The 57,120-nt window shown below is 63.5% G+C and carries 58 protein-coding genes (1 of these 58 only partly in view); 48 read left to right on the top strand and 10 right to left on the bottom strand.

All coding sequences use genetic code 11. From position 1 onward, the window contains the following. The 4 genes from ABT23_RS08410 to ABT23_RS08395 all read left to right on the top strand — a co-directional run. Positions 1–320 carry the 3' portion of a DUF6677 family protein gene (locus tag ABT23_RS08410; RefSeq protein ID WP_296633614.1) on the top strand. It extends 31 nt beyond the left edge of the window, so 320 of the gene's 351 nt are visible here — the last part of the coding sequence; its start codon lies beyond the left edge, outside the window; its stop codon occupies positions 318–320. 66 nt (positions 321–386) lie between these two features. Next, positions 387–1,289, top strand: a complete 903-nt coding sequence (locus ABT23_RS08405; protein WP_296633611.1) for an NYN domain-containing protein — start codon at positions 387–389, stop codon at positions 1,287–1,289. Positions 1,290–1,436: 147 nt separating this feature from the next. After that, positions 1,437–2,759: a diguanylate cyclase gene (locus ABT23_RS08400; RefSeq protein ID WP_296633609.1), complete on the top strand. Its 1,323-nt coding sequence runs from the start codon at positions 1,437–1,439 to the stop codon at positions 2,757–2,759. A gap of 2 nt (positions 2,760–2,761) precedes the next feature. Continuing rightward, positions 2,762–3,223: a DUF3465 domain-containing protein gene (locus ABT23_RS08395; RefSeq protein ID WP_296633607.1), complete on the top strand. Its 462-nt coding sequence runs from the start codon at positions 2,762–2,764 to the stop codon at positions 3,221–3,223. Between the two features lie 25 nt (positions 3,224–3,248). Here ABT23_RS08395 and ABT23_RS08390 read toward each other — a convergent pair whose 3' ends face one another. From ABT23_RS08390 to ABT23_RS08380, 3 genes are read right to left on the bottom strand one after another with little or no spacing between them, the layout of a single operon-like run. After that, complete coding sequence (locus tag ABT23_RS08390) at positions 3,249–4,583, bottom strand: hypothetical protein (protein ID WP_296633605.1); 1,335 nt, start codon at positions 4,581–4,583, stop codon at positions 3,249–3,251. Positions 4,584–4,607: 24 nt separating this feature from the next. After that, the gene (locus tag ABT23_RS08385) at positions 4,608–5,078 is read right to left on the bottom strand and encodes a DUF1854 domain-containing protein (protein ID WP_296633604.1); all 471 of its coding nucleotides are present in this window, start codon (positions 5,076–5,078) and stop codon (positions 4,608–4,610) included. 6 nt (positions 5,079–5,084) lie between these two features. Beyond that, complete coding sequence (locus ABT23_RS08380; RefSeq protein WP_296633602.1) at positions 5,085–7,373, bottom strand: ABC transporter ATP-binding protein; 2,289 nt, start codon at positions 7,371–7,373, stop codon at positions 5,085–5,087. A 249-nt stretch (positions 7,374–7,622) separates the two neighbouring features. Between ABT23_RS08380 and cphA (ABT23_RS08375) the strand changes: the two genes are divergently transcribed. The 9 genes from cphA (ABT23_RS08375) to ABT23_RS08335 all read left to right on the top strand — a co-directional run bounded on the left by cphA (ABT23_RS08375) (position 7,623) and on the right by ABT23_RS08335 (position 18,954). Continuing rightward, a complete protein-coding gene (gene cphA, locus ABT23_RS08375) occupies positions 7,623–9,812 on the top strand; it encodes a cyanophycin synthetase (RefSeq protein WP_296633601.1) in 2,190 nt (729 codons plus the stop codon). Between the two features lie 55 nt (positions 9,813–9,867). After that, positions 9,868–12,438, top strand: a complete 2,571-nt coding sequence (gene cphA / locus ABT23_RS08370) for a cyanophycin synthetase (protein ID WP_296633598.1) — start codon at positions 9,868–9,870, stop codon at positions 12,436–12,438. A gap of 162 nt (positions 12,439–12,600) precedes the next feature. Beyond that, complete coding sequence (locus ABT23_RS08365) at positions 12,601–13,536, top strand: hypothetical protein (RefSeq protein ID WP_296633597.1); 936 nt, start codon at positions 12,601–12,603, stop codon at positions 13,534–13,536. Between the two features lie 98 nt (positions 13,537–13,634). Further along, positions 13,635–14,159, top strand: a complete 525-nt coding sequence (locus ABT23_RS08360) for a DsrE family protein (protein ID WP_296633594.1) — start codon at positions 13,635–13,637, stop codon at positions 14,157–14,159. A gap of 44 nt (positions 14,160–14,203) precedes the next feature. Next, positions 14,204–15,442: a sodium:proton antiporter gene (locus ABT23_RS08355; protein ID WP_296633592.1), complete on the top strand. Its 1,239-nt coding sequence runs from the start codon at positions 14,204–14,206 to the stop codon at positions 15,440–15,442. A 214-nt stretch (positions 15,443–15,656) separates the two neighbouring features. After that, the gene (locus ABT23_RS08350) at positions 15,657–16,904 is read left to right on the top strand and encodes a chloride channel protein (protein ID WP_296633589.1); all 1,248 of its coding nucleotides are present in this window, start codon (positions 15,657–15,659) and stop codon (positions 16,902–16,904) included. Between the two features lie 61 nt (positions 16,905–16,965). Beyond that, entirely contained in the window at positions 16,966–17,220 is a 255-nt protein-coding gene (locus ABT23_RS08345; RefSeq protein ID WP_296633587.1) for a hypothetical protein, read from the top strand. After that, a complete protein-coding gene (locus tag ABT23_RS08340; protein ID WP_296633584.1) occupies positions 17,217–17,981 on the top strand; it encodes an alkylmercury lyase family protein in 765 nt (254 codons plus the stop codon). Before ABT23_RS08345 ends, ABT23_RS08340 begins: the two co-directional genes overlap by 4 nt. A gap of 145 nt (positions 17,982–18,126) precedes the next feature. Next, entirely contained in the window at positions 18,127–18,954 is an 828-nt protein-coding gene (locus ABT23_RS08335; RefSeq protein WP_296633581.1) for an HDOD domain-containing protein, read from the top strand. A 26-nt stretch (positions 18,955–18,980) separates the two neighbouring features. Here ABT23_RS08335 and ABT23_RS08330 read toward each other — a convergent pair whose 3' ends face one another. From ABT23_RS08330 to ABT23_RS08315, 4 genes are all read right to left on the bottom strand, one after another. Further along, entirely contained in the window at positions 18,981–19,820 is an 840-nt protein-coding gene (locus ABT23_RS08330; RefSeq protein ID WP_296633579.1) for a MinD/ParA family protein, read from the bottom strand. Next, on the bottom strand, positions 19,817–20,611 hold the full coding sequence (locus tag ABT23_RS08325; protein ID WP_296633577.1) for a GGDEF domain-containing protein: 795 nt from the start codon (positions 20,609–20,611) through the stop codon (positions 19,817–19,819). The genes ABT23_RS08330 and ABT23_RS08325 overlap by 4 nt, the downstream gene beginning before the upstream one ends. Positions 20,612–20,899: 288 nt before the next feature. Beyond that, a complete protein-coding gene (locus tag ABT23_RS08320) occupies positions 20,900–21,271 on the bottom strand; it encodes a TusE/DsrC/DsvC family sulfur relay protein (protein WP_296633574.1) in 372 nt (123 codons plus the stop codon). Between the two features lie 204 nt (positions 21,272–21,475). Further along, positions 21,476–21,754, bottom strand: a complete 279-nt coding sequence (locus ABT23_RS08315; protein WP_296633572.1) for a hypothetical protein — start codon at positions 21,752–21,754, stop codon at positions 21,476–21,478. Between the two features lie 166 nt (positions 21,755–21,920). Here ABT23_RS08315 and ABT23_RS08310 point away from each other — a divergent pair, with 166 nt between their 5' ends. From ABT23_RS08310 to ABT23_RS08215, 20 genes are all read left to right on the top strand, one after another. Continuing rightward, entirely contained in the window at positions 21,921–22,457 is a 537-nt protein-coding gene (locus ABT23_RS08310) for a flavin reductase family protein (RefSeq protein WP_296633571.1), read from the top strand. A 131-nt stretch (positions 22,458–22,588) separates the two neighbouring features. Continuing rightward, positions 22,589–23,752: an MFS transporter gene (locus ABT23_RS08305; protein WP_296633569.1), complete on the top strand. Its 1,164-nt coding sequence runs from the start codon at positions 22,589–22,591 to the stop codon at positions 23,750–23,752. A gap of 39 nt (positions 23,753–23,791) precedes the next feature. Next, positions 23,792–25,195, top strand: coding sequence for a 3-isopropylmalate dehydratase large subunit (leuC, locus tag ABT23_RS08300; RefSeq protein WP_296633568.1), 1,404 nt, complete (start codon positions 23,792–23,794; stop codon positions 25,193–25,195). 13 nt (positions 25,196–25,208) lie between these two features. Next, complete coding sequence (locus ABT23_RS08295) at positions 25,209–25,331, top strand: entericidin A/B family lipoprotein (protein ID WP_296633566.1); 123 nt, start codon at positions 25,209–25,211, stop codon at positions 25,329–25,331. Further along, the gene (leuD, locus tag ABT23_RS08290; protein WP_296633564.1) at positions 25,332–25,970 is read left to right on the top strand and encodes a 3-isopropylmalate dehydratase small subunit; all 639 of its coding nucleotides are present in this window, start codon (positions 25,332–25,334) and stop codon (positions 25,968–25,970) included. A 58-nt stretch (positions 25,971–26,028) separates the two neighbouring features. After that, positions 26,029–27,090, top strand: coding sequence for a 3-isopropylmalate dehydrogenase (leuB, locus tag ABT23_RS08285; RefSeq protein ID WP_296633563.1), 1,062 nt, complete (start codon positions 26,029–26,031; stop codon positions 27,088–27,090). A 73-nt stretch (positions 27,091–27,163) separates the two neighbouring features. Beyond that, a complete protein-coding gene (gene asd / locus ABT23_RS08280) occupies positions 27,164–28,276 on the top strand; it encodes an aspartate-semialdehyde dehydrogenase (protein WP_296633562.1) in 1,113 nt (370 codons plus the stop codon). Positions 28,277–28,366: 90 nt separating this feature from the next. Continuing rightward, positions 28,367–30,796: a FimV/HubP family polar landmark protein gene (locus ABT23_RS08275; RefSeq protein WP_296633561.1), complete on the top strand. Its 2,430-nt coding sequence runs from the start codon at positions 28,367–28,369 to the stop codon at positions 30,794–30,796. Then, on the top strand, positions 30,789–31,403 hold the full coding sequence (locus ABT23_RS08270; protein ID WP_296633559.1) for a CbiQ family ECF transporter T component: 615 nt from the start codon (positions 30,789–30,791) through the stop codon (positions 31,401–31,403). Before ABT23_RS08275 ends, ABT23_RS08270 begins: the two co-directional genes overlap by 8 nt. A 12-nt stretch (positions 31,404–31,415) precedes the next feature. Then, positions 31,416–32,195, top strand: a complete 780-nt coding sequence (gene truA / locus ABT23_RS08265; RefSeq protein ID WP_296633558.1) for a tRNA pseudouridine(38-40) synthase TruA — start codon at positions 31,416–31,418, stop codon at positions 32,193–32,195. After that, positions 32,180–32,800: a phosphoribosylanthranilate isomerase gene (locus tag ABT23_RS08260; protein WP_296633556.1), complete on the top strand. Its 621-nt coding sequence runs from the start codon at positions 32,180–32,182 to the stop codon at positions 32,798–32,800. The genes truA and ABT23_RS08260 overlap by 16 nt, the downstream gene beginning before the upstream one ends. After that, on the top strand, positions 32,797–33,996 hold the full coding sequence (gene trpB / locus ABT23_RS08255; protein ID WP_296633555.1) for a tryptophan synthase subunit beta: 1,200 nt from the start codon (positions 32,797–32,799) through the stop codon (positions 33,994–33,996). The genes ABT23_RS08260 and trpB overlap by 4 nt, the downstream gene beginning before the upstream one ends. Before the next feature lie 42 nt (positions 33,997–34,038). Continuing rightward, complete coding sequence (gene trpA / locus ABT23_RS08250; RefSeq protein ID WP_296633553.1) at positions 34,039–34,845, top strand: tryptophan synthase subunit alpha; 807 nt, start codon at positions 34,039–34,041, stop codon at positions 34,843–34,845. A gap of 13 nt (positions 34,846–34,858) precedes the next feature. After that, complete coding sequence (gene accD / locus ABT23_RS08245; protein WP_296633551.1) at positions 34,859–35,728, top strand: acetyl-CoA carboxylase, carboxyltransferase subunit beta; 870 nt, start codon at positions 34,859–34,861, stop codon at positions 35,726–35,728. Positions 35,729–35,828: 100 nt separating this feature from the next. Continuing rightward, entirely contained in the window at positions 35,829–37,100 is a 1,272-nt protein-coding gene (gene folC / locus ABT23_RS08240) for a bifunctional tetrahydrofolate synthase/dihydrofolate synthase (protein WP_296633549.1), read from the top strand. Then, complete coding sequence (locus ABT23_RS08235) at positions 37,081–37,704, top strand: SPOR domain-containing protein (RefSeq protein ID WP_296633547.1); 624 nt, start codon at positions 37,081–37,083, stop codon at positions 37,702–37,704. The genes folC and ABT23_RS08235 overlap by 20 nt, the downstream gene beginning before the upstream one ends. After that, entirely contained in the window at positions 37,701–38,195 is a 495-nt protein-coding gene (locus tag ABT23_RS08230) for a CvpA family protein (protein ID WP_296633545.1), read from the top strand. Before ABT23_RS08235 ends, ABT23_RS08230 begins: the two co-directional genes overlap by 4 nt. A 21-nt stretch (positions 38,196–38,216) precedes the next feature. Then, complete coding sequence (gene purF, locus ABT23_RS08225; protein WP_296633543.1) at positions 38,217–39,740, top strand: amidophosphoribosyltransferase; 1,524 nt, start codon at positions 38,217–38,219, stop codon at positions 39,738–39,740. Between the two features lie 142 nt (positions 39,741–39,882). Further along, positions 39,883–41,055 carry an O-succinylhomoserine sulfhydrylase gene (locus ABT23_RS08220; RefSeq protein WP_296633541.1) on the top strand — a complete coding sequence of 391 codons (1,173 nt, stop codon included), beginning with the start codon at positions 39,883–39,885 and terminating at the stop codon, positions 41,053–41,055. Further along, positions 41,052–41,705 carry a hypothetical protein gene (locus ABT23_RS08215; protein ID WP_296633539.1) on the top strand — a complete coding sequence of 218 codons (654 nt, stop codon included), beginning with the start codon at positions 41,052–41,054 and terminating at the stop codon, positions 41,703–41,705. The genes ABT23_RS08220 and ABT23_RS08215 overlap by 4 nt, the downstream gene beginning before the upstream one ends. 54 nt (positions 41,706–41,759) lie before the next feature. On the opposite strand, the gene ABT23_RS08210 is transcribed toward ABT23_RS08215, so the two are convergent. The 3 genes from ABT23_RS08210 to ABT23_RS08200 all read right to left on the bottom strand — a co-directional run bounded on the left by ABT23_RS08210 (position 41,760) and on the right by ABT23_RS08200 (position 43,647). Further along, the gene (locus tag ABT23_RS08210; RefSeq protein ID WP_296633538.1) at positions 41,760–42,509 is read right to left on the bottom strand and encodes a UDP-2,3-diacylglucosamine diphosphatase; all 750 of its coding nucleotides are present in this window, start codon (positions 42,507–42,509) and stop codon (positions 41,760–41,762) included. A gap of 7 nt (positions 42,510–42,516) precedes the next feature. Next, a complete protein-coding gene (locus ABT23_RS08205; RefSeq protein WP_296633536.1) occupies positions 42,517–43,008 on the bottom strand; it encodes a peptidylprolyl isomerase in 492 nt (163 codons plus the stop codon). Between the two features lie 75 nt (positions 43,009–43,083). Further along, positions 43,084–43,647, bottom strand: coding sequence for a tetratricopeptide repeat protein (locus ABT23_RS08200; RefSeq protein ID WP_296633534.1), 564 nt, complete (start codon positions 43,645–43,647; stop codon positions 43,084–43,086). 117 nt (positions 43,648–43,764) lie between these two features. Between ABT23_RS08200 and cysS the strand changes: the two genes are divergently transcribed. The 15 genes from cysS to ABT23_RS08125 all read left to right on the top strand — a co-directional run. Then, positions 43,765–45,132 carry a cysteine--tRNA ligase gene (gene cysS, locus ABT23_RS08195; protein ID WP_296633532.1) on the top strand — a complete coding sequence of 456 codons (1,368 nt, stop codon included), beginning with the start codon at positions 43,765–43,767 and terminating at the stop codon, positions 45,130–45,132. 89 nt (positions 45,133–45,221) lie between these two features. Continuing rightward, positions 45,222–45,644, top strand: coding sequence for a DUF72 domain-containing protein (locus ABT23_RS08190; RefSeq protein WP_296633531.1), 423 nt, complete (start codon positions 45,222–45,224; stop codon positions 45,642–45,644). A gap of 84 nt (positions 45,645–45,728) precedes the next feature. Next, complete coding sequence (locus ABT23_RS08185; RefSeq protein WP_296633529.1) at positions 45,729–46,541, top strand: ABC transporter ATP-binding protein; 813 nt, start codon at positions 45,729–45,731, stop codon at positions 46,539–46,541. Further along, entirely contained in the window at positions 46,534–47,322 is a 789-nt protein-coding gene (gene mlaE, locus ABT23_RS08180; RefSeq protein WP_296633528.1) for a lipid asymmetry maintenance ABC transporter permease subunit MlaE, read from the top strand. The genes ABT23_RS08185 and mlaE overlap by 8 nt, the downstream gene beginning before the upstream one ends. Then, positions 47,323–47,790 (top strand): outer membrane lipid asymmetry maintenance protein MlaD, encoded by a 468-nt coding sequence (gene mlaD, locus ABT23_RS08175; protein WP_296633526.1) that lies wholly within the window; start codon positions 47,323–47,325, stop codon positions 47,788–47,790. It begins immediately after the preceding gene. Continuing rightward, positions 47,787–49,148 carry a TolC family protein gene (locus ABT23_RS08170; RefSeq protein WP_296633525.1) on the top strand — a complete coding sequence of 454 codons (1,362 nt, stop codon included), beginning with the start codon at positions 47,787–47,789 and terminating at the stop codon, positions 49,146–49,148. The genes mlaD and ABT23_RS08170 overlap by 4 nt, the downstream gene beginning before the upstream one ends. 64 nt (positions 49,149–49,212) lie before the next feature. Beyond that, positions 49,213–49,845, top strand: a complete 633-nt coding sequence (locus ABT23_RS08165; RefSeq protein ID WP_296633523.1) for a phospholipid-binding protein MlaC — start codon at positions 49,213–49,215, stop codon at positions 49,843–49,845. After that, positions 49,842–50,120: an STAS domain-containing protein gene (locus tag ABT23_RS08160; protein WP_296633521.1), complete on the top strand. Its 279-nt coding sequence runs from the start codon at positions 49,842–49,844 to the stop codon at positions 50,118–50,120. Before ABT23_RS08165 ends, ABT23_RS08160 begins: the two co-directional genes overlap by 4 nt. Beyond that, entirely contained in the window at positions 50,117–51,025 is a 909-nt protein-coding gene (locus ABT23_RS08155; protein ID WP_296633519.1) for an ABC transporter ATP-binding protein, read from the top strand. The genes ABT23_RS08160 and ABT23_RS08155 overlap by 4 nt, the downstream gene beginning before the upstream one ends. Further along, complete coding sequence (locus tag ABT23_RS08150; RefSeq protein ID WP_296633517.1) at positions 51,022–51,777, top strand: ABC transporter permease; 756 nt, start codon at positions 51,022–51,024, stop codon at positions 51,775–51,777. The genes ABT23_RS08155 and ABT23_RS08150 overlap by 4 nt, the downstream gene beginning before the upstream one ends. A 27-nt stretch (positions 51,778–51,804) precedes the next feature. Next, positions 51,805–52,041: a BolA/IbaG family iron-sulfur metabolism protein gene (locus ABT23_RS08145; RefSeq protein ID WP_296633516.1), complete on the top strand. Its 237-nt coding sequence runs from the start codon at positions 51,805–51,807 to the stop codon at positions 52,039–52,041. Then, the gene (murA, locus tag ABT23_RS08140) at positions 52,042–53,295 is read left to right on the top strand and encodes a UDP-N-acetylglucosamine 1-carboxyvinyltransferase (RefSeq protein WP_296633514.1); all 1,254 of its coding nucleotides are present in this window, start codon (positions 52,042–52,044) and stop codon (positions 53,293–53,295) included. Between the two features lie 140 nt (positions 53,296–53,435). Then, positions 53,436–54,098, top strand: a complete 663-nt coding sequence (gene hisG / locus ABT23_RS08135) for an ATP phosphoribosyltransferase (protein WP_296633513.1) — start codon at positions 53,436–53,438, stop codon at positions 54,096–54,098. A gap of 52 nt (positions 54,099–54,150) precedes the next feature. Next, positions 54,151–55,962, top strand: a complete 1,812-nt coding sequence (asnB, locus tag ABT23_RS08130; protein WP_296633511.1) for an asparagine synthase (glutamine-hydrolyzing) — start codon at positions 54,151–54,153, stop codon at positions 55,960–55,962. A gap of 173 nt (positions 55,963–56,135) precedes the next feature. Further along, a partial coding sequence (locus ABT23_RS08125; RefSeq protein ID WP_296633510.1) for an O-antigen ligase family protein occupies positions 56,136–57,120 on the top strand: 985 nt, incomplete at its 3' end.

Raw genomic sequence — 57,120 nt, 5'->3', positions numbered from 1 at the left:
GTCATCTCTATCTGAAACACTATCCGCGCGGACTCGCCTTGATCGCGATCAGCCTTGTGTGCCTTTGGGTTTTCGTGGACCGGGCGATGCAGCAGGCGTCGTTGGTTCTCGATCAGTTGGCATCCGAAGGCGCAGCGGTCGATGTCGGCCGGTTATCGGAACTGGTCACACAGACGTCGAATGGCCCGGGCAGTCTCGTCGTTACGGTGGCCTCGCTGGTGCTGGCAGGCTGCTGGGCGATCGGGATCGTCGATGCCTACCGGATCGCACGAAACCAGCAGAACCGGAACGCATTGTCCCGCAGTCCGGCGAGGCGATAAGCAATTCGTCGCTCCCTCGCGAGAAGGGGGCTAATGCACGATCGAATGATCTGGAAAGGAAGAACGATGGCCACACCGGATATCCGCAACATTGCCGTATTTTGTGATTTCGAGAACGTGGCGATCGGCATCAAGGAAGCCAGCTATCCCGAGTTCAAGATTCGCCCGGTGCTCGAGCGCCTGTTGCTCAAGGGCAGCATCGTCGTGAAGAAGGCCTACTGCGACTGGGACCGCTACAAGGAATACAAGCGCGACATGCACGAGGCGGCCTTCGAACTGATCGAGATCCCGCATGTGCGGCAGTCGGGCAAGAACTCGGCGGACATCCGCATGGTGGTCGATGCGCTCGACCTTTGCTATACCAAATCGCACATCGATGCCTTTGTGATCATCAGCGGGGACTCGGATTTCTCGCCGCTGATTTCCAAACTGAAGGAGAACGGCAAGAGCGTGATCGGCATCGGGGTGCGCGGTTCGGCCTCGTCGCTGCTGATCGGCAACTGTGACGAGTTCATCTTTTACGAGGATCTGGCACAGATCAAGGCGCCGCCGAAAGCGCCTGCCAGAAAGCCGGCGCCGACAGTACCGGCCAAGGAAACGGTCGTCAGCACACCCAAGAATCCGACCCGACGGCGTACCCGGCCGACGGTGGAAAAACCGGTTGCGGCTGACGAAGGGCGGGCCGCAGGAATGGTCGAGCCGACTGCCGAGGACAAGAAGAACCAGGCGATCGAACTCGTGGTGGGTACGGTCGAGCAACTGGTGGCGGAGCGCGGCGGCGAGGGTTCCATCTCGGCGTCGCTGATCAAGAGCACCATCAAGCGGATCCGTCCGGGATTCAGCGAATCGGAATACGGCTACAGCGCATTTGGAAAAATCCTGGACGATGCGCACAAAAAAGGCGTACTGGTGGTGGACAAGAAGGAGGGGGGCGCCGTCATTGTCAGTCTGCCGCCCTCGCGGGGCTGAGGTATGAGCGGACGTTCCGGTCTTTTGCCGGAAGGAAAAACACTAAGCTGCGTCGGGATTGATGGGCCCCGATCATGAAGGCCACGCCGAGAACGACAACCCAGTCTGGCGGGTTTCACGGCTGAGGGCAGATTTGGAGCGAAACAGATGCTTTTTCCGTTGATCGACGAACTGGCCACGACCGACATCGTGAGCGTGCCGCCCCGCGTTGCAGTCCGCCATGCGTTGCAGAAGATGTCGCAGCACAAGGTGCGCAACGTGGTGGTGGAAGAGGAACCGGGCGGCTACGGGTTGCTGACTGCGTCCGATGTGGTGCGGCTCCGCTTCTCGCAGCTGGGGCTCGATACCACGATCGGCGACGCGGGCTACCACACCCTTCCCTACATCGCCAAGGGGAGCAATCTGCTGGATGTGATCGAGCTGTTCGACGACGCACATGGCTACGCGGCGGTGATCGACGAGTCGAACAAGCTGTTCGGCATCGTCTCGAACACCGATATTCTCGCCAGCCTCGATCCGCAGACCATGTTGCAGCGCCAACAATTGCGCGATCTGCTGCGTCGCCACGAGGTCAAGAAAATGCCGCATGACACGCCGATCGGCGACGTGCTGACCTGTCTGGTCGATCAGGACGATGCGGTGGTCGTGACCGAGCAGGGCGTGGGAGTCGGCATCGTGACGACGCGCGATGCCATCCGCCTGCTGCATGACGAGGTGGCGCTGATGGACCCGGTGCATGTACACATGTCCATTCCGCTCCGTACCGTGACCTGCGACCTGACCGTGGGCGAGGCGGTGGCGGCCATGCGCGACCTGAATTTCAAGCGGCTGGTGGTGGAAGACCCGCGAAGCCGGGAATTGATCGGCATCATCACCCAGCATGATCTCATCGGCGTGGCCTATAGCCGGTGGGCCGAGCTGATGCACCACCATGCGCGGGAGCTGCGCGAAATCATCCATGTGCTGGAAAACAAGACGGCACGATTGGAGAAAATCGCCGCGACCGACCCCCTGACCGGGATGGCCAACAGGACACGCTTCGAGGAATTGTTGCTCTCCGAACAGGAGCGGCACAGCCGCCTGCCCACGGTGCCGTTTTCGGTGCTCATCGTCGACATCGACCGTTTCAAGCAGGTCAACGACACCTGGGGGCACAACCAGGGCGATATCGTGCTGCGTGGGGTGGCGCAGCATATCCAGGGACAGTTGCGCCACATCGATACGCTGGCGAGATGGGGTGGGGAGGAGTTCGCGGTATTGCTGCCGCAGACCGATCTCGAAGCCGCCCATCTGGTTGCAGGCAGGATCTGCCGGTCGCTGGCACAAAACGTATTCGAGCGTGTGGGGCGCGTGACGGCCAGTTTCGGCGTCGCCATGTACCAGACGGGCGAATCCGCGTCGGCGCTACTCGGCCGCGCCGACGATGCGCTGTACCGCGCGAAGCGCAATGGCCGCAACCGCGTCGAGTAGGAATGAACAGACTCCTGTTGATCGCCGCGCTCGCAGTCGCCGCCTACTTCACGTTTGCCCCGGACCTCCATCCGTCGGGCGGCCGCGAGGCCACGGCTTCGCACGACGTGTCACAGGCGGAGCAAGATGGCAGCGATGCCGTCCTCGAACATGCATTCACGCATCACATCGGCAACCTGCAAGTGGCCGGACAGGGGACGGTGGTGAAGCAGCTGCCGGATGACGCCAGCGGCAGCCGGCATCAGCGTTTCATCCTGCGGCTGGCATCCGGCCGTACGCTGCTGATCGCGCACAACATCGATCTGGCGCCGCGCATCGAGACATTGCAAGCAGGGGATACGGTAGCCTTTTACGGCGAGTATGAATGGAACCCGAAGGGCGGCGTGATCCACTGGACGCACCACGACCCGCAGGGGCGCCATGCTTCCGGCTGGATCAAACACGGCGGGCAGATCTACCAGTAGGGGCCAGGCATGCCCGGCCCTGGAATTACCTGGAGTGGATGCCCAGATAGGCGGCCAGGTCGGTTTCGATCCGGACGAATTGTTCCACGTGGCAGACTTCGCGAATTTCCTCGGAAAGGGAGTGGGCGGCTGCAGCGTGGTGGCTGGGCGCAAGAAGGGGCAGGCTGACGCAGATGGCAACCTTGAGACGGGTGCGGGCGCGCAGCAGGCGCAAGAATTTCTCCCAGCGTCCGACGGGCCGCTCGGGCAGCCGAATGTCTGCGGTGGCGGGATGGATGCAGCGAGGGTATTCCCGGGACGTGTCGATGCAGCCCCCTTCCTGATAGATCCCTTTGGGATCGCGCAGCCGCAGCATGCGTTGCAGGATGTACGCCTTGTCTGCCGGGTCGTTCAGCGAGGCGCGGACCCGCGCCTCGACGAGGCCTTCGTCCATCTGCGGCTCGCCGTGTTCGTCAACGTAGACGCCATGCCGCCAGTGATAGATTTCCAGGCATTTCGTCGTCAGGCTGAACGGCTGGTCGCGTTTCCAGAAATTACTGAACAGGCCGTCTCCGAGATAGAACACCCATGAGCCTTCATAGCCGGTTACATCGGCGGAGCGTTCGTCGGGGTTGCGAAACCAGAGACGATCGCCCGGGACATAGTATTTCGGCGGCAACGGGGTTTCCATGGCGCCGTATTCATGCAGGAAAACATCGTGGAATTGCCCGGACATGATGGGCCGGCTCTCCCACTGGAGTTGCAAACGATGCAGCAATGCGGGGTTGCGGGCGGCCAGTTCCTGGGCCAGGCCCAGCAGAATGACGTATTCGGTCGCCCGATAGCAGGAAAACGCGTAGAGCTGGCCGGACACGTCGGGCTGGGTGGCCTTCACCAGACCTTCGATCAGCGATCGGCCCGGCAGGATGGTGAAGCCTTTGTCCTCGACGTAGGTCCAGTAATCCTCGGGGCGCTCGGCCTCGGTAGTGTGGAAATCGAGTGCCGTCCGGCGCGCGGCCTGGACGATGTTGCGGCGGATATGGATGGCCGACATGGCCTCGGCGGCACTGGGAAACACGAAGGCCACCGGTCCCAGCAGCATGGCCGCCAGGATTTCCCGCTCCAGGTCGCCGACGCGGGCCACAGGATCGAGATGGAGGTGCTCGGACAATCGGCTGGTGTCGAAGTCGGGCGCCCATGCCTGTGTGAGATTCGACGGCAGGTAGAAACGGAGGTCGAGGCCTTCCTGGCAGGTCTCGACCTGACCATCGAGTTCCAGCGAGGCGAGATAGGTGAGGAAATCGCGGCGAGCGACGGCCAGGTTGGCGGCATCCTGTACCTGGATCAGGATGCCGCCGCGGAAAACGTGGATGCGGGTCATGGGAAGTGCCGGCCTTGTTCGGGATTACATGAAGCGGTCGAGCAGCCGGCGACTGGTCTTGTCCAGTCTGGACAGGTCGCGGATCAGGTACTGCACGCCGTGACTGTCGCTGATGAGCAGGGCGGCTGCGCCGAGGCGGCGGATATCTTCCTCGCCCTTGAGAATGAAGCGGGTCTCGCCGCGGTCGGTCTCGACCGTCCAGGTGCTGGGCGTGGCGAACGTGGAGACCTGCCGCAGCCGGTGGATCTCCGGCATGAATTCGCGACTGGCCAGTTCGGCTTCGATCAGTTTTCGCGTCACGTCGGGCACGTCGTCCAGATGGTCGATCCAGGCCAGTTCGTGGCCGTCCGTGCCCATCAATGCAATGCCTTCCGCCGGCGCAGCGAGGGGGAAAGCACGCACGGGCTGCACGCCTGCATGCTCGCTGCCGTCAGGAGCCGTCAGCAGAAGCCGGCCATGCGGGTCGCGGGTGAGTTGGAAGGGAACGGGTGTCATGACGGGTCACTTCGGCATAGGGGGCTTGGCCTCGGCGCTGGCCGTGGGCAGTTCGTCCAGGTCGGTGTCGACGTTGCGGGCCTGGGCCTGGTATAGGCGGTAATAGTGACCTTCGCGCGCCATCAGGTCATCGTGGTTGCCGACTTCGACGATGCGGCCGCGATCCATGACGACCAGCCGGTCGGCCTGGCGCAGGGTGGACAGGCGGTGGGCGATGGCGATCGTGGTGCGACCGCGCACCAAGTTGTCGAGCGCCTTCTGGATTTCCTTCTCGGTCTCGGTGTCCACCGACGAGGTGGCCTCGTCGAGGATGAGAATGGGCGGGTCGATCAGCAGCGCCCGGGCGATCGAGATGCGCTGGCGCTCGCCGCCCGAGAGGCCCTGGCCACGTTCGCCCACCAGCGAGTCGTAGCCGTGCGGCAGGCGCAGGATGAATTCATGGGCATGCGCGGCGCGCGCGGCGGCGACGATTTCCGCGCGGCCGGCATCGGGCTTGCCGTAGGCGATGTTCTCGGCGATGGTGCCGAAGAACAGGAAAGGCTCCTGCAGGACGAGGCCGATGTGCCGCCGGTACTCCGCCACCGGCAGGGAACGGATGTCGACGCCATCGAGACGGATCGCGCCTTCCGACAGGTCGTAGAAGCGGCAGATGAGATTGACCAGGGTGCTCTTGCCCGAGCCGCTGTGGCCGACGAGGCCGATCATTTCCCCGGGCCGGATATCCAGGCTGAGGCCACGGATCACGCTGCGGTTGCCGTAGCGGAAGAACGCGTCGCGGATCTCGATGCGGCCCTGCACCTGGGGCAGATGCACCGGCCGGGCAGGCTCGGGAACGCTGGAGACGTGGTCAAGGATGTCGAAGATGCGCTTGGTGCCGGCCGCGGCCTTCTGCGTCACCGAGACGATGCGGCTCATCGAGTCGAGGCGGCTGTAGAAGCGGCTGATGTAGGCGAGGAAGGCGGTGAGCACGCCGACCGTGATCTGGTCGTGAGCGATCTGCCAGATGCCGAAGGCCCACACCACCAGCAGGCCGACCTCGGTGAGCAGGGTGACGGTGGGGGAGAAGAGCGACCAGGTCTTGTTGAGGCGGTCGTTGACGGCCAGGTTGTGGCGGTTGGCCTCGCGGAAGCGCTGCGCCTCGCGCTTTTCCTGGGCGAAGGCCTTGACCACGCGGATGCCGGGAATGGTGTCGGCCAGCACGTTGGTGACCTCCGACCAGACGCGGTCGATCTTCTCGAAGCCGGTGCGCAGCCGGTCGCGCACGACGTGGATCATCCAGACGATGAAGGGCAGTGGCAGCAGAGTGACGAGCGCGAGCGCCGGGTTGATCGAGAACAGGATCGCCGCCGTCATGACGATCATCAGCACGTCGGTCGCGAAATCGAGCAGATGCAGCGACAGGAAGACGCAGATGCGGTCGGTTTCCGAGCCGATGCGCGCCATCAGGTCGCCGGTGCGCTTGCCGCCGAAGTACTCCAGCGAGAGGCGCAGCAGGTGTTCGTAGGTGGTGGTGCGCAGGTCGGCGCCGATGCGTTCGCTCACCAGCGCGAGGATGTAGGTGCGGGCCCAGCCGAGTCCCCATGCCAGCAGGGCCGAGGCGAGCAGGCCGGCGAGCAGCAGGGCCACGACTCCGGTGTCGATCGGCTGGCCGTTCTGGTAGGGAATCAGTACCTTGTCCATCAGGGGCATGGTCAGGTAGGGCGGCACCAGCGTGGCGCCGGTGGCGGCCAGGGTCAGCAGGAATCCGGCCAGGAGCTGGCCCCGGTAGGGTCCGGCAAAGCGCCACAGCCGGAACAGGGTCCAGGTCGACGGCGCCTCGTGCAGTTCGCGGCTGCACAGGAGGCATTCCGACTGGTCGGGCGGCAGTGGCGTCCCGCAGGTGGGGCAGAGGCTTTCATCCGGGGCAGGCACCGGCTGGCCAGAGAGGTGGGCTGCCAATTCCGCCGTAAAACGGTCGGCCAGCCGCAACGCGGCCCCGTTATGCGCCAGCGTGAAGCGCCAGCTGGCCAGGCGCGAGCTCGTGTCGTGGAGTTCCAGTGTGCCCACGCCGGCATGGTCGTGATGCTGCAGGGACAGCCCTGGCCGCAACGGCCAGTCTGCCCAGCCGGTGTCGCCCGCCGACCGGGCCAATAGGCGCCGGTCGGTCAGGACCAGCCGGCCTGCGGCAAACGCCAGATGGGCGTCGAGATTGGGCTCCAGGGTGGCCACGACCGGCTCGCCGGGCGCAAGTTGCGCGTCCAGATCGGCTTGCCAGGCTGCAGCGGCGCCAGGGAGGGGAGGGGGTGTACGGGTCATGGATGAATGGCGTCGCCCCGGGGGAGGGCATACCCGCAGGCGCGGCAATAATTTTTTTTCATTTTTTCCTGTGTATCGGCATCCGACCAGCCCCCGGCAAAGCGGCGTTTATTGTATGCTGCGCGGCGTGGTTCCGTGTAACCTGAACGTAGCAAACAACCATCTTTTCCGGCGAAGCCCCAGCGTCCCGATCCGCCCTTCCATGCCTGCCGCATTTCACCTCATCGTCCGGTACGGACGTCGTGCGTCGTGAACAGAAAAACCATCGAATTCCTGCGCGTCATGCATCTGGACGGGCCGAATATCTGGACCTACCGGCCTGTGCTAGAGGCCTGGGTCGACATCGGCGATCTCGAGGATTCGCCCTCCAATACCCTTCCCGGGCTGTACGAGCGCCTGACCGGCTGGCTGCCCGGCCTGATCGAGCACCGCTGCGGCGTCGGCGAGCGCGGCGGTTTCCTGCTGCGCCTGCGCGAAGGAACCTGGCCGGCCCATATTCTCGAACACATCACGATCGAGCTGCAGAACCTGGCCGGCATGAAAGTCGGCTTTGGCAAGGCGCGCGAGACGGCCGAACGCGGCATCTACAAGATGGTGGTACGCACACGCAACGAACAGGTCGGCCGCGCCTGCCTGCAGGCGGGGCGCGACCTGCTGATGGCCGCCATCGAGGATCGCCCGTTTGATGTCGAGGGCACTGTGTCGCGTCTGCGCGATCTCGCAGACCGGCGCTGCCTGGGGCCGAGCACGGCCTGTATCGTCGATGGCGCGGCCAGCCGCCATATCCCGTCCATTCGCCTGACCGAAGGCAACCTGATCCAGCTGGGCTACGGTGCCCGTCAACGCCGCATCTGGACAGCTGAGACGGACATGACGGGCGCGATCGCAGAAAGCATCGCAAGCGACAAGGACTTGACCAAGCGCCTGCTGAAGTCCTGCGGGGTGCCCGTCCCGGACGGCCGTATTGTCGACAGCCTGGAAGATGCCTGGGACGCCGCGGAGGAGATCGGCCTGCCGGTCGCGATCAAGCCGGTGGACGGCAACCATGGCCGGGGCGTGTCCCTCGACCTCACCACCCGGGAGGATGTCGAACGGGCCTATCGGCTGGCCCTGGCGGAGGGAAGCGAGGTCATCGTCGAGCGCTATGTGCCGGGCAACGAGCACCGGCTGCTGGTGGTCGGCCCGCGCGTCGTCGCGGCGGCGCGCGGCGAGGCGGCCTGGGTGAAGGGCGATGGCCGCTCGACCATCGCCGAGCTGATCGACAGCCAGCTCAATACCGATCCACGGCGCGGCACGACGGAAGACTACCCGCTCAACCGGATCCTGATCGACGAAGACCTGGCGGTGGGCCTCGAACTGGCACGCCAGGGGATTGCGCCAACCGACGTCCCGTCAGCAGGGCAGACCATCCTGATCCAGCGCAATGGCAACGTCGCCTTCGACGTCACCGACACGCTCCACCCCGATGTGGTGGAAACGGCCGTCCTTGCCGCGCGGATGGTCGGACTCGACGTGGCGGGGATCGACATGGTGGCGGAAGACATTTCCCGGCCACTGGCAGAACAGGGCGGCGCCATCGTCGAAGTGAACGCGGGACCGGGACTGCTCATGCACCTCAAGCCCGCCGAAGGCACCCCGCGTCCGGTGGGCCGCGCCATCGTCGACCATCTGTTTCCCGATGGGGAGAGCGGCCGCATTCTCATCGTCGGCATCAGCGGTTCGCAGGGGGGCGCCTCCATCGCCCATGTGGTCGCCCAGCTGATTGCCTGTACCGGCAAGCGCACGGGTCTGGCCTGTCGTGACGGGCTTTATCTTGGGCTGCGCCAGGTCAAGCCGGGCAATTGTGCTAGTTGGCGTGCGGGCCGGCAGTTGCTGATGAACCGGGGCGTGGATGCCGCCGTCTTCGAGCACGATGCCCGTTCGATCCTCCAGGAGGGCTATGCTTATGACCGCTGCCAGGTCGGCGTGGTGACCGACCTGCAGAAGGATGCCTCGCTCGCGGAGTACTACATTCGCGAACCCGGACAGATGGTCACGGTCATGCGCACCCAGGTTGACTTGGTGCTGCCTGACGGGGTGGCGGTTCTGCATGCGGGCGACCCGGCCGTGGCCGAACTGGCCTCGCTGTGCGACGGGACGGTGCTGTTCTATGCCCTCGAGCCTGGGCTGCCGGTGATCGATGCGCACTGTGCAGGCGGCGGCCGGGCCCTGTTTCTCCGCGACAACCATGTGGTCGTCGCGGGCGCCACGGGCGAGACGCCGCTCTTCAGCCTGGCGGCCTTGCACCCAGCCATGAATGGAAAGCCGCTGCTCCAGCCCCTGTACGTTCTCGCTGCAGTGGGGGTGGCGCTGGCGCTTGATATTCCGCCGGAACTGATTCGTGCGGCAATGGATACCTGCGTGTCGTTGCCCACCCCTGCGATCCAGACCAACTACTAGGAATACGATCCGGCAGGGCGAGCCTGCCACGGGATACCCAACAGGAACGGCGTTCATGGAAATATCACGCATCCGGGCACTGCGCGGGCCCAATCTCTGGAGCCGACACACGGCCATCGAGGCACTGGCGCAGTGTGCGCCCGAGGAGCGGTTGATCGACTCGATCAACGGGTTCGAGGCGCGCTTGCGGGCGCGTTTTCCGGAAATTGGTCCGATGCGTCCGATCGGTCAGGAGGATGATATTTCCGTGGCGCATGCGCTGGCGTTTGCCGCGCTCGGCCTGCAGGCGCAGGCTGGCTGCCCGGTCAGTTTCTGCGTCACGTCGCCCACGGTCGAGGCGGGAATCTACCAGCTTGTCTTCGAATATACCGAGGAGGCAGTCGGACGACTTGCGCTCGAACTGGCCGAGTCGCTGTGCCGGGCCGCGCACGACGATACCCCGTTCGATCTGGAGGGCGCCCTGGCGCGCCTGCGGGAACTGGACGAAGACGTTCGCCTCGGTCCCAGTACCGGTGCAATCGTCCAGGCCGCCGTCGCGCGCGGCATTCCCTACCGGCGGCTGACGGCGAGCAGCCTGGTGCAGTTTGGCTGGGGAAGCCGCCAACGGCGTATCCAGGCTGCCGAGACGGATACGACCTGCGCCATTTCCGAGGCGATCGCCCAGGACAAGGATCTCACCAAGACGCTGCTGGAGGCTGCGGGCGTGCCGGTACCGCTCGGGCGGATCGTGACCGATGCCGAGGCAGGCTGGGCGGCCGCCTGCGAGATCGGTCTGCCGGTGGTGGTCAAGCCGCGCGACGGCAATCAGGGCAAAGGGGTGACGGTCAACATCCTGACGCGGGAACACTTCATGGCGGTCTATGGTGCCGCGGCGGCGATCAGCGAGGAAGTCCTGGTCGAGCGCTTCATTCCAGGCCATGACTACCGCCTGCTCGTGGTCGGCAACCGTCTGGTCGCCGCCGCTCGCCGCGAACCGCCGCATGTGATCGGCGATGCCGTCCATACCGTGCGCGAACTCGTCGCGCAGGTGAACAGCGACCCGCGCCGCGGCGAAGGCCATGCCACGTCCCTGACCAAAATCCGCCTCGACGATATCGCCATGGCCCGTCTGGCTGTGCACGGCCTGGATGCGGACTCGATCCCCGCCATGGGGGAGCGGGTCGTCCTGCGCAACAATGCCAATCTGAGCACGGGCGGCACGGCGACCGATGTGACCGACGATGTCCATCCCGACGTGGCGGCCCGCGCGGTGGAAGCCGCGCAGATGATCGGGTTGGACATCTGCGGCGTCGATGCGGTCTGCCAGACCGTGCACAAGCCGCTTGAAGAACAGGGCGGAGGGATCGTCGAGGTCAACGCGGCGCCGGGTCTGCGCATGCATCTCATGCCTTCCTATGGCAAGGGGCAGCCGGTGGGCGAGACCATCGTCTCGGCCTTGTTCCCGCCCGGCGAGGATGGACGCATTCCCGTCGTGGCGGTGACCGGCACCAACGGCAAGACCACGACCGTGCGCCTGATCGCCCATTTTCTGACGCTTGCCGGCAAGCGCGTCGGCATGACGGCGACGGACGGTGTGTATGTGCAGGGACGGCGCATCGACACCGGCGACTGCAGCGGCCCGAAAAGTGCACGCAACATCCTCATGCATCCGGATGTCGACGCGGCGGTGCTGGAGACTGCCCGCGGCGGGCTGTTACGCGAGGGTCTGGCGTTCGACCGCTGCAAGGTCGCGGTGGTGACGAATATCGGCATGGGCGACCATCTCGGCCTCAACTTCATCACCACGGTGGAGGATCTCGCCGTGCTCAAGCAGGTCGTGGTGCAGAACGTTGCACCGGATGGCATGGCAGTTCTCAATGCCTGCGATCCCAAATGCGTCGAGATGGCGATCCATTGTCCGGGATCGATCATCTTCTTCGCCGGCGAGTCACATCATCCCATCATCGCGGCCCATCGTGCACAGGGACATCGGGTGGTCTACCTGGACGGAGACTGCCTCGTGGCGGCGCTGGGCGACAGCGAGCAACGCCTGCCGCTGGCGGAGATCTCGCTGACGCGCGGCGGCACCATCCGTTTCCAGATCGAGAATGCGATGGCGGCCACGGCTGCCGCCTGGGCGCTGGAGCTGGACTGGGACCTCATCCGACGCGGCCTGCACAGTTTCGACAGTACGGCGCAGAACGTCCCGGGCCGCTTCAACCTGTTCGATTACCGTGGTGCCACGCTCATCGCCGACTATGGCCACAACCCCGATGCCATCCTCGCCCTCGTCAGGGCGGTGGACGCGCTGCCGGCGCAACGCCGGATCGTCGTGATCAGTGGTGCGGGCGACCGGCGGGACGAGGATATCCGCGAACAGACCCGTGCCCTGGGTGCGGCATTCGACGAGGCCATTCTCTATCAGGACCAGTGCCAGCGCGGGCGTGCCGAAGGCGAGGTGTTGGCTCTGCTGCGCGAAGGTCTGCGCGACGCCCCGCGCACGCGTGACATCACCGAAATCACCGGCGAATTTCTGGCCATCGATATCGCCCTGTCGCACTTGAAGCCGGGTGACCTGTGCCTGATTCTGATCGATCAGGTGGAGGAGGCTCTGGCCCATATCGCCCGGCGCATCGCCGAGTCCTGACAGGCGCGTCGCTGGCGCCGGATTCCCGCCCGGCGATGCTGGCCGCCCCGCTGAACTATTGCCGACCGCCCCCTATCCAAGTGGCTGCCCGCTCGTCATGGGCATCGACTTTGCTTGTGTCGAGGACAGGCATGCCGTTTCCCTGGAGGAGGTGGACACTTCATGAAAAACTCATGGAAAGACAGCATCTACCTGCAACGTGAAGAACTGGCCCGCATCCTGCGCGAGCCATTGGCGCAGTTGGCCGGGCATTGCGCACCGGCATGGGGCGATGGCGAGGCGCTGGATGCCGTTCTCGTCACGCACTTTGACGACATCCCGCATTGTTCTTTCCTTTATTGCGTCGGGGTCGATGGAGTTCAGGTCTGCAACAACGTCGGCCAGCATGGGGTCGAGCCAGGTTACCTCGGACGCGACCGCTCGCAACGTCCCTACATGAAGGAGGCGGTGCCGGTGTGGGGGTTTCTGCTCTCAGATGCCTACATCGGCCTGAACCGGCACCGCCCATCGCTGACTGCGCTGCAGGTCGTGAGCCGGGACAGCCGGACCCTGGGCTATCTCGGGGCCGACTTCGACTTGCGCAATCTGCCGGTGACGTCGGCGCTCTATGAGGAGCCCGGATATTGGCGGCAGGTGAAAGGCGATCCGGCGATCCGCGGCACCGTATTTCAGCAGTGCCGGGTGGAAAGTCCGATGGATGGCAATCTGGATCAGGCCCTGTCGATTCTCGAGGAATTGTTGACGCAACGCGGCATGTTTCAATGCCAGATTCATTTTTCCAGCAGCCAGGCGACGATCTGGACCGTGGACGATCCGTTCCGCTATCGCATTCTGGACGCGGATGCCCTGAGCGACCCGGATATCTGCCTGATCTATCCCTCGCGTCCGTATCCCGTCGATGCGACCATTCCGCCGGGCGACATCAACCGGATACTCGGTACGATGCAGGCCTTGCGGCTTACCGATCCGACTTTCTATCTGCGCATGGCCTCGATCAATATTTTCAACGGCATGGTGAGCGTGACGTTTTCATGCGATGGTTCCCACTACATGCCGCATGTGGAATTTCTGATGAAGGACACGTCGTTCTGGTTCTGATCCGGGCACAAAGACCAGCATGGACGTGCATGGGGCGCGATAATCGGGTCTCGAACGGGCGTTGAGCCCGAATGTTCCATAGGTTGGGAAAGGTCATCATGAACCGCAGGAAATTCCTTTGTGTGATCGGCTGCATGCTGGGGCTGGCAGCGCCAGCGATCGCGCAGACACTGGAACCCGCGCTGTCGACGCGGACGCTGGTTAATGTCGATCCACACGCGCATTACAAGGTGGTGTACGACATTCATTCCGCCGAGACGGCGGCCGGCATCAGCAAGGGACTGTTCTATGCGCGCGGCCTGATCGAAGCCTTCCGCAAGCAGGGCGTTACGCCGCGGCAGCTCGACATCCATCTGGTGCTGCATGGCGAAGCGGCGCAGTATCTGCTCATTGACACGACCTATCGCGATGTCGTCAACGACCCGTTCGCGGTCAATCTCAATGCGAAGATCACCCAGGATTTGCTGGATCTTGGCGTGAGCGTGGAAATCTGCCACAGCGTCATGAAATCGAAGGGCTGGACGGCCGACGATGTCCTGCCGGGGGTCACGATCGTTCACGACGGCTATACGCGCATCGTCAAGCTGCAGAACGACGGGTACGCCTATATCGGCGGATTTTGAACGGGCCGGGTGCCTGTATCCTGGATGCCTGAAATACTTACACCATGCTTGATATCGCCGCCATCTGTCTGGTCATCACCGCGCTGCTGTCGTACCTGAACCATCGTTTCATCGGCCTGCCCACGACCATCGGCGTGATGGCGGCCGCGCTGGCGCTGTCCCTGGTGCTCATCGGCCTGGATGCGGTGGGTGTGGCACATGGATTGCGCGCCTACGAGGAATCGCTGCTGCGCTCGATCGATTTCTCGGACGTGCTCATGCAGGGCATGCTGTCGCTGTTGCTGTTCGCCGGCGCGCTGCATGTCGATCTGAGCGAACTCAAGGCCTACCGCTGGCAGGTCGGAGCGCTGGCCGTGCTGGGGACGCTGTTGTCGACGCTGGCAGTGGGTATCGGCATGTGGCTGGTGCTGCCACTGATCGGGCTGGATTTGCCGCTGATGTACTGCCTGCTTTTCGGCGCGCTGATTTCCCCGACCGACCCGATCGCGGTGATGGGTATTCTCAAATCGGCCAATGCGCCGAAAGAACTGGAGCTGGTGATTGCGGGCGAGTCGCTGTTCAACGATGGGGTGGGTGTGGTGATCTTCTCGCTGCTCCTGGGCATGCTGGCGAGCGGCGTCGCACCGACCCCGGGACAGGGTCTCGAATTGCTGCTGCACGAAGCGGGTGGGGGACTGCTGTTCGGCTGGGTGCTGGGCTATGTGACGTTCCGCCTGTTGAAGAGCGTGGACAACTACCAGGTCGAAGTGCTGCTGACGCTGGCCGCCGTGACGGGCGGCTATACGCTGGCCAGTGCATTGCACGTGTCCGGACCGCTGGCCATGGTGGTTGCCGGGCTGATGATCGGCAATCATGGCCGTGCGCTGGCCATGTCGGATACGACGCGCGGCTACCTGGACATGTTCTGGGAGCTGCTCGACGAGATGCTGAATGCAGCCCTGTTCGTCCTGATGGGCATGGAGGTGTTGCTGGTGGCATTTTCGCTCCATGAACTGGTCGCCGCGGCGGTGGCGGTAGGCGTGACGCTGACCGCGCGGCTGTTGACGGTCGGTCTGCCGGTGCGCCTGCTTCCGCGCGCCTTCAATTTGCCGGCGGGCTCCTGGAAGGTATTGACCTGGGGCGGCCTGCGCGGCGGGATTTCCGTCGCGCTTGCGCTCTCGCTGCCTGCAGGCCCGGAGCGCGACACCGTCGTCGCGCTCACGTATGGCGTCGTGGTGTTCTCGATTCTCGCGCAGGGGCTGTCGATCGGCGCGGTTACCCGAAGGGCGATTCGGTGCCGCTGACGCGTAGTTTTCAGGGACGTTCCGGCGTGCAAATCAGGCGAATCCGGGGTCGGATTCGGCGTCGTCCCGTTCCGGCTTGAAACCGGCCGCCGAGACACACCCCAGGCAGGTAGGTTAATATCGGTCCGTCATGGCTTGGCCCCGTCCCCGATTCCCCTACGTTCAAAAACGCCACCGCGTCGGCCTGCTTTCGCTGCGGTTGTGGTTGCGCCACATGCTTTTCTGGAGCGGGGCGGTCGTCGTCGGCTTGGCGGCCACGGCGTTCGCCCTGAGTAGTGATTATGCGCATACGCTGTTCCGCGTGGTCGTGGCGGCGTCCCCCTGGCTGCCCTTCCTGGTCACGCCCCTGACGCTCGCCGGCGTGGCTGCGCTGACGCAGCGTTATTTCAAGGGAGCGGAAGGCAGCGGCATCCCGCAGACGATCGCGGCCATCCGCATGTCCGAAGGCAGTAATCGCGACGCGGTGCTGTCCCTGCGCGTGGCCATCGGCAAGATGTTCCTGACCTGCATCAGCCTGGCGGGCGGCGCCAGCGTGGGCCGTGAAGGTCCTACTGTCCAGGTGGGCGCGGCGCTGCTGTACAACCTGCGCTGGCTGGTCCGTTTCCCGCGGCATCTGATGGAGCGTGGCCTGATCGTTGCCGGCGGTGGCGCCGGCGTGGCGGCGGCCTTCAACACGCCGCTCGCGGGGATCGTGTTCGCCATCGAGGAAATGGCCCGGTCGTTCGAGGAGCGCTCCAGCGGCACCCTGGTCACGGCAGTCATCATTGCCGGCCTCGCCGCAGTCTATGTGCAGGGCAACTACACGTATTTCGGTGCGACCAATTCCACGCTCGCCGGCGCGTCCGGCTGGTTCGGCGTGTTGTTGTGCGGGTTGGCTGGCGGCCTGCTGGGCGGGGGATTCAGCCGACTGTTGCTGGCCTTCTCGACGCATGGCCTGCCGGGCCGGGCGGGCGTGTTCGTTCGTACCCACCCCGTGAAGTTTGCCGCGCTCTGCGGTCTGGCATTGGCGCTGATCGGCTTCGCATCCGGCAGCGCCGTGTACGGCAGCGGCTACGTGGAGGCCAAGCGTCTGATCGAAGGCACGGGAACCGTGTCGGCGGGATACGGGATATGGAAAATGCTGGCAACGTTCGTGTCGTTCGTCAGCGGTATTCCCGGCGGATTGTTCGCGCCCAGCCTGTCGGCCGGCGCGGGAATCGGTCAGGTCGTGGCGGGCATGCTTGGCCAGGCGGATGCCGGTGCATTGATCGTGATCGGCATGGCGGCCTATTTCGCCGGCGTGGTCCAGGCACCCATCACCGCGTTCGTCATCGTGATGGAAATGACCGGCAACCACGACATGGTGGTGCCCCTGATGCTGTCCACGCTGTTGGCCACCGCCGTGTCGCGGGTTGTGTGCCCACGGCCGCTGTACAAGGCCCTGGCGAGCAACTATCTGGCGCGCGTACGACCGCCTGCCTGAGACGTTTGCTGAGGGGAAGCCCAACGCAGCGCAGATCCTGTGACGACCCCCTGGAGTATCCATGAAAATCCTGACCGCCTTGTTGCTGGGCCTGATGCTGACGATGTCAGGCTGCAGCAAGCTCACGCTGGAGAATTACAACAAGATCGCCATGGGCATGCCGTATGACGAGGTCGTCCGGTTGATCGGGCCGCCCGATCGATGCGACGATGTGATGGGCGTGCGCAGCTGCCAGTGGGGCGACGAGAAACATTCCGTCCATGTGAATTTTCTTGCAGGCCAGGTGCTGTTGTTCTCGTCCAGCAATCTGAAATGAGTTCACCAACGCCCGCGGCCACCGCGGGCATGGCCAGCGTGCCTATGCTGCAAGCGACAGGGCGTCTCGCCCCCGCCTCTCCGAAGGACATGAGCGAATCCATCAAATCCTCCGTGCTGCGCCTGAACGACCTGTTGCCCCTGAAGGCGCGCCAGGACCGCCACGTGCCGGCATTCAGAGCTTTGCATCGCGCAGTGATCGTGTCTTTGGTCGTACGTGGACGCCCGCTTTCCCGGGCGGAGATCGCTGCCCAGGTGGGCGACATGCAGGTCGAAGCGGCACTTGCCCGGCTGGGAAACGATGATCTCGTGGTGTTGTCAGCAGACCGACGAAATATCCTCGGAGCCTATCCCGTCACGTCGGAAGTCACGCCGCATGCACTCGAGGTCAATGGACACTCGATTCATGCCATGTGCGCGCTCGACGCGCTTGCGGTCAGCCCCTTGTTTGATTGTCCGGTAAGCATCCGTTCGCATTGCCGGGTGACGGGGGATGCGATCACGATCAGGCAGCACGGCGAGCGCATCGTGGACGCCAGCCCGGCCAGGGTGCAGGTGGGGGTGCGCTGGCAGGCGCCTTCGGGCGACAGCGCTGCGCACAGCCTGTGTACCGAGATGGTCTTCCTGAAAGACGTTGACGTCGCCGTCCAATGGCATGGGGGCGACGGGCATAACCATAGCCTATACACGCTGGAACAGGCTGTGGCATTTGGCGTGGATTATTTCAGGCCGTTGCTCTACGCGACGGCTGCGGATGCGTAGACCCTCAAGGGATGGCAGACGGCGCCGATAGACAATATGAGACGTCTCGAATTGTCTGCATGAGGTGAAGCGCGTTTCTCCTGCCGCCCGTCGGTTTTTCGTGTAGGCCTCACTACAATGCATTCATGCCGGACCAAAGGGGAGGATGATGGCGCTGCAACCCGCAAGCTTGACTGACTGGCTCGCTTTTCTGGGACGGGCCGATATCCCCGTGCTGAAGCGCACCGCGCGCGAGCTGGAACGGCTGCGCGAGGACGAGGTTCAACTCAACGCGCGCGCGGTTGCCGACGTGGTCACCGACGACCCGCTGATGACGGTCAAACTGTTGCGCTACATGCAGACGCACAAGCGCCGAAACCAGACCCACGAGCTGGTCGACGTGAAACAGGCGCTGCTCATGATGGGCCTGGATACGTTTTTCCGTGAAGTGCCGGCGATGCCGATCGCGGAAGAAATGCTGAAGGAGCACCGTGCCGCGCTGGTGTATCTGCTGCGCACGGTCAGGCGGGCGCAGCGTTCGGCGTACTACGCCTTCGACTGGGCACTGCGCCTGCACGACATGCATGCGGAAGAGGTGCAGGTCTCCGCGCTGCTCACCCATGTGTCCGAAATGCTGATGTGGTGTTTCAGTCCCGAGCGGATGCTCGAAATCCAGAAATTGCAGGCGACCGACCACGCCATGCGCAGTGCCGACGCGCAGACGCTGGTACTGGGCTTTGCCGGCCTGGAGTTGCAGCGCCAGCTGACCATTGCATGGCGCCTGCCCGAATTGCTGAGGAACCTGATGGATCCGGCGCTGGCGCAATCGACCCGTGTGCGCAATGTCATGCTGGCGGTCAATCTGGCCCGACATTCTGCCCATGGCTGGCACGATGCGGCCTTGCCGGACGATTTCGACGAAATCGCCGCGCTGCTGCATATGGATCCGAACAAGGTGATGGCGTTGGTGAAGGCCGGCCCCGCGATTGCCTGAATCAGGCCTTTTACCGGGCGGCGAGGCTAGGCCAGCTTGGGCATGACGGTTTTTTCCAGCCGGGTGGCAAGCTGGGCGATGGCCTGTCCTGCCGGGCATCCGGGGGCGTTTTGCATCAGCAGCTGGCGCCGCATCACGGCCTGGCGGACCTCGGGATCGACCGGAATGTCCCCCATGTGAATCAGGTGGACGGGATGACCGGTCACGGTCGTGACGAAACGATCAAGGACATGCTGCAGCTGGTGGGTGATCGGCAGCCCTGCGCCTGGACGGGAAGCCTGGTTGACGACGATGCGCACGGTTTGCCGCTGTTGTTGCCCCACCAGCACCTTGATGGTGGCGTAGGCATCGGTGAGCGAGGTCGGTTCGGGGGTGGCGACCATCAGGACCTCGGAGGCCAGTGAGACGGCAAACAGCACCACATCCGAGATCCCGGCGCCGGTATCCAGCAATACGATGTCGTAATTCGGCACCAGGCTACCCATGATGCGCAGGAATTCGTTGCGTACCTCGGGGGTGAGCCGCGAATATTCGACCAGGCCGGAACCTGCCAGCAGGACCGAAAACCCGCCCGGTGCCTGCAGAACGGCTTCTTCCAGCTTGGCCTTGCCGGTGAACACGTCGTGCAAGGTGATCTTGGGATAGAGATTGAGCACCACGTCGAGGTTGGCGAGCCCAAGGTCGGCGTCGAGCACCAGGACCTTGTTCCCGCGCTGGGCCAGGGCGGCGGCGAGATTGGCCGAGATGAAGGTCTTGCCGACGCCGCCTTTCCCGCTGGTGACGGCGATGACCTTGCCAAGCGGCTTGAGCGGGAGACGGCTTGTGTCCTGGTTGTCGGAGAGAGCGGGTGTGAGCAGGTCGTTCATGCGTTGACTCGATGGGTGGAATGGCCCCCGGGACCTGCACCATCAGGTGCGCTGTCTGGCGTCGTCGCGGCCTGGTCCATGACGAAATGACCGAACAGCAAGCCTTTTTCCTCGGCGCTGACCGAAATCTCATGCGGCAAATCGAGAAACACCTGGTTGCGTCCGTCGGCCTTGGCGCGATAGAGCTGCTGGTCGGCGCGCTCGATCCATAAATCGGTGGTGGAGCGCACCCATTCCGGCGCATAGGCGCCGCCAATACTGACCGTGACATGCAGGTTGACCAGCGGTGTCGCCGGGATGGACAGCGACTCGATCGTGCGGCGCACACGCTCGGCAACGGCGCGCCCGCAGTTGGGTCGGCAGTTGGGCAGGATCATGGCAAACTCCTCGCCGCCATAGCGCACGACCGTGTCCATCGGCCGCACACAGTGGCCCAGGCAGGCAGCGACGGCCTGCAATACCTGGTCGCCGGCCAGATGGCCATGGGTATCGTTGATGTGCTTGAAGTGGTCGATGTCGAGCAGCAGCAGCAGGATGGATTCACCGGATCGGGCCACCACCTCGATTGCGCGTTCCAGCGTCGCGATGAAGTGCCTTCGGTTGCCCAGGCCTGTCAGGGGATCCTTGAGCGAGAGTTCGCACAGTCCATTGATCACGCGCTGCAGATAGGCGAGCGGCGGTTCGTCGCTTGCCTGGCCGCTGTCTTGTCCGGCATGCTCCAGCAATGCACGCGCGTCATCCAGTTGCAAATCCTGCAGGTCGATCAGCGATGGATGGGATGTGGAAGCCACAGAAGGGGTTCTATACTCGGCGTCAGAATCGTGCAAAGGATCAGATAAAGAAAACCCGACTGCATGTGGCGCGAAGTATGTGTCTATTTGTGCGTTTGATCAAGCACTTGGCGGACGCGGCGAGAGAAGTGCTGGCCAGTCGACGTAGGCGTGTAGCCGATCTGCATGGCAGCAGGTATTGCGCGGCCTTTCCGGGGAACGGACAGGGAGGCAAGCAACCGGCAAATGGGCGTTACGGTTGGTTTCCCGTCAAGCGGCGAACGGGAACGATGTGCGGTACATCCCGCCTCAGGCCACGCTGCCGAAGCTGGGATCCGTGGCGATATAAGGCGCTTTGAGGCCGGCTATGCGGCAACTTTGCGCGATCGGCCCGCCGGGAAACAAGGTATACAGGTATTTCACGCCGCCTTGCCGATGGAAGCGCTCGTCCAGGGCATCATGCAGATCGCGCAGATTGATGACGGTGTCGTCGGCGTGTTGTGCGTAATAGTGCTGGAGGGCGCGAATCACGTTCCAGTGATCTTCGGTGAGTATCAGGCCTTCCTCGCGGGCAATGTTCATTGCGTCGTCCCGGGTCCATTCCATCGGGGCGTCTGGAAAATTGGGATTGGGTTTGGACTCCCGGATCAGATGATTGATGTCGGCTGATTCGTGCAGCATGATCTTCTCCTTCGAGGGCTTGCAGGATGTCCTTTTAAAGTAGGACAGGCCTCCTTTGGATACAAGGCGCGTTTCGACCGGGTGGTTTCGCATGGGAATGTCTGAGGTAATCGTGATGCCACGCCTCCCAGACACCCATAAAAAACCATGCCCTTCAGGGCATGGTCTCGTTGGCAGGCTGCGGTGATTCGCGCGTCGGTCCGGTCAGCGACGGCCGCCCCCGCTTGCGATGGCGCTACTGCCTGCGCCCGACTGCAGGGTAGACGTATCCAGGTAGCGGTTCACCGTATCGGCACCGGCGCCCTGGCGTACGAAGTCGCTGAACTCGGCGCCGCTCAGGTCGTCCTCGATCTGCGTGTTGTGGATGTCATTCGGCATGTTGGCCCAGCCTGCGCCCATGGGGCTGTTGTGGTCGGCCAGCGCCGAAACCGAGAACAGCGCGGCAAGGGAACCGAAAACCAGGGCGTGTGCGATTTGCTTCATGAGTCACTCCTTTTGAGATTGAAATGTCCGGCATGCGGGGAGCGCATGCGGTATGTGCATGGTAGGGAGCGTGTGTGGCTCGTCTGTGTCCCGGCCGTTCCAGAATGTGGCAGTGTGTGACAGGCGGGCTAAGCTGAAGGGGTCCGGTTCCCGTGAGGCGTCCATCATGTCAAAGCGATCCTGTCCGTTGTCCAAGGTCTATGGCCTGCTGGAACCGGGGCCGGTGGTGCTGGTGACGACCCGCCGCAAAGGGAAGCCCAACATCATGACGATGTCGTGGCACACCATGATGGAATTCGAGCCGCCGCTGATCGGCTGCGTGATCAGCGGGCGCAATACCTCGTTCGATGCGCTTCGGACGACGAGGGAGTGCGCAATCAACATTCCGACGCGGGAGCTGGCGAAACAGGTGGTGGGCGTCGGCAACTGCTCCGGGGAGACGGTCGACAAGTTCGCCCGATTCGGCCTGACTGCGGTCGAGGCTTCCGAGGTGAAGGCTCCGCTGATCGCCGAATGCTATGCCAGCCTTGAATGCCGGGTGGCCGACACGCGGCTGGTGAATCGTTACAACTTCTTCGTTCTCGAAGTGGTGCGGGCCTGGGTCGATACCGCAGTCAAGAACCCGCAGACCTTGCACCATCGTGGCAATGGCGTGTTTGCGGTAGCCGGCGAAACGATCAAGCTGCGTTCGGCGATGAAATAGTTCGAACGGAATGGCGTGGCAGTCGGATTGCCGCCCGGCCAGATTGAAATCCCGGTTGACGCTTCCGGCGGCCAGGCCCTGGCCGCATAATGCGCGCTGCATTTTGGCCGCGTGCGCGGCAGTCTGAGTTCATGCCCAATCTTCCTTACTGGCGCCTGTCCGGTTTCTACTTCTTTTATTTCGCCTTCGTCGGCGCCATGTCGCCGTTCTGGGGGCTCTATCTGCGCTCGCTGACGTTCAATGCCTTCGAGATCGGCGTGCTGATGTCGCTGCTGCAGGTGATGCGGATCTTCGCGCCCAACATCTGGGGGCATATCGCCGACCGTACCGGACGCCGGACGACGATCGTGCAGGTCGCGGCACTCGGCAGCGTGCTGGTGTTCGGCGGTGTATTTTTCGGCAGCAGTTTCTGGTGGATGTTCGGGGTGATGGCCGCGCTGAGCTTTTTCTGGAGCGCGTCGCTGCCGCTGGTCGAAGCGATGACCCTGTCGCACCTGGGCGAGCGCACTGACACCTACGGTCGTATCCGCCTGTGGGGGTCGGTCGGCTTCATCCTGATGGTGGTGGGGCTGGGCTATGCCTTCGACCATGTTCCGATCGGTTGGCTGCCGTGGGCGGTGCTGGTGGTGATGCTGGGCATCCTGGCGTTCGCGCGGGTGATCCCCGAGGCCGAAATCCTGCCGCACGCCACTGACCATCACTCGGTATGGGATGTCGTCAAGCGACCCGAAGTGGCGTCACTGTTGGCCGCCTGCATGCTGATGGCGGTGACGCACGGCCCCTACTACACCTTCTATTCGATCTATCTGGTCGACCATGGCTACGACAAGTCCACCGTGGGTTGGTTGTGGGCGCTGGGCGTGCTGTGCGAGATCGGCATTTTCCTGGTCATTCCACGCATTTTTGCGCGAGTGACGCCGCGCCGGCTGATCCTGGCGAGCTTCGCACTTGCGGTGCTGCGTTTCCTGTTGATCGCCTGGGGCGTGGAATCGGCCTGGCTGGTGTGGGGTGCGCAGACGCTGCATGCCTTCACCTTCGGCACCTTTCATGCCTCCGCCGTGGCGCTGGTTCACCAGCATTTCCGGGGCCGGCACCAGGCGCGCGGCCAGGCGCTCTACACCAGCCTGTCCTACGGCATCGGCGGCACGATCGGCGGCTTGGCCAGCGGCCTGACCTGGGAATCGCTGGGGTCGGCCTGGACCTTTACCCTTGCTGCCGCCAGCGCGGCGCTGGCCTGGGTGGTCTATGCGGCCTGGGGCGGAACAAAACCCGTGCCAGCGGCCCCTAAGCTATGAAATAATCAGCGTTTTACGCGCTGTATGGCCTTATTCCGCATGCCCGGTCAAACCTTGTTCAAGAAGCTATGGGACGCCCACGTGGTTCATGTCGAACCCGATGGCACCACCCTGCTGTATATCGATCGCCATCTGGTGCATGAAGTCACCAGTCCGCAGGCTTTCGAGGGGCTGAAGCTCGCCCACCGCAAACCACGCCGGACTGACGCAGCGATTGCCGTGCCCGATCACAACGTGCCAACGACCGACCGATCGCAGGGCATCGCCGACCCAGTCTCGCGCCTGCAGGTCGAAACGCTCGACGCCAACTGCGCCGAATTCGGCATCACCGAATTCAAGATGGACGACATCCGCCAGGGCATCGTCCATGTCATCGGCCCCGAGGAAGGACTGACCCTGCCCGGCATGACCGTGGTCTGCGGCGACTCGCACACCTCGACCCATGGCGCGTTCGGTGCGCTGGCCTTCGGCATCGGCACGTCCGAGGTTGAGCATGTGCTGGCGACGCAGTGCCTGTGGCAGAAGCCGTCGAAGACCCTGCTGGTCAAGGTCGAAGGCCAGTTGGGCCGCGGCGTGACCGCGAAGGACATCGCGCTCGCGGTCATCGGCGAGATCGGCACCGCCGGAGGCACCGGCTATGCACTTGAATTCGGCGGCTCGGCCATTCGTGCGCTGTCGATGGAAGGTCGCATGACCCTGTGCAACATGGCGATCGAGGCGGGCGCACGCGCCGGCATGGTGGCGGTCGACCAGGCGACCATCGATTACGTCAAGGGTCGTCCGTACGCGCCGAAGGGCGACGCATGGGACAAGGCGGTGGCGTGGTGGAACACGCTGCATTCGGACGCCGACGCCGAGTTCGACCGCGTGGTCGAGCTCGATGCCGCGACAATCGAACCGCAGGTCACCTGGGGCACCTCGCCCGAAATGGTGACGACCATCGGTGGCCGCGTGCCCAACCCGGCCGATGCGCCGAGCGAGGTCAAGCAGCACGACTGGACCCGCGCACTGGAATACATGGGGCTCCAAGCCGGCACGCCGCTTGCCGCGGTTGCGGTGGACAAGGTGTTCATCGGTTCCTGCACCAACTCCCGCATCGAGGATCTGCGCGAGGCGGCCGGCGTGGCGAAGGGTCGCAAGGTCGCGCCCAACGTCAAGCTGGCGTTGGTGGTGCCGGGTTCGGGCCTGGTCAAGCAGCAGGCCGAGGCCGAAGGGCTCGACAAGATTTTTGTGGAAGCCGGCTTCGAGTGGCGCGAACCGGGTTGTTCGATGTGCCTGGCGATGAATGCCGACCGGCTGGAGCCGGGCGAACGTTGCGCATCAACGTCCAACCGCAATTTCGAAGGTCGGCAGGGGCAGGGCGGCAGGACGCACCTGCTCAGCCCGGCAATGGCCGCTGCGGCCGCCTGCGCGGGACATTTTGTCGATGTACGTCATTTTTAAGGAGAATACCCTCATGAAGCCAATGATTGCCCTGATGATCGCCGTCGCCCTGACACTGGCAGGCTGCAACACCGTGCGTGGGATGGGCCAGGATATTGAGAAGGCCGGCGACTCGATCCAGAAGGCCACCCATTAAATGCAGGCTTTCACTGTTCTCGACGGGCTGGTGGCGCCGCTCGACCGCGCCAACGTCGACACCGACGCCATCATCCCCAAGCAGTTCCTGAAGTCGATCAAGCGCGCCGGCTTCGGCCCCAACTTGTTCGACGAATGGCGGTATCTCGACCACGGCGAGCCCGGCAAGTCGAATCACGATCGTCCGCTGAATACGGAATTCGTGCTGAACCAGCCACGTTACCAGGGGGCGTCGGTGCTGCTGGCACGCGAGAATTTTGGTTGCGGTTCCAGCCGCGAGCATGCGCCGTGGGCGCTGGAAGACTACGGGTTCCGCGCCATCATCGCCCCGAGCTTTGCGGATATTTTCTACAACAATTGCTTCAAGAACGGCATCCTGCCCATCGTGCTCGACGCGCAGATCGTGGATCGCCTGTTTCGCGAGTGCGGCACGAGCGAGGGCTACGCCCTGACCGTCGATCTGGACAAGCAGACGGTAACGACGCCCACGGGCGAAACGATCCCTTTCGAGGTGGATGCGGGACGCAAGCACCGCCTGCTCAATGGACTGGACGATATCGGCCTGACCTTGCTGCAGGCCGACAAGATCAAGGCCTATGAGGAACGGCGCAAACAGGATGCCCCGTGGCTCTTTGCTTGAGTGGTTATTTATCCCCGGTCGCCCGTCAGGGCGTTCGCGGTCAACAGGTTTTTAGAACATGAAAATTGCAGTCTTGCCGGGTGACGGCATCGGTCCGGAAATTGTCGCGCAGGCGGTCAAGGTCCTGGAGAAGTTGAAAGCGGAAGGCGCCTCCATCGAAATGGAAACCGCGCCCATCGGCGGCGCGGGCTACGACGCCTCCGGCGATCCCCTGCCTGAGGCGACGCTGAGACTCGCGCGCGAAGCCGATGCGGTGCTGCTCGGCGCCGTCGGCGGGCCGCAGTACGACACGCTGGACCGCCCGCTGCGCCCCGAGCGCGGCCTGTTGCGCATTCGCAAGGAACTCAACCTGTTCGCCAACCTGCGCCCGGCGCTGCTGTACCCGGAACTGGCGGGTGCGTCGTCGCTCAAGCCCGAAGTCGTGTCCGGGCTCGACATCATGATCGTGCGCGAACTCACCGGCGACGTGTATTTCGGTCAGCCACGCGGGATTGAGGTACGGAACGGCGAGCGCGTCGGCTTCAACACGATGCTGTATTCCGAGTCCGAGGTGCGCCGGGTCGCGCACGTGGCATTCGGCATCGCGATGAAGCGCGGCAGGAAGCTGTGTTCGGTCGAGAAGGCCAACGTACTGGAATGCTCTGAACTATGGAAGGAAGTGATGATCGAGGTGGCGAAGGACTACCCCGAGGTCGAGCTCTCGCACATGTACGTCGACAACGCGGCGATGCAGCTGATCCGCGCGCCCAAGCAGTTCGACACCATCGTCACCGGCAACATCTTCGGCGACATCCTGTCGGATGCCGCGTCGATGCTGTCCGGCTCGATCGGCATGCTGCCGTCGGCTTCCCTGGACGAGCACAACAAGGGCATGTACGAGCCGATCCACGGTTCTGCCCCCGACATCGCCGGCAAGAACCTGGCGAACCCGCTGGCGACCATCCTCTCGGTGGCGATGATGTACCGCTACACCTTCGCCGACCTGACCACCGCCGACCGCATCGAGGGTGCGGTGAAGAAGGTGATCGCACAGGGCCTGCGCACCGGCGACATCTGGACCGAGGGCACGCAGAAGGTGTCGTGCAGCGAGATGGGCGACGCGGTGGTGAAAAGTTTGTGAGGGGTGAGGGGATAGGGTGAGGGAATCCTCACGCCTGACCCCTAACGCCTAACCAGGATATTTGGAGATGAACATGATGAAAGTTGGACTGATCGGCTGGCGCGGCATGGTGGGCTCCGTGCTGATGGGGCGCATGAAGGAAGAGCGCGATTTCGATCACATCGAGCCGGTGTTCTTCACGACGTCGAACGTCGGCGGAAAAGGACCCGACATCGGCCGTGATGTGCCGCCGCTGAAGGATGCCAGCAGCATCGACGAACTGAAGGCCTGCGACACCATCATCACCTGCCAGGGCGGCGACTACACCAAGGAAATCTACCCGCAGTTGCGCGCGGCCGGCTGGAACGGCTACTGGATCGACGCCGCCTCGACGCTCAGGATGAAGGACGAGGCCATCATCATCCTCGATCCGGTCAACAAGAACGTCATCCAGGATGGCATCGCCAACGGCGTCAAGACCTATGTCGGCGGCAATTGCACGGTGTCGCTGATGCTGATGGCGATGGGCGGGCTGTTCGACGCCGGGCTGGTCGAATGGGTGTCGCCGATGACCTATCAGGCCGCTTCCGGTGCCGGTGCCCGCAACATGCGCGAACTGATCGCCCAGATGGGCGCAGTGCATGCCGAGGTGAAGGACCTGATCGCCGACCCGGCTTCCGCCATCCTCGAAATCGACCGCAAGGTGGCGGATTTCATCCGTTCCGACCGCTATCCGGTCGATGCTTGGCCGGTGCCGCTGGCCGGCAACCTGATCCCGTGGATCGACGTCGCGCTGGAGTCCGGTCAGTCCAAGGAGGAGTGGAAGGCGCAGGTCGAAGCCAACAAGATCATGCGCCGCAGCGACAAGCCGATTCCGATCGACGGCCTGTGCGTGCGCGTCGGCGCGATGCGCTGCCACTCGCAGGCGCTCACCATCAAGCTGACCAAGGATGTCCCGCTGGCCGACATCCACAGTCTGATCGCCGCCCACAACCAGTGGGTGAAGGTGGTGCCGAACGACCGTGAACTCAGCATGCGCGAACTGACCCCGGCCGCGGTGACCGGTACCCTCACCGTACCGATCGGCCGCATGCGCAAGCTCAACATGGGGCCGGAATACCTGACCGCGTTTACCGTTGGTGACCAACTGCTATGGGGGGCCGCCGAACCACTGCGCCGCATGCTGCGCATCCTGCTGGAAGCCTGACCGAATGGGGGTGAGGGCGGCCGGTTCAAGGCTGGTGCGTGGCGTCAAGGATTCAACAGCCCCGCCAGCGGGGCGAAAGGGAGAGACGGGATGAAATTGAAGCGCTTCACCACCCAACTGGTGGCTGCCGGCCTGATTGCCGTGCCGCTGATGGCGGATGCAGCCGGGTTGGGCAAGCTGTCGGTCACCTCGGCGCTCGGCCAGCCGCTTGTGGCCGAAATCGAGCTGTTCGCGGCAGACAAAGCCGAACTCGACAGCCTGTCGGCTAGCCTGGCTTCCGACCAAGCGTTTCGGGATGCGCGCGTCGAATTTGCTCCGGTGTTGTCGTCCCTGCGCTTCACGGTCGAGAAAAAACCGAACGGCAAGGCCGTCCTGAAAGTCAGTTCCAGCCGCCCGGTGAACGATCCCTTCATCGATATGCTGGTCGAACTGAACTGGGGTTCGGGGCGGCTGGTGCGTGAATACACCATGCTGCTCGATCCCCCAGGTCTCGCGGCAAAACAGACGGTAGCGCCCATGACGGCCGTGGCGCCGTCAAACGGCCCTGCGGCCAAACCCGCCGCCCCCGCTCCGGCGGCGGCCCCGGTCGCGGCAGCGCCCAAAACCCCGACTCCTGCTGCGGCCAAGGCCGCGCGCCAGGCCACGGCGGCGGACCATGTCAAAGTCAAACGGGGCGACACCCTCATCGGGATCGCCAGCCGTGTACGTCCGGAAGGCGTGAGCCTGGAGCAGACCCTGGTTGGCCTCTATCGGGAGAATACCCAGGCTTTCGACGGCAACATGAACCGTCTGCGGGCAGGCAAGACGCTCGATGTTCCGTCCGCCGACAAAGTGGCCGCCATTCCGCAACAAGATGCTGTGCGTGAACTCAGGCTGCAGGCGGAAGACTGGCGCGCTTATCGACAGAAACTGGCCGGGACCGTGAGCGCAGCCCCCGCGGCCAAGGCGGCACAAGGCCAGGCCAGCAGCGGCAAGGTCACGCCCAAGGTGGAAGATCACGCCAAGCCGGCAGCCGAAGCGCCGAAGGACGTCCTGAAGCTGTCCAAGGCCGCGCCGGCTGCCACAACCGCGGGCAAGGCCGATGAAACCCGGGCGCTGCAGGAAAAACTGCGCGCCCAGGAAGAGGATGCGACCGCACGCGAAAAAGCGCTGCAGGAGTCGGGGCAGCGCGTGGCGACGCTGGAAAAGCAGATCCAGGATATGCAGAAACTGGTCGAGATGAAGGAGAAGGCGCAAAAAGAAGCCGCAGCCTCCGTTCCTGCTCCGGCCCCGGCCGCTCCGCAGGCGGCCAAGCCCGCGCCCGCACCGGCGCCGGTTGCGCCTGTCGTCAAGGCGCTGCCGGCCAGCCCAGAACCGGCTCAGAACTGGTACGACCCCCTGCTCGCCGACCCGTTGTATTGGGGCGGCGGCGTAGCGGCGCTGGGCCTGGGCGGAATCCTGTGGTGGATGATGGCGGGTGGCGGACGCCGCCGCAAAACCGGCAGCGCCGCCCTGGAAGACAGCATCATGAGCGGCGGAGACGTGCGCCCGAACACGGTCATTGGTGCTGCATCCGGCGGTAGCGTCAATACCGGCGACACCTCTTTCCTGACCGATTTCAGCCAGGCGGGCCTGGGCACCATCGATACTCACGACGTGGATCCCATCGCCGAAGCCGAGGTTTACATGGCGTATGGCCGTGATGCCCAGGCCGAGGAGATCCTCAAGGAAGCCATCAGCAAAAACCCGGATCGCCACGAAATCCGTGTCAAGCTTCTTGAAATCTACGCCGCGCGCCGCAATACCGCGGCATTCGAATCGGTTGCCGGCGAGCTCTATGCGGCGCTTGGCAACAAGTCGAGCCCGTTGTGGGACAAGGCCTGCGAAATGGGCCGCAGCATCGATCCGACCAACCCGCTGTATGGCGGCGTGCAGTCGAGCGTGCCCTCTGCCGCGGCGGAAACGGTAGCGGCGACCGCGGCGATCGCCGGTGGGGCCGTGGCCTTCGCAGGCGAGCAGGTAACAGCCGAGTCCGCCATCGAAGCGGCTCCCGCTTACCAGGCCGAACCCGAAATCGAACCCGAGCCTACGTCGGATGCCCAGGCCGAGCCGGTAGCCGACAATGCACCGCTGGAATTCGAATCCGCGGGACATGTCCTCAATTTCGACATGCCGTCCGAGCCGGCGGCTGAAACCCCTGCGGCCGGCTATGTCGAGGCGGATACCCAGAGCCTGAACTTCGACCTGCCGGATATCGATCTGCCTGCAGAGGAAGATGACTCGTTGAAGCTGGATCTTGGTCTGGAAGACGATAATGGCCCGGACAGCAAGTTCGATTTCAGCGGCCTCGATCTCGACCTGGGCGAGTCGGGTGACAACGAACTCGAGCTCGACGAAGTCGGCACCAAGCTCGATCTTGCCCGTGCCTATGTGGAAATGGGCGACAAGGAAGGCGCACGCGAGATCCTCAACGAAGTGCTGGCCGAAGGCAGCGAAAGACAGAAATCCGATGCGCAAGGCATGTTGAGTTCGCTTGGCTAACTGTCCGCACCCGGCTGCCCGCATCCTGCTGTGGTGCGGGTGGGCAGTGGCGGTGGAACGCGCTGCCGTGCCCCAGCTTTCCTTCCTGGCCGTCGCCCTCGCGACGGCCTTTCTGTTTGCGCCTGTCCGCCAGGAAGCCTGGCGTTTGCTACGCAGGACCCGCTGGCTGATGGTGGTACTGCTGCTGACCTATGCCTACACCATGCCCGGTACGCTGCTATGGCCACCGCTCGAATGGGCCAGCCCGACCTTGGAGGGAATCCGGCTGGGCGCGTTGCGCGTGGCACGGCTGGCACTGATGATCGCAGGACTGGGGGTGCTGCTCGCCACCACGATCCGCCCCCGCCTGATTTACGGCCTGTATGGACTGGCCCGGCCATTGGTCTGGTTGGGGTTTGATCGTCGCGCCTTCGCAGTACGCCTGGGGCTGACCCTGGATTACGTCGAGCATGCGCCCAAACCGGCCCGGTGGCTGGATACGCTGCGTGCGCCGTTACCGGATGACGCCGGTCCCGATACTTACACCTTGCACACCGAACGCTGGCAAGGCTGCGATAGCGCCGTCATACTTGCGGGCTTGCTTGGGGTGTGGATCGTGCTGGCGTGAGGCCGGGTGAGTATGCGTATCGTATTGGGTCTGGAATATTGCGGCATCGGCTTTTGCGGCTGGCAGTCGCAGCCGCAGGGGTGTGGCGTGCAGGACGCACTGGAAGCGGCCGTGTCGGCGATTGCCGGCGAAAAGACCATCGTCACCGCGGCCGGACGTACCGATACCGGCGTGCATGCGGCATTCCAGGTCGCACATTTCGACACGCCGGCCCAGCGCCCGCTTACGGCCTGGGTGCGTGGCGTCAATAGTCATCTTCCGTCCGGCGTGGCGGTGTTGTGGGCACGCGAGGTGGGCGGAGATTTCCATGCGCGTTTCGCCGCCACACAGCGGGGCTACCGCTATGTGCTGCTGAATCACCCGGTGCGGCCCGGTCTCAATCACGGGCTGATCGGCTGGCATCATCGTCCGCTCGACGCTGACGCGATGAACCGGGCGACGACGCACCTGATCGGTCGGCACGATTTTTCCGCTTTTCGTGCCGCCGAGTGCCAGGCCAAGTCGCCGGTCAAGGAACTGCGGCTGGCGCAGATCGAGCGGCGCGGCGATTTTCTGTTGTGTGATTTCCGTGCCGACGGTTTCCTGCACCACATGGTGCGCAACCTCATGGGCTGCCTGGTTCATATCGGTGTCGGCATGCAGTCGCCCGAATGGATGGGCGAGATTCTGCAAAGCCGCGACCGCACGCTGGCAGCGCCCACTTTCGACGCCGCCGGACTGTACCTGACCCACATCCGGTATCCTGCGCACTTTGCTTTGCCGGAAAGCTCTGAACGATGGCCGTTCGCGTAAAAATCTGCGGTATTACCCGCTTGCAGGATCTGCAGCATGCCTGTGTCGCAGGGGCGGATGCCGTGGGCTTCGTGTTCTACGAAAAAAGCCCGCGCCACGTATCGGTCGAAGCCGCCGCTGAACTGGTGCGCGCATTGCCGCCCTTCGTCCAGAGCGTGGGCCTGTTCGTCGACGCCGAGCCGGCCTTCATCGAGCGGGTGTTGCAGACCGTGTCGCTCGACCTGCTGCAATTCCACGGCAACGAGACGCCAGCCGACTGCGCTCGCTTCGGCCGACCCTATATCAAGGCGGTACGAGTGAATCGGGACACGGATTTGCTAAAATGCGCGGCTGACTTCGATGCTGCGCGCGGACTGTTGCTCGATGCCTTCGTACCGGGCGTGCCGGGCGGCACCGGGGAACGCTTCGACTGGGGCCTGATTCCGCCAGACCTGTCCAAACCGGTCATCCTGTCGGGCGGATTGACGCCCGACAATGTCGCCGAGGCGGTGCAGCGCGTGCGGCCGTGGGCGGTGGACGTGTCCTCTGGCGTCGAGGCAACAAAAGGCATCAAGGACGCGCACAAGATTGCGCAATTCATTGCGAAAGCGAAAGAAGCATCATGAAGCTCATCGATCTCCCCGATTCCCGCGGCCACTTCGGTTCCTACGGCGGCGTTTTCGTCGCCGAAACCCTGATGGCGGCGCTGGACGAACTGCGCGTCGAGTATGAGAAAGCGCGCAACGATCCCGCCTTCGTGGCCGAATTCGAGTACGAACTCAAGCACTACGTCGGACGTCCGAGCCCGGTGTATCACGCCAGGCGACTCTCCGAAGCCTACGGTGGCGCGCAGATCTACCTCAAGCGCGAGGATCTCAATCACACTGGCGCGCACAAGATCAACAACACCATCGGCCAGGCGCTGCTGGCGCGCCGCATGGGCAAGAAGCGCGTGATCGCCGAAACCGGCGCTGGCCAGCACGGCGTCGCTTCGGCTACCGTTGCAGCGCGCTACGGCATGGAATGCGTGGTCTACATGGGCGCCGAGGACGTCGCCCGCCAGTCGCCCAACGTCTTCCGCATGAAACTCTTGGGCGCCACCGTGGTACCGGTGTCGTCGGGTTCGAAGACGCTGAAGGATGCGTTGAACGAGGCGATGCGCGACTGGGTCACCAACGTCGAATCGACCTTCTACATCCTCGGTACCGCCGCCGGTCCGCACCCGTATCCCATGCTGGTGCGAGACTTCCAGTGCGTGATCGGCCGCGAATGCATCGTGCAGATGCCGGAACTGACCGGCCGCCAGCCCGACGCGGTGGTCGCCTGTGTGGGCGGCGGCTCCAACGCGATCGGCATCTTCCATCCCTACATCCCGTATGAAGACGTGCGCCTGATCGGCGTCGAAGCCGGCGGCTCCGGTATCGCCAGCGGCAAGCACGCGGCACCGCTCACCGCCGGCACGCCCGGCATTCTGCATGGCTTCCGCAGCTATCTGATGCAGGACGAAAACGGCCAGATCATCGAGACCCATTCGGTCTCGGCCGGCCTCGACTATCCCGGCGTTGGCCCCGAGCACAGCTACCTCAAGGATGCCGGCCGCGCCGAATACGTCGCGATCGACGACGACGAGGCGCTGGCCGCCTTCCATGACCTGTGCCGCTATGAAGGCATCATCCCCGCGCTCGAATCCAGCCATGCCGTCGCCCACGCCAAGAAGCTCGCGCCGACCCTGAAGAAGGATCAGATCATCCTGGTCAATCTCTCCGGGCGTGGCGACAAGGACATCAACACTGTGGCCAAGGTATCGGGGATCACACTCTGAACCGGCTCCCCAATTGAATCGCACCTTCCAGAAGACCCAACCATGAGCCGCATCGGCCAGACCTTTATCGCGCTGAAAGCGCACAACAGAAAAGCCCTGATTCCCTTCATTACCGCAGGCGACCCCGGCAAGGGCCTGACGGTGCCGCTGATGCACGTGCTGGTGGAAGCCGGCGCCGACATCATCGAGCTGGGGGTGCCGTTTTCCGACCCCATGGCCGACGGCCCGGTGATCCAGCGCGCATCCGAGCGCGCATTGGCGAACAAGGTCGGGCTGAAAGACGTGCTGGCGATGACGGCGGAATTCCGCAAGACCAACACGACCACGCCGGTGGTGCTGATGGGCTATGCCAACCCGGTCGAGCGCATGGGTTACGAGGCTTTTGCCCAGGCGGCGAAGGCCGCCGGCGTGGATGGCGTGCTGACAGTGGATATCCCGCCGGAGGAGTCGACCGGCGTGTCGGACGTATTCAAGTCACACGGCCTCGATCCGATTTTTCTGTTGTCGCCGACCACGCCGGAATCGCGTGTGGAACAAGTGGCGGCCGCCGCCGGCGGTTTTATCTATTACGTCTCGCTCAAGGGCGTGACGGGGTCGGCCAATCTCGACACCGAGGAAGTCGCGCGGAAGCTGGCCATGGTGCGCAAGCATTGCAGCCTGCCGGTGGGCGTGGGTTTCGGTATCCGCGACGCGGCCACCGCCGAAGCGGTGGCCCGCATCGCCGACGCGGTGGTGGTGGGCAGCCGCATCGTGAACGAGATCGAGACTGCGCCGGAAGGCGAATGCACCAACCGCGTCAAGCACCTGGTGGCCGAACTGCGCCGCGGCGTCGACGCGGCATCGAAATAAACGGAGAAGACACATGAGCTGGTTTCAGAAAATCCTGCCGCCGAAGATCAAGCGGCGTGCACAGGCGTCGAAGAAGTCGATGCCCGAGGGCTTGTGGTCCAAGTGCCCGGCCTGCAACGAGGTGCTCTACCGTGCCGATCTGGAAAGCAACCTGGAAGTGTGCCCGAAATGCGGCCATCATCATCGCATCGGCGCGCGGCAGCGCCTGGCCCTGTTGCTGGACGCGGAGGGACAGCATGAAATCGGTGCCCATATCACACCCCTCGACCCGCTCAAATTCAAGGACAGCAAGAAATATCCCGACCGCCTGAAGGAAGCGCAGACCGGCACCTCGGAAACGGATGCATTGGTGGTGATCGGCGGCAGCGTCAAGGCGGTGCCGGTGGTGACCGCGGCGTTCGAATTCAAGTTCATGGGGGGCTCGATGGGGTCGGTGGTCGGCGAGCGCTTCGTCATGGGGGTGGAGGCGGCGATCGAGTCGAACTCGGCCTTCGTCTGCTTCTCCGCCAGCGGTGGCGCGCGCATGCAGGAAGGTCTGTTTTCGCTGATGCAGATGGCCAAAACGTCAGCAGCGCTGACCCAGTTGTCGCGCCATAGACTGCCCTTCGTGTCGGTGCTGACTGACCCGACCATGGGTGGGGTGTCGGCGAGTTTCGCCATGCTGGGCGATCTGATCGTCGCCGAGCCCAACGCGCTGATCGGCTTTGCCGGGCCGCGCGTAATCGAGCAGACCGTGCGCGAAACCTTGCCGGAAGGCTTCCAGCGCGCCGAATTCCTGCAGGAGAAGGGTGCCATCGACCGTATCATCGATCGCCGCCAGATGCGTAGCGAGCTCGCGTCCACGCTGGCGATGATGATGGGCCGGCCGGCGCTGGCAGCCTGAATCCCGGGCTGATTGGCCACCCAGGGTCGGCGGGGACATGCCTGCATCGCGGCGATTTGTTTGATTCCTGTCTGGCATACCGTCTCGGCGTAACCTGATCGTGCAACGGCTTACTTCCCTTGATGCCTGGCTGGCGCGGCTGGAACGACTACATCCCAGTACGATCGATCTCGGCCTCGACCGGGTGCGTCGGGTCAAGGACGCGCTTGGCCTGGTTCCGGATTTTCCGCTCATCATCGTCGGCGGTACCAACGGCAAAGGCTCTACCAGTGCGTACCTGGCTGCTATCCTCGATGCCGCCGGCTACAAGACCGGCCTCTACACCTCGCCGCATCTGCTGCGCTACAACGAACGCGTGCGGGTCGCCGGCAGGGAGGCAGGCGACGCTGAACTCATCGCTGCCTTCGAACGGGTCGACGCGGCACGCGACGACGTTTCGCTGACCTACTTCGAATTCGGCACACTGGGCGCGATGGCCCGGTTCATCGATGCTGGCATCGATGTGGCCGTTCTTGAGGTGGGCCTTGGCGGGCGGCTCGATGCCGTGAACGTATTCGATGCCGACGTCGCGGTCGTTACCAGCGTCGATCTCGACCATATGGACTACCTGGGCGACAGTCGCGAAAAAATCGGTTTCGAGAAGGCGGGAATTTATCGAGCCGGTCGTCCTGCCATTTGCGTCGATCCCGCGCCGCCAGTCAGCCTGCTTGAACATGCCCGCCGTATTGGCGCCGACCTGCGGTGCGTGGACCGGGATTTTTCCGCGCAGCGCGAGGACGACCACTGGACCTATCGCAGCCTCGGTACAGGATGGACGGAGTTGCCGTTGCCCGCCATGGCTGGCGCCTGCCAGTTGCGTAACGCGTCCGGTGCGCTGGCGGCGCTGGAGGCCATACAGGATCGTTTGCCCGTGGATGTGGCGGCGATCCGCCGCGGGCTGGCGGCCACGCACGTGCCTGGCCGGTTCCAATACATCGCTCAGGCGCCGGCGGTCATTCTGGATGTGGCGCACAATCCGGAAGCCGCGCGGGCACTGGCGGCCACCCTGCGCAGCCAGCCGGTGGGCGGACGCACACTGGCTGTGGTGGGTATGCTGGCCGACAAGGATGCGGCAGGGGTATTTGCGGCATTGTGCGACGAAATCGATGCATGGTGGACGTGTACGCCTGCTTCGTCACGTGCGCGGGATGCCCGGGCGCTGGCTGCCGTACTGCGCGGGCAGATGGGCGAAGCACCGATACACGTTCAGCCGGATGTCGTCCGCGCACTCGCCGAGGCGCGAAGCGCGGCACGCGAAGATGATAGAATTCTTATCTTCGGTTCGTTTTATACCGTTGCCGCCGTGCTCGACCATGCCGCCACCCAGCAGTGAAAATGACCTCAAACGCCTCGCCCGGCGCCGACTGATCGGTGCGGTGGCGTTGACCCTGCTGGCAGTGATCGCGCTGCCGCTGTTGCTGGAAGACGAGCCGCCACCAACGAGTGCGCTATCGGTCCACATGGCCGAAGCGCCGGCGCCCGTACCCGAACAGGTGGCCGCGCCGGTGTCTGAACCTGCGTCTTCTACGCCGTCGCAGCCCGCTCGGCCGGCCGAGCCCGCCAAACCAGCCGAGCCCGCCAAACCGGTAGCCAGACCCGAACCCAAACCTGAGGCCGAACCGGTCAAGCCTGAGCCGGTCAAAGCAGAGCCCGCCAAACCGCAATCCAAGCCGCATCCTGTTGCTGCGCCTGTTCCCCAGAAAAAACCTGCGGCAGCCAGCGAAATGTTCGTGGTGCAGCTTGCCGCCCTGTCCGATGGCGCCAAGGCTCGCGAACTCAAGGCGCGCGCGGCACTGGCTGGATTGCCGAGCTACACCGATACGGTTGGCAGCCTGACGCGTGTGCGTGTAGGGCCTTATCCGACGCGCGAGGCTGCGGAGGCAGCAGCAGGGCGGCTGGCTGAAAACGGCATGACCGGGCAGGTGCTGGCCAAATGAACATGCTCGACCTCATCGTGGTGCTGGTGCTGGTCCTGACCGTGATGCGCGGACTGATGCGCGGCATGGTCGACACGCTGTTTTCGCTGGTGGCCTGGGTTCTCGCCTTTGCGCTGGGCAAATGGGGCGCCTTGCTGGTGGCGCCGCTTCTGCCGATTGGCATCGAGAGCCCGGGCATCCGCTATTTCGTGGGCTTTGCCGTGGTTTTTCTGGTGGTATTGATCGGCGTACTGCTGCTGGGACATGTCCTGTCTTCGCTGGTCAAGGCGGTGGGACTGGGCGGAGCCGACAAGGTGCTGGGTGGCGTGCTGGGACTGGCCAAAGGTCTGGCGATCCTGGTCGGCCTGACGCTCGCGGCCGGACTGACTTCGCTGCTGCCGCGTGCCGAGTTCTGGAAGCAGGCCAGATTGTCGGGCAGCCTGCAGGCCATGGCGCAGCGCGCCTTGCCGCTGGTGCCGGCCGACGTGGCGAAATACATTCGCTTTGAATAACTTTATGGACGGGTGCACATCATGTGCGGGGTAATCGGAGTCGTTTCCAATTCGGCGGCCAATCAGCTTTTGTATGACGGACTGATGGTGTTGCAGCATCGCGGCCAGGACGCGGCAGGCATCGTGACGGCGGAGGAAAGCCGTTTTCACATGCACAAGGGGCAGGGGCTGGCGCGCGATGTCTTCCGCACGCGCGACATGCGTAACCTGCTGGGCGACATGGGCGTGGCGCACGTGCGCTATCCCACCGCCGGAAGCGCGTCGTCGTCGGCCGAGTCGCAGCCGTTCTACGTGAATTCGCCCTACGGCATCGTGCTGGGGCACAACGGCAACCTTACCAACACCCACGAACTCAAGGAATCGCTGTTCCGTTCCGACCTGCGTCACGTCAACACCAACTCGGATTCCGAGGTGCTGCTGAATGTGCTGGCGCATGAACTGCAGGTACGTGCTTCCGGGCGGCAATTGAATCTGGACACGATCTTCGGTGCCGTGTCGGGCGTGCATGCGCGCTGCAAGGGCGCCTATGCCGTGACAGCCTTCATCGCCGGCTACGGCCTGCTGGCTTTCCGCGATCCCTACGGTATCCGGCCGCTGGTGATCGGGGTCAACGATCAGGTCACGCCGCACGAATACATCGTCGCGTCGGAGAGTGTGGCGATCGATACGCTGGGCTTCCGGCTGCTGCGCGACGTGGCCCCTGGCGAAGCGGTGTTCATCGATTACCAGCGCAAGCTGCACAGCCGCCAGTGCAGCGACAAGGCGGTGCTCAATCCCTGCATTTTCGAGTATGTGTATCTCGCCCGCCCCGACTCGGTGATGGACGGCGTTTCGGTCTACAGCACGCGCCTGGCCATGGGAGAATCGCTGGCCGAAAAGATCAAGCGCGAATTCTCCCACCTGAAGATTGACGTGGTCATCCCGATTCCCGACACCAGCCGGCCCTCGGCGCTGCAACTGGCGAATCATCTCAACGTGCCGTACCGTGAAGGCTTCATCAAGAACCGTTACATCGGCCGCACCTTCATCATGCCGGGGCAGGCGCTGCGCAAGAAGTCGGTGCGGCAGAAGCTCAACGCCATCGGCGAGGAGTTCAAAGGCAGGAACGTGCTGCTGGTCGACGATTCCATCGTGCGTGGCACCACCAGCCGCGAGATCGTGCAGATGGCGCGCGATGCCGGCGCCACCAAGGTGTACTTTGCTTCGGCCTCGCCGCCGGTGCGTTACTCCAACGTGTACGGCATCGACATGCCGACGCGCAACGAACTGATCGCCAATGGCCGCAGCGACGAGGAAATTGCGCGCGAAATCGGCTGCGATGCGCTGATCTACCAGGATATCGATGCCATGGTTGCGGCAGTCAGGGCGGGCAATCCGGCGATCCCCGATTTCGATACCTCATGCTTCGACGGCCGCTACATCACGGGCGATGTCACGCCGGAGTACCTGAACTACGTCGAGGCGATCCGCAACGGCGAAACCCCGCCGCCCTCGGCGCTGTCGACCCAGCAGCTCGACCTCAACCTGGCGACGAATAACGGTTGACCCTGGCCGGCGCCGGGCGTACATTGTCCCTGCGCCGATTTGAACCTCAGCTTGCGGGCGCTTGATAAATTCGGCTAAAGCGTCGTCGCCTGGGAAACCCCGATACGCTTGCCGTTCGGGGTTTTTTATTTTGGAAGCGAACATGAACAACGACGAATACGACATCGAGACGCTGGCGGTACGTGCCGGCACCGTGCGCAGCCAGTTCAACGAACACTCGGAGGCGATGTTCCTCACCTCCAGCTTCATGTTCGGCAGCGCAGCGGAAGCGGCGGCGCGCTTCAAGGGCGAGCAACCCGGCCCGATCTATGCGCGCTTCACCAACCCCACCGTCAACATGATGGAGACGCGGCTGGCCGCGCTGGAGGGGGCCGAACGCTGCGTGGCGTTCGCGTCGGGCATGGCCGCGATCCTCGCCACCGTGATGGGCCTGATGAAGGCGGGCGAGCACGTCGTCGCGTCGCGCTCGATCTTCGGTTCGACGGTGCAGCTGTTCTCCAACATCCTCGGCCGTTTCGGCATCGAGACGACCTACGTGTCGCCGACCGACCCGGCGGAATGGCGTGCGGCGGTCAAGCCCAACACGAAGCTGTTCTTCGTCGAGTCGCCTTCGAATCCGCTCACCGAGGTCAGCGACATCCGGGCACTGGCCGACATCGCCCACGCGGCCGGCGCATGGCTCGCGGTCGACAACTGCTTCTGCTCGCCGGCGCTGCAGAAGCCGCTCGAACTCGGTGCCGACATCATCATCCATTCCGCCACCAAGTATCTCGATGGCCAGGGCAGGGTGCTCGGCGGTGCGGTGCTCGGCAGCCAGGCGCTGATGGAAGGCGTTTACACCTTCCTGCGTACCGCCGGGCCGACGCTCTCCGCGTTCAACGCCTGGGTGATCCTGAAGGGCATGGAGACGCTCTCGCTGCGCATGGAGGCGCATTCGAAGAATGCCCTGGCGCTGGCGCGCTGGCTGGAAGCCCGGCCGGAAGTGGCGCGTGTGTGGTATCCCGGCCTGCCCTCGCACCCGCAGCATGAACTGGCGATGGCGCAGCAGAAAACCGGCGGCGGGATCGTGTCGTTCGAGCTCAAGGGCGGCAAGGATGCCGCCTGGAAGCTGATCGACGCGACGAAGCTGCTGTCGATCACCGCCAACCTGGGCGATACCAAGACCACCATCACCCATCCGGCCACCACTACCCACAGCCGCATGACGCCGGAGCAGCGCGTTGCGGCCGGCATCGGCGACGGGCTGGTGCGCATCGCGGCTGGGCTGGAATCGGTGGCTGACATCCAGGCCGACCTGGCACGCGGGCTGGCATGAGGAAAGCGCTGATCGGCCTGTTCGTGCTGTGTGCAGGGACTGCGCGCGCGGCCGACATGACGGTGCTGCGTTATGTCGACCAGGATCCGGGGGGGCCGCCTTATGTGACGCGCATCCTGGTGACCCCCGCTTTCATGCGCATGGACAGCGGCGAGGACACGGGCGATTTCACCCTGCTGGACCGCAAGAAGCGTGTGGTCATCAACATCATGCGCGACAGCCGGCTGGCGATGGTGTTTGCGCCCGGCGCGCTGCCGCCGAAGCCCGTCGGCTGGAAGCCCGGACTGGTTGAGGACAGGGTCGAGCGCGGCGGCAGGCATTTCACGCTTACCGTGAAGGGCGTCGTCTGCAGCGAAGGCATCGCCGCCCGGCACGCCCTGGATGCGGCGCGTGCGATGGCCGAGCAGAAGACCATTCTGGCTGCGACCCAGTACCGCGTGTGGAAGGCATCGCCGCCGGAGCTGCAGCACGACTGCGATCTGGCGAATCAGGTATGGAACGCGGGAGACACGCTCACGCTCGGCCTGCCGCTGGAGGAGCGCGAGTTTACCGGCCGGACCCGGACATTCGAGAGCGAAACCCGGCAGCCGGCGAATCCCGAACTGTTCCGCGTGCCGGAGGGCCTGGCGCAGGTCAATGCGCCCTCATAAGACATGGCGCAGGTCAATGCGCCTTCATAAGGGACAGCGCAGGTCAGCGCGCCGTCACAGGCCCCCGATCCTGAGCGCGCAGCCCGCGGCGTCACATACCACATAGCCCCAGCGGGCATACCAGTCCGGCACCACCCAGCGCTCGCATTTGCGGCCGTCGACCTGATGGGCGTGCTGCGCAGGGCGATGGGTATGGCCGTGGATCAGGCGGCCGGCTCGGTGTTCGCGCATCACACGCACCACTTCCGCCTCATTCACATCCATGGTCTCGGCAGCCTTGTGCGCCTTGGCCGCTTCGCTGCCCGCCCGTGCCTGGCGTGCCATGCGGCTACGTAACGTCCGCGGCAGGCGGCGCAACAGCGCGCGCGTCAGCGGATGACGGACCCGGCGGCGGAAATCCTGGTAGGCCGTGTCGTCGATGCACAGGGTATCGCCGTGCATCAGCAGCGTCGGCATCCCATACAGGTCGATCTGGGTCGGGTCGGCGAGCAGCGTCATGCCGGAACGCGCGGCGTAGCGCCCGGCCAGCATGAAGTCGCGGTTGCCGTGCATGAAGTACACCGGCGTGCCGGCAGCGACCAGCGCCGCGAGCCGCTGCGCCGTGTCGTTTGCCACCGCTTCATCGTGGTCGTCGCCGATCCAGGCCTCGAACAGGTCGCCCAGGATGTAGAGCGCGTCCGCACCGGCAACCTCGTCCTGCAGGAAGCGAAAAAAACGCCCGGTGGCAGCCGGGCGTTCGTCGGTGAGGTGCAGGTCGGCAACGAAATAGGTGCGGCCTGCGCCTGGTTTTGAGGTCAGGCTCACCGGCCGGTCAGGCGATTTCGGCCTTCGTGATCACCACGTCCTCCAGCGGCACATCCTGGTGCCCCGCGCGATTGCCGGTCTTCACCTTCTTGATCGCGTCGACCACGTCCATGCCCTCGACCACCTTGCCGAACACGGCGTAGCCGTAACCCTGCGGGGTGGGCGCGGTGAAGTTGAGGAAGCTGTTGTTGGCGACGTTGATGAAGAACTGCGCGGTGGCCGAGTTGGGGTTGGGCGTACGCGCCATGGCGATGGTGTAGGCCTCGTTCTTGAGGCCATTGGAGGCTTCATTCTCGATCGCGTCGCGGGTGGGTTTCTGCGTCATGCCGGGTTCGAAGCCGCCGCCCTGGATCATGAAGCCGTCGATCACGCGATGGAAGATCGTGCCGTCGAAAAAGCCGTCACGCACGTATTGCAGGAAGTTTTCCACCGTCTTCGGCGCCTTTTCGGCGTCGAGTTCGAGGGTGATGATGCCGTGATTCGTATGCAGCTTGACCATGTGGAGTCCTATGGAAAATTTACAGGGATGAGTGGGCTCGAGGCCGCGTTGCAGGCACCGCGAGGGCTGCCTTTATTATTTTTTTGTCGGTTGGGCGGAACCCGACACGGGTTTGCCCGCCGATTTGGTTGCCTGGCCACCGAGCATGTTCTGGATCAGCTTGAGCCTTGATTGTGCGGCCTGGTTGCCATTGTCCAGTGCCAGAACCTTGCCATACTCGATCGCCGCCATTTTGGCATAAATGTCACCGAGGTTCTCGTGCGCGGTGGCGTAGTCGGGATGGGTTCGAATGGCCATTTCGAGGGCATTCCGGGCCAGTTCGTAGCGGCCCTGCGAAGCATAGAGCACGGCCAGGTTGTTGTAGGGTTCGGGCAGCTCGGGATAATTCTCGGTCAGGCCCTTGAACACATCGATGGCATCGTTGGTCTTGCCCAGGTCGCCAAGGATCAGGCCTTTCAGGAACAGGGCTTGCGCATCCTTCGGCTTGTTGGCCAGATAACGGTTGGCCCGGTCGAGCGCGGCGGTCAGTTCACCCTTGCGGAACTGCAGGTTGATGTCCTGGATTTCATCGGCCTGCACGGGGAGGCCGATGAGCATGACGCCGGCAATAACGGCGGCAAGGAAACGTGGCAAGGCCATGTGATATGCTCGGATCATCTTTGGAAGCCGGCATTCTAACAACATCGACCCCGCTAAGACAGTCGGTGCGCCGCCCCGGACCGCCCCCTGACATTTCGCCCCAGGCCTGTTTGCACCATGCTGCACATTACCAATTCCCTCACGCGCACCAAGGAAGAGTTCGTCCCGCTCACGCCAGGCGTCGTCCGCATGTACGTCTGCGGCATGACGGTATACGACCTGTGCCATCTGGGCCATGCACGAGTGTTCGTGGTGTTCGACATGGTGACGCGCTGGCTGCGCGCCAGCGGCTACCGGGTCGAATACGTCCGCAACATCACCGACATCGACGACAAGATCATCAAGCGCGCGCATGACAATGGCGAAACGCCGGCCGAACTGACCGGGCGCTTCATTGCCGCGATGCATGAGGACGAACGTGCGCTGGGGGTGCTGCCGCCAGACCACGAACCGCGCGCCACCGAGTACGTGGCGCAGATGCTGGCGCTCATCGGACAACTGGTTCGCAATGGCCTGGCTTACCCGGCGCCCAACGGCGACGTGTACTACAGCGTGCGTGCCTTTCCGGCATACGGGCGGCTATCCGGGAAAAGCCTCGATGAATTGCGCGCGGGCGAGCGCGTGGACATCGATCCCAACAAGCGCGATCCGATGGATTTCGTGTTGTGGAAAGCCGCCAAGCCCGGCGAGCCGGCATGGGAATCGCCATGGGGACCCGGGCGTCCCGGCTGGCACATCGAATGCTCCGCGATGAGCGCAGAACTCCTTGGCCAGCATTTCGACATCCACGGTGGCGGCCAGGACCTGCAGTTTCCCCACCACGAAAACGAGATCGCCCAATCCGAGGGTGCCCATGGCTGTACCTTCGTCAACTACTGGCTGCATAACGGCTTTGTCCGCGTGGACAACGAGAAGATGTCGAAGTCGCTCGGCAATTTCTTCACCATCCGGGAGGTGCTGGCGAAATACGATGCCGAGGTGGTGCGCTTTTTCATCCTGCGAGCCCATTACCGCAGCCCGTTGAACTACTCGGATGCGCACCTCGATGACGCCAAGGGTGCGCTGACGCGGTTGTACACGGCGTTGAAGAACGTACCTGTCAATATGGCCGCCCCAGACTGGACGCAGCCGACCGCCCAGCGTTTCAAGGCGGCGATGGACGACGATTTCAATACCCCGGAGGCGCTTGCCGTCCTGTTCGAACTGGCCGGCGAGGCCAACCGCGGCGATATCGCCGCCGCGACGGCGCTGCGCAGCCTGGGCGCGGTGCTCGGCCTGCTGCAACGCGAGGCCGCGGATTTTCTGCAGGCCGGGAGCGCGACCACCGGCTTGTCCGAAGCCGAGATCGAAACATTGATCGCAGCGCGTCAGGCGGCGCGCAAGGCGAAGGATTTTGCCGAGTCCGACCGTATTCGAGACACGTTGGCGGCGGCCGGCATCGTGCTGGAGGACGGCGCCGGCGGGACCGCCTGGCGCCGTGCCTGAACGGCCTGGCGTGGGCGGGGTGGCAGTGTGTACCGCCACGGCAGGATAATGGCCGCATGACATCCCGTGCTCTCGTCTTGGTAGGCGCCATGAATTGGGACAGACCCGATTGGCGCGGCAGCTTCTATCCGGAAGATCTGCCGGATGATTGGATGTTGTCTTATTACAACACGCAATTCCAAGCGGTCTACCTGCCGGCGGCTATGTGGCAGACCGCATCGGATGCGAACTGGGCCCAATGGTTGAGCGATACTCAGGACGGATTTTGTTTCGTGCTCGAGCCGGGCGACGCCGGGACGGTGCCACCGGTTTCGCCCCGCGTCCTGCTGGCGACGTCCGCATGGACGGCGGCGCATGTCTGGTGGCTGGACTCGACACCAGACATGCGCGCGCTGGCGCAGCGCATTACGCAACAAGCGACAACCGGCGAGTCGCTCTTCGTCTTCAGCCAGAGTGGCGACCTCGTGCAACTGGAGCGGGTGAATAACCTGAAGCAGGTCATGGGTTATTGAACAGGCGGGAAAACGCCTGCCAATGGCGGCGGAGGGCCTAGCTTCGGTAGAATGCGGCCTCAACTAAAAAACAGGCCCGATTTCTTGCAAAACGACATTCTGGTCGAGATCGAAGATGCTGTATTTGGCTATGGCGCCCGGCCGGTTCTGAAGGGCATCAACCTGACCGCCAAACGGGGGCAGGTCGTGGCCATCATGGGCAGCAGCGGTTGCGGCAAAACCACCCTCCTGCGCCTGATCGGCGGCCAGATCAAAGTCGGCCAGGGCACGGTGCGCGTGGCGGGCGAGTCGCTGGGCGAGCTCGACCGGGCCGGCCTCTACCGGGTGCGTCGCAAGATGGGCATGCTGTTTCAGTTCGGCGCGCTGTTCACCGACATGTCGGTGTTCGACAATGTGGCTTTCCAGCTGCGCGAGCACACCGACCTGCCGGAAGACGTCATTCGCGACCTGGTGCTGATGAAGCTGCATGCCGTCGGTTTGCGTGGTGCCGCCCACCTGATGCCCGCCGAACTCTCCGGCGGGATGGCACGGCGCGTGGCGCTGGCCCGTGCGATTGCGCTGGAGCCCTCGCTGGTGATGTACGACGAGCCGTTTGCCGGCCTGGATCCCATTTCATTGGGCGTGACCGGCAATCTGATCCGGCGCCTGACCGACACCCTGGGGCTGACTTCGTTGGTGGTTACGCACGACGTGCAGGAATCGCTGAAAATCGTCGACTATGTCTATTTCGTCTCCGAAGGCGTGATCGTGGCAGAGGGCACTGCAGCGGAGATCCGGGCGTCCGGACTCCCCTATGTGCATCAGTTCGTGCATGGCGAGTCCGACGGGCCGGTGCCGTTCCACTATCCGGCGCCGCCCTACGTCGACGACCTTAGGTTGGGAGCGCAGAGTGCTTAAGCAGGCTATCGAAAATCTGGGCAATCACACCATACAGGGCGTCTGGCGCATCGGCTTCGCCAGTCGTTTCTTCCTGTCGATGCTGCTGCATTCGGGAACCGCGTTTCGCCGCTTTGGCTTGACCATCCGCGAGATGTATTTCACCGGCGTGCTCTCGCTCATCATCATCCTGGTGTCGGGCTTGTTTGTCGGCATGGTGCTCGGCCTGCAGGGCTATGAAACCCTGCAGCGCTACGGCTCGGAGTCGGCACTGGGCACGCTGGTGGCGCTATCCCTGGTGCGCGAGCTGGGGCCGGTGCTGGCCGGGCTGCTGTTCGCCAGCCGCGCCGGGTCGGCCATCACCGCGGAAATTGGCCTGATGAAGGCAACCGAACAGTTGTCGGCGATGGAAATGATGGCCGTCGATCCGATCGCTCGCGTGGTGGCACCACGCTTCTGGGCAGGGGTGATTTCGATGCCGCTGCTGGCGGCGTTGTTCTCGGCCATGGGCGTGCTGGGCGGCTACCTGGTCGGTGTGAAGCTGATCGGCGTGGACGAAGGATCGTTCTGGTCGCAGATGCAGGGGGCCGTCGATTTCGAGCAAGACATCCTGAACGGCGTCATCAAGAGTGTCGTGTTCGGTATTGCCGTCACCACCATCGCGCTGTTCGAGGGCTATGATGCGCCGCCTACCGCCGAAGGCGTGTCGGGCGCCACCACGCGCACCGTCGTGACCTCCAGCCTGGTCGTGCTGGCACTGGATTTTATCTTGACCGCATTCATGTTCCGGGGACTCAATTAAATGAACAGGACCGTACTCGATTTCTGGGTGGGATTATTCGTCATCGCGGGCATCGGCGCGTTGCTGTTCCTGGCGCTCAAGGTTGGCAGCATGAGTACCGTAAATTCTGCAGACAGCTATGAAGTCATTGCCGACTTCCAGAACATCGGCGGCCTCAAACCTCGTGCACCAGTCAAAAGCGCGGGGGTGGTCGTGGGCAGGGTGGCGGATATCCGCTTTGACAATGAAAAATACGAAGCTGCCGTCACGCTTCGCCTGGACAAGCGCTATGCTTTCCCTAAGGATACCTCAGCGGCCATCATGACTTCGGGCCTGCTGGGCGAGCAATATGTCGGGCTGGAAGCCGGCGGCGACAGCCAGAAACTGAAAGACAAGGATCGGATCCTGATCACGCAGGACGCGGTGGTGCTGGAAAATCTGATCGGCCAATTTTTATACGGTAAGGCTCAAGAAGGGGCGCCAAAATGACACGCAACACTCTGACCCGCACACTCCTGGCAGCTGGCATGCTGCTGACCGCTCTGCCTGGCGAGGCCGAGACCATCAACTTGCAGCAGGCTGTGGAAATGAGCCTGGCAGCCGATCCGCGCATCAAGGAACGCGAACAGGTCGTCGAAGCCGCACGCGGCATGGTGCAGGAGGTTCAAGGGAATGCCGGCTGGCGGCTCAGCGCCAATGCATTCGTCGGGCTGGCACCGCAAGTCGAAGGCGGGTTTTATCAGGGCGGGAGCTTTAGCGGGACCGTGCCGCGCACCGATGGAGACGAATTCCATGGCTTGTCCGACTGGACGCACCTCGATTTCGCGCTGATCAAGCCGCTCTTCACCTTCGGCAAGATCGAACATTACGGCGAGGCCGCGCAGGGCAATGTCGACCTCAAGCAGGGCGAACTCCGGCAAACGCGTACCAATACGGTGTACGACACCAAGCGTGCCTATTTCGGCTATCTGACCGCGCGCGATACCCGGGTTTTTCTGGAAGACATGCAGGACCGGCTGAACCAATCCATCGAGTCGGTTCAACGTAATCTCAAGAAGGAAAACGGTGAGTCCAAGCAGTCCGACCTGTATGCGTTGCAGACTGCGAAAGGCTTGCTCTCCAAGTATGTGAATCAGGCACGTGCCGTCGAGAAAATCAGCCTGGACGGCTTGAAAGTGTTGACCGGAGTGGGTCTGAAGGAAGACCTGACCGTGGCGGACGAGCGCATCGCGCCGGTACCCTTCCCGCAGATCGATCTGGCCGAATTCCAGGCGCGCGCCCTGCAGGACCGTCCGGAAATGCAGCAGCTCGAAGCCGGATTGCGCGCCCGCCGTGCCCTGGTGGCGGCCAAGAAGGCGGATCGCATGCCGGACGTATACGCAGGTGTGATTGGACAGTTCAACTACGCTTCGCAGCGCGATCGTCTGGATAATCCCTACATCAACGATCCCTTCAACGGGGGCGGTCTCACGCCGGTGGTGGGCGTGAAGTGGGATACGATCTTCGGAGCCGCTAATGCGCGCGTCAATCAGGCCCAGGCCGAGCTGGAAGCGCTCAACCACAAGAAGGCGTTTGCGGTGGCGGGTATTCCGTTCGAAGTGGGCGAAGCCTATATCAATGCCCAGGCTAACTTCAATGCGCAACGCGAACTGAGCGAGGGCGCCACGGCCGCGCGGCGCTGGATGGTGGCGTCGCTGGCCGATTTGTCAGCCGGGCTGGAAAGTGCCGACAAAGTGGCCGACGCGATCAAGAGCTATGTCCTGGTGCAGACGGAATATCTGCGTACGGTGAACGACTACAACATGAATGTGGCGCAATTGGCGCGCCTGACGGGTGAACTCAAGTAACGCGATCGCGTCTACTTCATAACCGATTTCCCGTATATCCATTAAATTCGAATAGGACAGAGTTATGTTGCGCACGTTTTTTCTGCTTCTGGCACTGGTGTCGGGATTCAGCACCCCGGTGCTGGCCGCAGATACGCCGCCCGATGTGCTGGCGCGCAGCACCACGCAGGAAGTGCTTGCCATCCTGAAGCAGGACAAGGAGATCCAGAGCGGCAACCTGAACAAGGTATACCAGCTGGTCGAAGCCAAGATCCTGCCTAATTTCGACTTCAATCGCATGACCCAGCTGGCCGTCGGCAAGCACTGGCCGCGCGCCACTGCCAACCAGAAGCAGGCGCTGGTGACCGAATTCCGGAATCTGCTGGTGCGGACGTATTCCAGCTCGCTGACGGCCTTCACTAATCAGACAGTCGAATTCAGGCCGCTGACGATGAAGCCGGACGATACCGACGTGACTGTGCATTCCGAAATCCGCCAGCCCGGCGGGCAACCGATTCCCATCGACTACAGCATGTACAAGACCAGCTTCGGCTGGAAAGTCTACGACGTGTCGATCGACGGCGTCAGTCTGGTCACCAATTACCGCGCTTCCTTTGCCAGCACCATCCGTCAGAGCGGGATCGATGGCCTGATCAAGACCCTGGCCGACAAGTCCGCACGCAGCGCGCCCCAGCCGGCGCCGCGTTCCGGCTCGTGATCGCATGCGACGACACATGCTGTCGCATCGCCGGTGCGGTGACGGTCGACAGTGTGGGCGGCCTGCTGCGCGAATTGCAGCCCCAGCTTGCGCGCGGGGTTGAAACCCTGGATTTCAGCGAGGTCGAGGCGGTCGATTCGGCTGCGCTCGCGCTCATGTTCAGCGCCATGCGGCAAGCCCGCCAGGCGAACCGTACGCTGACCTGCACCGGCCTGCCGTCCAGTTTCACCACGTTGGCGGAGCTGTATGGCGTATCGGATCTGCTTCCGACATGAGTCAGGCGACGCCCGCCATCCACGTCGACGATCTGCGCAAGCGTTTCCGCACTACCCAGGCCTTGGACGGCGTGTCGCTCGACATCCAGCCGGGTGAGTTCTTTGGCCTGCTGGGCCCCAACGGGGCGGGCAAGACCACCCTCATTTCGATTCTGGCCGGACTTGCCCGGGCGGACGCCGGCCAGGCCGCCATCATGGGCCACGACGTGGTGCGCGATTACCGCCAGGCGCGCCGTGCGCTCGGGGTGGTGCCGCAGGAGCTGGTCTACGATCCTTTTTTCAATGTACGCGAAACCCTGCGCATCCAGTCCGGCTACTTCGGGCTCAAGCACAACGACGGCTGGATCGACGAGATCATGCATCATCTCGATCTTGCCCAGCATGCCGACAAGAACACGCAAAGCCTGTCGGGCGGCATGAAGCGCCGCCTGCTGGTGGCGCAGGCGCTGGTGCACAAGCCGCCGGTCATCGTGCTCGACGAGCCGACGGCCGGGGTCGACGTCGATTTGCGCCGTTCGCTGTGGGAATTCATCAGCCGTCTCAACCGCGAGGGACACACCATCCTGCTGACCACGCATTACCTAGAAGAAGCCGAGGCGCTGTGCGGCCGTATTGCGATGCTGAAGAGCGGCCGGGTCGTCGCCTGCGATACCACGCGCAACCTGCTGCAATTGACCAACGAGCACTGCGCGCAACTGCGGCTGGATAGGGACGACGTGCCGGTCGCGTGGCAGGACCGCCTGCTGCGCGACGCGGAGGGCAGCTGGCGCATCAATTTCAGCGAGTACCGTGAACTGGAAACCCTGCTGGCCGACCTGCGCGGCGCGGGGGTGCGCGTGACCGAAATGCACTTGCAGGAACCGGATCTGGAGGATGTCTTCACGGACATCATGAAGCGCACATGAGCGGATTCTCGGCGCTGTTTTACAAGGAACTGCTGCGCTTCTGGAAAGTGGTGGTGCAGACCGTGGTCGCCCCGGTGGTGACGGCGCTGCTGTATCTCCTGATCTTCTCGCATGTCCTTGAGGCGCACGTCGAGGTCTATCCCGGCGTTTCGTACACCAGTTTCCTGGTGCCGGGACTGGTAATGATGAGCATGCTGCAGAATGCCTTCTCCAACAGTTCGTCCAGCCTCATCCAGTCGAAGATGCAGGGCAATATCGTGTTCGTGCTGTTGCCGCCGCTGTCGTATCTGGAGTTCTTCCTTGCCTATCTCGGCGCGGCGATCCTGCGCGGGCTGATCGTCGGGCTCGGCGTATGGGTAGTGACGCTGTGGTACGCGCCATTTCAATTGCCCCATCCGGTTTGGCTGTTGGCGTACGCGCTGCTGGCTTGTGCCATCATGGCTGCGGTCGGCATCGTGGCGGGTATATGGGCGGAAAAATACGACCAACTGGCGGCGTTCCAGAATTTCCTCATCCTGCCGCTCACTTTCCTGTCCGGCGTGTTCTACTCGATCCACTCGCTGCCGCCCTTCTGGCAGGCCGTGTCGCGTGTGAACCCCGTGTTCTACCTGATCGACGGCTTCCGCTATGCGTTTGTCGGTCAATCCGACACCGATCCCGGGCTCGGCCTGCTGGTCGCCGGGGCCTGCTTTGTGGCAATATCCGCCCTCACTCTGATGCTGCTGAAGAGCGGCTACAAACTCAGACATTAGTATTGCGAAAGACGAGGCAAGACAAGCATGGTTACTCCCGACGACATCAAAGGCTGGATCACCGAGAAACTGCCGTGCGACCACATCGAACTGGACGGCGACGGCCAGCATTTCCAGGCTGTGATCGTCAGTCCGGCCTTCAGCGGCAAGAACATGATCCAGCAGCACCGGCTGGTCTATGATGCGCTGGGTACCCGCATGCACGCGCAGATCCACGCGCTGTCGATGAAGACCTACACCCCTGAAGACTGGGCCGCCCGCTGAATGGATGCGCTGCTGATTCACGGCGGCAACCCGCTTGCCGGTGAGGTGCGCATTTCCGGCGCCAAGAATGCCGCGCTGCCGATCCTGACGGCGAGTTTGCTGACTGCCGAACCCTTGAGGCTCGGCAACGTGCCGCATCTCAAGGACATCAGCACCATGCTGGCGTTGCTCGGCCACATGGGCGTGCGCGTCACCCTGGACGACAAGAATCACGTCACCCTGTCCGGCGAATCGATCCCGCACAAGGAAGCGCCCTATGAAATGGTGAAAACCATGCGTGCCGCGATCCTGGTGCTGGGGCCGACGCTGGCGCGCTTCGGTGAGGCACGCGTCTCATTGCCTGGCGGCTGCGCCATCGGCTCGCGCCCGGTCGACCTGCACATCAAGGGCCTGCAGGCGATGGGTGCCGACATCAATATCGAGCATGGCTATATCCATGCGCGCTGCAAACGCCTGCAGGGCGCGCGCATCGTGATGGACATGGTCACCGTGACCGGCACCGAGAACCTGATGATGGCCGCCACGCTGGCCGACGGCACGACCGTGCTGGAAAATGCCGCGCGCGAACCCGAGGTGGTCGACCTCGCACGTTGCCTGGTCGCGATGGGCGCCAAGATCGAAGGCGCCGGCAGCGATGTCATCACCATCCACGGCGTCGACACGCTGCACGGCGCCGAGTATGCCGTCATGGCCGACCGCATCGAGACCGGCACTTTCCTGGTGGCCGCTGCGATGACGGGTGGGCGCGTGCGTGCCACTCACGCCCAGCCCGATACGCTGGAAGCGGTGATAAGCAAGTTGCGCGAGGCCGGGGCCCAGGTAAGCGTCGGCGAGGACTGGATCGAAATCGACTCCGATGGCAAGCTGAAGGCAGTTGACGTGCGTACCGCGCCGCACCCGGCCTTTCCCACCGACATGCAGGCGCAGTTCATGGCGATGAATGCCGTCTCCGACGGCGCAGCCAGCGTCACCGAAACCATCTTCGAGAACCGCTTCATGCACGTGCAGGAATTGCGCCGCCTGGGTGCCAACATCGAGGTATCCGGCCACACGGCGCTGGTGCGTGGCGTGCCGCGGCTCGATGGCGCCATCGTGATGGCGACCGACCTGCGCGCCTCGGCCTGCCTGGTGCTGGCCGGGCTGGTGGCGGCCGGCGAGACCACCATCGAGCGCATCTATCACCTTGATCGCGGCTACGAACGTATCGAGGAAAAACTGACGCAACTGGGCGCGCGTATCAAGCGGGTGCACTGAATTGACATCCCCAAGCCCGTTCGGGCTGAGCTTGTCGAAGCCCATGTGCCCAGTAATATGAACCTTGCAGGCAAGCCCTTCGATAGGCTCAGGGCGAACGGCAATTTTATTGAAGCGCCCTGACGGCGGAATATTCAAACATGAGCAACACCGGCATCACGCTGGCCCTGTCCAAAGGCCGCATCTTCGAAGAAACGCTGCCACTGCTGGCGGCGGCCGGCATCACGCCGACCGAGAACCCCGAGTCCTCGCGCAAGCTCATCATCGGCACCAACCGTGCCGACGTGCGGCTCATCATCGTGCGCGCAAGCGATGTGCCGACTTATGTGCAATATGGCGCCGCCGACCTCGGCATCGCCGGCAAGGATGTGCTCAACGAACATGGTGGCAACGGCCTCTATCAACCGCTCGATCTGCAGATCGCACGCTGTCGCATGATGGTCGCGGTACGCGAAGGCTACGACTATGCCGGAATGGTGAAGCAGGGCGCACGCATCCGCGTCGCGACCAAGTACGTCAATGCGGCACGCGACCATTTCTCCAGCAAGGGCGTGCATATCGATCTCATCAAGCTCTACGGCTCGATGGAGCTGGCGCCGCTGGTCGGATTGTCCGACGTCATCGTCGATCTGGTCTCCACCGGCGGCACGCTCAAGGCCAACGGACTGGTTGCGGTCGAGCACATCAGCGACATCAGTTCGCGTCTGGTGGTGAACCAGGCCGCGCTCAAGCTCAAGCGGAACCTGATCCAGCCGGTGATCGATGCGTTCGCTTCGGCTGTCACCGCCGGCAGCACACGTTAAAGCGTTTCGCACGCCGTGACGATCGAATACCGCCGCACGGCAGGGAATTAGCATGTGCGGGATTGCAGGCGTCGTTTCAGCCAACCCGATCGAGGCAGCCCTGCTCGACGACATGACGCGGCGCCTCGCCCATCGCGGGCCGGACGGGCAGGGGAGGCATGTGGCAGGCAATGTTGGCCTATTGCATACGCGGCTTGCCATCATCGATCTGGAGGGCGGCGCGCAGCCGCTCTACAACGAGGACCGCAGCCTCATCCTGGTCGCCAACGGCGAGATCTATAACTACCGCGAATTGCGCTCCGAACTGGAAACGCTCGGCCATCGCTTCGCCACGCATTCCGACTGTGAAACCATTCTGCACGGCTACGAGGCCTGGGGGATCGCTTTCCTCGACCGCCTGCAGGGTATGTTTGCCTTTGCGCTCCACGATGTGCAGCGCGGAGAACTGATCCTGGCGCGCGACCGGCTGGGCATCAAGCCGTTTTACTACTGCCGCGACAGCCGAGGACTGGCGTTTGCATCCGAGATCAAGGCGCTGCAACCCTGGTTGGGGAAGCCTGAGGTCGATCCCCAGGGTCTTGCCCAACTCCTGCAGTCCAATTTCACCTGCGCGCCGCGGACGCTGCTGCAGGGCGTGGCGAAATTGCCGCCCGCGCATCTGGCCCGGATCGATACCCGTACCCTGACGATCGAATTGCATGCCTACTGGTCGCCGTTGCAGGTCACCCCGCTCGATCTTGGCCTGGACGATGCGCTGGAGCATTTCGACGTCTTGATGCGGGACGTGATGGACATCCATATGCGTGCCGACGTCCCGCTGGGCCTGTTCCTCTCCGGGGGCGTCGATTCTTCCTTGCTGGCCGCCCTGCTGGCGCAGCGGATGGCTGAGCCTCTGCGTACGTTTTCGGTGGGCTTCCCGGGCAGTTCGGTGCACAACGAGCTTGACGCGGCGCGGCGTGTCGCCGAGCAGTTCCATACCCGTCACAGCGTATTCGAGGTGAGTGCCGACGATATGCTGAACTGCCTGCCGCGCAGCGTGTGGGCGGCCGACGATCTCACAGCGGACTATGCCAATTTGCCGGTGTCGATGCTGGCCGAACAGGCTGGTGCAGAACTGAAAGTGGTGTTTTCCGGCGAAGGCGGGGATGAAGTGTTCGCGGGCTACGGGCGTTATCGTTCACCCTGGGTCAAGCGAGCCTGGGCGGCGATGCGTGTCCCCGGCAGCGGCGGTTTCCGCAGCAAGGGCGTCTTCGACGGCACCCGCGCTGCATTGTTCAGTCCGCGGCTAGCCGAAGCCCTGCCCGGCTGGCGGCAACCCTTCCAGCAGGCGTGGCAGCGCACCCCGCGACAGTGGACACGGCTGCAGCGCATGCAATGCGTGGATCTGGAAACCTGGCTGCCGGACGATCTGCTGACCAAGGCCGACCGTATGCTGATGGCCTGGGGCATCGAAGGCCGTGTGCCGTTCCTCGACCACCGGGTGGTCGAATTCGGCCTGGCGTTGCCGGATGCTTACAAGATCGAGGGACGCACCGGCAAGCGCTTCCTGCGGCTGTGGGGCGAGCGCTATCTGCCACGCGAGCATCTATGGGCGCGCAAGAAAGGATTTACTGTCCCGGTAAACGACTGGCTGCGCGGCGAACGGTTACAGACGCTGCTCAAAGTCCTGCCGGAAGCGGACGGGATCCGTGCCTGGTTCGACCCATCCGAGGTCCGCAAGCTGCTGCGTGCACAACAGCAGGGTGGCCGGCATGGCAGTGCGATATGGACGCTGCTCAGCTTTGCCGTCTGGCACCGCATCTTCGTCGAAGGTGCGGGAGAAAAACCCGCCGACCAGTCGGACCCGCTGGCTTTCATTGCATGAAAGTCCGGAGTGGTGCGGTACTATCCACCCTGCCGGATGCACGGTGCATCCGTCGATAAAGTCTAGCGATGAAATCCTTTTTCCGCCCCGCAACCTGGCCACCCGTCGTCCTCGCCTGGTCGTTCCTCCTGCTGCTGCCGTTCGGCCGTTCGTCCGAGTTGCCCGTGTTCATCATGGCCATCCTGGGCGGCATGCTGATCTGGCGGCATGGCAAGCAGGTCGTGTGGGAGGGCGGCGCCAAGACCTTCAGCCTGCTGTTCCTGTGCATCTGGATCCCCATGGCGCTGTCGGTGCCGGATTCCATCTGGTTCACCAAATCGCTCAGTACCGCGCTCACCTACCCGCGTATTTACTTTGCCGGCATCTATCTGATCTGGATGCTGCACGAAAACCTCGCGCGCCAGCGCCTGCTTAAGCTGTCGGCGTGGCTGATGCTTTTCTGGACCCTGGATGCCCTGATCCAGGCTGCAGTCGGCTACGACCTGCTTGGCTATGCCTACCCCGACCGGCTGAATGGCCTCTATGGCCCGCACGACTGGAAGCTCGGTCTGACGCTTGCCATGCTGTCGCCCATCGTGTGGGAATATGTTTCCCGTCATGGCGCCAAATGGCGCCTGGCTTTGGCCTGGCTCGGCACCGCAACGGTCGTTCTGCTCGCCAGCAACCGCGAAAGCTGGATCGTCTTCGCCATTGCCACCCTGATGTGGAGTTGGGTGTACGCCAGGCGGCTGGGTTTTCATCCGGCCCGGCTATTGGTTCCCATTATGCTGATCGCCGTCGTGGCGGGATTTGGAACCTACCAGGTCAACCCCAAGTTTGCCCAGCGCATGAACCAGTCCATTGAAGCAATGGACTTCAGTTACGAAGGCCTGAATGCCGCCAGTTCCCAGCGTTTGCATTTGTGGCGCAACGCATTCACGGTGCTGGAGCATTATCCGGTTAATGGTGCGGGTGTCCGCTCGTATCGCTACGCCTACCCCCAATTTGCCGAGGCGGAGGATCCTTTTCTTAGTCCTGACGGGACGGGGCAGATCTATGCTCACCAATTGTTGCTGGAGGTGGGCTCTGAAACGGGGTTTATTGGCCTGGCAGGGCTGCTGGTGTTTTTTGTGTTGTGTATGCGAGCAGGTTATCGACTAGATGAAAATAATTCACTTC

This window comes from Thiobacillus sp. SCN 63-57 (genome assembly GCF_001725555.1).
In the GTDB taxonomy this organism is placed as follows: Bacteria; Pseudomonadota; Gammaproteobacteria; order Burkholderiales; family Thiobacillaceae; genus Thiobacillus.
Note: the sequence above shows the minus strand (reverse complement) of the source record. Positions and strands in the feature narration are given on the sequence as shown.

Coding starts and splice junctions, on each gene's coding strand:
- ABT23_RS08405 (WP_296633611.1), top strand. CDS start 387: ATGGCCACACCGGATATCCGCAACATTGCCGTATTTTGTGATTTCGAG.
- ABT23_RS08400 (WP_296633609.1), top strand. CDS start 1,437: ATGCTTTTTCCGTTGATCGACGAACTGGCCACGACCGACATCGTGAGC.
- ABT23_RS08395 (WP_296633607.1), top strand. CDS start 2,762: ATGAACAGACTCCTGTTGATCGCCGCGCTCGCAGTCGCCGCCTACTTC.
- ABT23_RS08390 (WP_296633605.1), bottom strand. CDS start 4,583: ATGACCCGCATCCACGTTTTCCGCGGCGGCATCCTGATCCAGGTACAG.
- ABT23_RS08385 (WP_296633604.1), bottom strand. CDS start 5,078: ATGACACCCGTTCCCTTCCAACTCACCCGCGACCCGCATGGCCGGCTT.
- ABT23_RS08380 (WP_296633602.1), bottom strand. CDS start 7,373: ATGACCCGTACACCCCCTCCCCTCCCTGGCGCCGCTGCAGCCTGGCAA.
- cphA (WP_296633598.1), top strand. CDS start 9,868: ATGGAAATATCACGCATCCGGGCACTGCGCGGGCCCAATCTCTGGAGC.
- ABT23_RS08365 (WP_296633597.1), top strand. CDS start 12,601: ATGAAAAACTCATGGAAAGACAGCATCTACCTGCAACGTGAAGAACTG.
- ABT23_RS08360 (WP_296633594.1), top strand. CDS start 13,635: ATGAACCGCAGGAAATTCCTTTGTGTGATCGGCTGCATGCTGGGGCTG.
- ABT23_RS08355 (WP_296633592.1), top strand. CDS start 14,204: ATGCTTGATATCGCCGCCATCTGTCTGGTCATCACCGCGCTGCTGTCG.
- ABT23_RS08350 (WP_296633589.1), top strand. CDS start 15,657: ATGCTTTTCTGGAGCGGGGCGGTCGTCGTCGGCTTGGCGGCCACGGCG.
- ABT23_RS08345 (WP_296633587.1), top strand. CDS start 16,966: ATGAAAATCCTGACCGCCTTGTTGCTGGGCCTGATGCTGACGATGTCA.
- ABT23_RS08340 (WP_296633584.1), top strand. CDS start 17,217: ATGAGTTCACCAACGCCCGCGGCCACCGCGGGCATGGCCAGCGTGCCT.
- ABT23_RS08335 (WP_296633581.1), top strand. CDS start 18,127: ATGATGGCGCTGCAACCCGCAAGCTTGACTGACTGGCTCGCTTTTCTG.
- ABT23_RS08330 (WP_296633579.1), bottom strand. CDS start 19,820: ATGAACGACCTGCTCACACCCGCTCTCTCCGACAACCAGGACACAAGC.
- ABT23_RS08320 (WP_296633574.1), bottom strand. CDS start 21,271: ATGCTGCACGAATCAGCCGACATCAATCATCTGATCCGGGAGTCCAAA.
- ABT23_RS08315 (WP_296633572.1), bottom strand. CDS start 21,754: ATGAAGCAAATCGCACACGCCCTGGTTTTCGGTTCCCTTGCCGCGCTG.
- ABT23_RS08310 (WP_296633571.1), top strand. CDS start 21,921: ATGTCAAAGCGATCCTGTCCGTTGTCCAAGGTCTATGGCCTGCTGGAA.
- ABT23_RS08305 (WP_296633569.1), top strand. CDS start 22,589: ATGCCCAATCTTCCTTACTGGCGCCTGTCCGGTTTCTACTTCTTTTAT.
- leuC (WP_296633568.1), top strand. CDS start 23,792: ATGCCCGGTCAAACCTTGTTCAAGAAGCTATGGGACGCCCACGTGGTT.
- ABT23_RS08295 (WP_296633566.1), top strand. CDS start 25,209: ATGAAGCCAATGATTGCCCTGATGATCGCCGTCGCCCTGACACTGGCA.
- leuD (WP_296633564.1), top strand. CDS start 25,332: ATGCAGGCTTTCACTGTTCTCGACGGGCTGGTGGCGCCGCTCGACCGC.
- leuB (WP_296633563.1), top strand. CDS start 26,029: ATGAAAATTGCAGTCTTGCCGGGTGACGGCATCGGTCCGGAAATTGTC.
- asd (WP_296633562.1), top strand. CDS start 27,164: ATGATGAAAGTTGGACTGATCGGCTGGCGCGGCATGGTGGGCTCCGTG.
- ABT23_RS08275 (WP_296633561.1), top strand. CDS start 28,367: ATGAAATTGAAGCGCTTCACCACCCAACTGGTGGCTGCCGGCCTGATT.
- truA (WP_296633558.1), top strand. CDS start 31,416: ATGCGTATCGTATTGGGTCTGGAATATTGCGGCATCGGCTTTTGCGGC.
- ABT23_RS08260 (WP_296633556.1), top strand. CDS start 32,180: ATGGCCGTTCGCGTAAAAATCTGCGGTATTACCCGCTTGCAGGATCTG.
- trpB (WP_296633555.1), top strand. CDS start 32,797: ATGAAGCTCATCGATCTCCCCGATTCCCGCGGCCACTTCGGTTCCTAC.
- trpA (WP_296633553.1), top strand. CDS start 34,039: ATGAGCCGCATCGGCCAGACCTTTATCGCGCTGAAAGCGCACAACAGA.
- accD (WP_296633551.1), top strand. CDS start 34,859: ATGAGCTGGTTTCAGAAAATCCTGCCGCCGAAGATCAAGCGGCGTGCA.
- ABT23_RS08235 (WP_296633547.1), top strand. CDS start 37,081: ATGCCGCCACCCAGCAGTGAAAATGACCTCAAACGCCTCGCCCGGCGC.
- ABT23_RS08230 (WP_296633545.1), top strand. CDS start 37,701: ATGAACATGCTCGACCTCATCGTGGTGCTGGTGCTGGTCCTGACCGTG.
- purF (WP_296633543.1), top strand. CDS start 38,217: ATGTGCGGGGTAATCGGAGTCGTTTCCAATTCGGCGGCCAATCAGCTT.
- ABT23_RS08220 (WP_296633541.1), top strand. CDS start 39,883: ATGAACAACGACGAATACGACATCGAGACGCTGGCGGTACGTGCCGGC.
- ABT23_RS08215 (WP_296633539.1), top strand. CDS start 41,052: ATGAGGAAAGCGCTGATCGGCCTGTTCGTGCTGTGTGCAGGGACTGCG.
- ABT23_RS08205 (WP_296633536.1), bottom strand. CDS start 43,008: ATGGTCAAGCTGCATACGAATCACGGCATCATCACCCTCGAACTCGAC.
- ABT23_RS08200 (WP_296633534.1), bottom strand. CDS start 43,647: ATGGCCTTGCCACGTTTCCTTGCCGCCGTTATTGCCGGCGTCATGCTC.
- cysS (WP_296633532.1), top strand. CDS start 43,765: ATGCTGCACATTACCAATTCCCTCACGCGCACCAAGGAAGAGTTCGTC.
- ABT23_RS08190 (WP_296633531.1), top strand. CDS start 45,222: ATGAATTGGGACAGACCCGATTGGCGCGGCAGCTTCTATCCGGAAGAT.
- mlaD (WP_296633526.1), top strand. CDS start 47,323: ATGAACAGGACCGTACTCGATTTCTGGGTGGGATTATTCGTCATCGCG.
- ABT23_RS08170 (WP_296633525.1), top strand. CDS start 47,787: ATGACACGCAACACTCTGACCCGCACACTCCTGGCAGCTGGCATGCTG.
- ABT23_RS08165 (WP_296633523.1), top strand. CDS start 49,213: ATGTTGCGCACGTTTTTTCTGCTTCTGGCACTGGTGTCGGGATTCAGC.
- ABT23_RS08155 (WP_296633519.1), top strand. CDS start 50,117: ATGAGTCAGGCGACGCCCGCCATCCACGTCGACGATCTGCGCAAGCGT.
- ABT23_RS08150 (WP_296633517.1), top strand. CDS start 51,022: ATGAGCGGATTCTCGGCGCTGTTTTACAAGGAACTGCTGCGCTTCTGG.
- ABT23_RS08145 (WP_296633516.1), top strand. CDS start 51,805: ATGGTTACTCCCGACGACATCAAAGGCTGGATCACCGAGAAACTGCCG.
- murA (WP_296633514.1), top strand. CDS start 52,042: ATGGATGCGCTGCTGATTCACGGCGGCAACCCGCTTGCCGGTGAGGTG.
- hisG (WP_296633513.1), top strand. CDS start 53,436: ATGAGCAACACCGGCATCACGCTGGCCCTGTCCAAAGGCCGCATCTTC.
- asnB (WP_296633511.1), top strand. CDS start 54,151: ATGTGCGGGATTGCAGGCGTCGTTTCAGCCAACCCGATCGAGGCAGCC.